Source organism: Pedobacter sp. NEAU-ZC8, from assembly GCF_059278965.1.
Genome location: NZ_JCAJXC010000016.1, coordinates 1 through 57,671 on the forward strand (window position 1 = coordinate 1; position 57,671 = coordinate 57,671).

Consider the following 57,671-nt stretch of genomic DNA (forward strand, 5'->3'; position numbering starts at 1 on the left):
CACTGTAAATTACTTTCGTTTCATTGACTAATGCAATACGCTTATTAAGTTGTTCTTTAACTTCAATAAGCTTTTCATAGTTGATCAACCATTTTCTCTTTAATATGAACTCAAGCTCATTACTCAATTCATTGACAAATAAACTTGATAAGGAATAGTAAGGCTCGTCAATTGGGATTTTATATTTCAAAGTTGAAATATTTGTTTTGATATTTGCCTTAAGTTCCTGAAAATTTTTATCAATTTTTAATTCACTAATTCTATTATTATTATTATTGATTGTATTCTTTGTTTTTTCAAGGCTTTCTGATGATTTATTATATTCAGACTTTAATCGATCATATACTTTTTCAATTTTATTTTTTAATGTTGTATATTCTTCCCCTAAAACAATTTCCTTTAATGACTCGTTTATAGTTTCCCATTCGTTTGCGTTTGAGAATTGTTGTGCGGCATCTGTATTAAAGAAATTAAATTGGTTAAATGACTTGTAAGTTTGATTACCCTGCTCATTTTCGCGCCTATTGTACCATTTTATACCTCTTTCTTTATATTTTTTTGTATTATGAATATATTCATCAGGGATGTCATCATTCAATATTGCAGTAATCGAATTAGCTTTTTCTAGCTTACCTTTGTTTCTTTGTGTATCTCCAGTAAGAATTAATTCTACAGACTCTAAAACACTTGTCTTACCAACACCATTTGACCCTGTAAATAGGTTTACTGAACCAAAATCAAAATCTCTCTTTTCTTTTGGAAATTTTCTATACGAGTCCTTTAGGCTTATGCCTTTGATTTTACTAATAATGGGTATATGGTCCAAGGTTTTAGCTATCCTGTCCTTAATAACTGGTGATGATTCCGACAGAAAGTTTTTCACGATTCCTTCTATAGAAGCTGTTGTATACAATTCTTGTAAACCAACAGTATTTAATTGATTCTTCCATTCAGAAACAATATCGGGTAAAGGTGCTTGGTGAGACTTCTCTAATTCAAAATAATCAATATATTCAGAATCTGTAAAAACTAGTTTACGAGCATATTTATCATCTTTTAAAATTTGTATTTTCAGCTCATCGGACATAGAACTGTTTACAAAAAGTAAATAGATATTCCATTGAAGTGTTTCTTCTTGATTGTAAAACTCGTCAGCTAAATATTTATATTGTAATTCCTCGAAATAATGTTCCGTAATTTCTTTTTCAAAACTTAAAAAGTATATACCAGCAGTTTTATTATTAATTGGGTAGTTAGCTTTGAAAAAATTGTCGTTTAATTTTTCTAGACCACGAGGAAATATGTTTTGTGATTGTTCAATTATTTGTTGAATATTCATAAATTCTTAAACTATTGAATTATTGCTAGTTGGAGTTTTAGTTATTGCCCCTGCATTAGGGTTTGACTTTTTGAATATCGTATTACCTTTTTTATAAAACACTACTATTGTGTCCTTTCCGGGAGATTCTTTGTCGAATAATCTTTGTATTTCATCATATGCTTTCTCAGCTACATTATCTGAAACAGCACTCCCTACATAACAAACTGTTGCTTTCTCTAAACTTCCCTCACTGTTTACTACATTATATTTATAATTAAATGCCTGCGCATCATTTGCATAAGCTAATAAGATATTTTTATCTTTTAAATGCCTTATACAATGAGGGAAGTTTACAGAGTTGGGTAAAATGTTTTGATCTAATTCAAATATGCTGTTGCAATTAAATTGTCTAACATTTTCACTATTGGGATAGGTGTCCTCTAGATAAGTTAATCTGTTATTACATTCATCTAATTCAGTTAAAGTAAAGCTGTTTAGAGATATTACGGCTGACCAATTGTGTTTGTCTTTTGACTTTACTTTACCTGTAGATATATTTAGTAATCTTTCCTTATCAATAATAGATTTATCTGGACTTAAAAAATAGGTATTTTGTATACCTCTTTGTTGTAATACTGAAATATGGTTATCATCAATTTCATCAATTTCTATCAAAGCTAAGGTGTCATCAAGACGATATATATATTCAACTTTCGGACCTTCTCTTCTTTGTTGAGCATCTTGACCCTTGTCTATGCTTACTGGTTTGTTGAAAATTTTGAAAAGTTCTATTTGTCCATTAAGTATATAAACTCTTTTTGAACGTAGAATCTGCAAAAAATATAATCCTTTTTTATGATTATTTATAATCTGGTTTGCAGAATGGTCTAAATCTTCGTTAGATGTTTTGAAATAAATGGCGCTTCTAGGTGAAGTAGTTTCTTCATACAATTTTTTATTGTTAATAAAAGAGGTATTAATTCCCCAATTTAAAGTTATTAACTCTCTTTTTTCTTTTTCTAAAGCAAACTTTTTAAAAGCAATAAAATCAGGATGAGATGGGAAGGGGTTATATTGTAAACTTAGAATTAAATAAGGTGAATCAATCCATCTATGATTAATGACAAGATTATCGTAATAAGTAGCATTAAAATTTATAGCTTCAGAACAAATAAATGACATTAATCGAATTGAGTTATTATCATTCTTAAGTATATATAGATCATTACCTTCAATTAGATTATCGGCTTCTAATGTGCTAGATCTTAATCCTCCCATATGACGCGTTTTAAACTGAATTAAAATTATCAACTTTTCAACGCCGTCATGTATCCCCCTGAAAATATAGTATAATGGATCGACGTATTTTTTATCAGAATTAGAATAACAATCTTCAAAATAGATATGAAGTTTGTTATTTTCTATATCTCTAAAACATCTCAACTCTTCTTTGCTTAGAGATTCACCACCTAGAACCCAAAGCTTCTTTTGTGAAGGTTGTAAGGCTGGATTCGCTATAATTTCATCAATAACTAATTTAGGGCAAGAGTACTCAGGTGATAATACTAGAGAAATGTTTTCATCTTTTGCTTTTGATAAAACATTAATAAACTTAATCCTGGCTTCCTCTTGATTATTATTACCGATTCTGCTATTATCCGCAAAGAACACACCTTTATGTTGATAGAGATATGAACTATATCGTTGTGTGTCTCTTTCCAAGACTTCTAGTTCGGTTGTTATATCTAAGGTTGATATATCTATGAAATTCATTAATGAGGCGTTGATGATAGTTATAGATTGTTGTAGAAATTGAAGATCTAAATATAGTTGGTTGTTTGTAAAGTTAGAGCACTTTTTGTAAAACTGACAGTGAAAAAAAAAAAGCCTTGCAATCTATTGATTTACAAGGCTTATTTCTACTAGTGTGATCCCGCTGGGATTCGAACCCAGGACCACTACATTAAAAGTGTAATGCTCTACCAGCTGAGCTACGGAATCAAAGTTCTTTTGAACTTTACTCTAAACGTCTCCGTTTTAAAGTGATGCAAATATAAGGACGTTATACATATCCTGCAACTAAATCTTCCTCATAACCGCTATAAAGCTGATTTTTAGGAAGATTATTTTCAAAGCAACCTTTTTCAACCATCATTCACAACAGTTTTAAACCCAAATTCTATAAAATTAACTGAAATATTCATCCTTTAAATCGTTATCCGCATCTTTGTTCAAAGGAAAATATGAAAAATAAAGCAATCTTTTTAGACAGAGACGGAGTCCTGAACCATGAAATGAACGATTATATCTGCAGGGTGGAGGACTTCAAAGTACTGGAATACCAAATTCCCGCATTGAAGAAGTTCTACGATGAAGGCTATATGCTGATCATCATCACCAACCAAGGGGGAATAGCATTACAACGATACACCGAAGAAGAACTTGCAGAAATGCACCGTTTGCTATATGCTAAATATGAAGAACAAGGTGCAAAGTTCACGCATGCTTATTACTGCAAACACCATCCGTCCGTCTCAGGTGACTGCAACTGTCGTAAACCAAAATCGGGCATGTTGCTTGAAGCGATAGAAACGTACAACATTGACCCAAAACTCTCCGTGATGATTGGAGATAAGCCTCGCGATGTTGAAGCTGCTCATGGAGCAGGGGTAAAGGGGATTCTGATTGCGCCAGACGAAGTGATCAACTATGATCGCGTGAAAGCCATGCTGGATAGCTAAACGATACAACTAGAAGATATAACTAAACTTAAAGGCCGCTTTATACTTAAAGGTATGAAGCGGCCTTTTTATTGTAAACAAATTTAAGAGGCAAGCGAAGTGCTGCAACCCAAACCATCTATTAGAAAGATTTTTTGAGGGGATTGCTAGGAGCTTGATAGGGCTTTGCTACGTCTCCACACGTACGAAGTACGTAGCAAGCACCTAGCAAGTACCTATTAACGACGTACCAACACAAAGCTCATCTGCAAACAATTTGCGATCACTTCATCACCTGTCTGAACAAATCCTTCAAGTGATCAATTTCTTCTTTGTGGTTCGTTTTTTTCCGGATTCCGAAGTAGAGGGTATTCTTCAGGCGTTTGTCACCTTCCCAGATCAGTTGGATCAGCCCAGATCTGATCTCGTTCATACAAAGGAAATCGGGGATCACCGCCAGCCCGGGTCCGGCACTTAAGCAGCGTACAATAGAATTGAGATTTGGAACAATGTAATTTGGTCTGAAATCAGGCTGTTTGCCAAAGTTCAGGTTCCAGAAGTGGAACAAGTGTTCCATGTCGCCAGTGGTGCCATACCATTTCTGCTGCTTCAACCAGGATTCTAACTGTTCCTTGTCTTTGTTCTTGTGTGCAACTTTAAATTCCTGCAGGTCCACATCCTTTCCACCGACCAGCACGATGTTCTCCGAAGAAAATGCCTCATGTTCAATATTCGTAGATACGCCTTTCTTCGGCGTAATGATCAAATCCAGGATGCCCTTGTCAAGCTTAGTCAGCATCTCTGGATAATCACCAAAACTGATGATCAGGTTAAAGGGCAGGGTAGAGACATACTGCTCCAGCGTAATCTGGAAAGTCTCGAAACACATCCCCACGCTGATCGTGGGCGTATGTTTCTCGGTCGAGCGCTGATAGTTCTGTTCTATCTCTTCCAGCTTAGCCAGCGGTTCGGTTAGCGCATTATAAAGCACTTTGCCTTGTTCCGTGGGGATCATCTTACGACCGGTTCGATCAAACAGCTTGTGTCCCACATAAGACTCCAGCGAACTTAAATGTAAACTTACACCCGGTTGTGAAATGAAAAGCGCTTTTGCCGCACCGGTCAGCGTTCCAGTTTTATAGATCGCCTTGAACGTACGATACCACTCCAGATTTACCATAATTGATTTGTTTTAGAAAGAATCCGCTTTGATGATCACCTACAACGGACATCAGAATTCTAATACAAAGCTATGAATTAAGTTATTTTTATAATCATGTACTGTGCCGGACATTTGTATCAGAAAATAAAAACGATTATGAAACACATACTAATCATTAACGCAGGACAACAATTCGCACACTCAGGCGGCCGCTACAATGAAACTGTAACCACACATACCAAAGCCTTCTTCGAAAGGTTCGATGACGTAGAGATCAAAGTCACCCATATTGACAAAGGCTATGATCCCGAAGAGGAAGTTCAAAAATTCGTCTGGGCCGATTACATCATCTATCATACCCCGATGTGGTGGTTCCAGGTGCCAAATGGTTTCAAGAAATATATTGATGTAGTATTTACCGTGGGCCACAAGAATGGCATCTACCATAGTGACGGTCGCTCAAGCAAAAATCCGGAAATCAACTATGGAACAGGAGGGATGTTGCAAGGCAGAAAGTACATGGTCACTTCGAGCTGGAATGCACCTAAAACCGCATTTACACTTCCAGGAGAGTTTTTCAAAGAGACCTCGGTTGATGACGGGCCGCTATTTGGCTTCCACCGCATGAACGCCTTTGCGGCACTGGAGAAACTGGAAAGCTTCCACTTTCATGACGTGGAAAAGAATGCTGACCTGGAAAGGGACATGCAGACTTACGAGCAGCATCTCGAAAAAGTCTTCGCCCCGGAATTGGAACTAAGCCTTAGCAAATAAAAAAAGCCTCTTTTGATGATCAAAAGAGGCTTTATATTTTAAATACGTTTTTGCTTGTCTGTTTTCCTACTTTGAAAATTAAAAATGGGCAAGCAACTTCTATCGCACCGCTACAACTTTCTACCCTTGCTTCGTTCCCGCCCTGGGGGAGTTCAAAAGGAGCTGATCGTAGAAGACTTGCCCACTGCAAATGTAAGAAAAGACTCCATTTCCGGAAAACTATTTTTGCAAATTCTCATGGATTTCTCCGGAATATTTAGTAAGCTATTGATATTAAGCCCCTTGAATTTAAAATATTTTTAACAAATGCCGTTTTTGTAGATCAAATCTGCTAGAAAGGGGCGCAAAATCACAGTCCGTGTTAACACATTGATAATATCAAGCCTGATATTTTAACGATTTATCAATTTAAAGGGTTTAAATTTTCTTACTATTAAGCACTTCATAAAAATAATGCATTAATGGCAATTGCTCCGCCATTTTATTAACTTAGTGTTCCTAATACACTAATCCTTATACAAATGCAGAAAGAAACCACCGGTCTATACGACCAGCGATTTGAGCACGATGCCTGCGGTATTGGCTTTGTCGCGCATGTGAAGGGAAGGAAGTCGCAGAAGATCGTTTCTGATGCCATTACCATCCTTGAAAACCTGGACCACAGAGGTGCATGCGGCGCAGAGATCAATACCGGAGATGGCGCAGGAATTATGATCCAGATTCCTCATGAGTTCCTTTATGATGAATGCCTGAAAAGCGGCTTCAGCCTAAATGCCTCTGGCGATTATGGCGTGGGTATGCTGTTCCTGCCCAAAGACATTAAAGCTCGCGAAGAATGCCGTGAAGTCATTTATCGCGCTGCAGAAAAACTAAACCTTGAAATCCTGGGCTTCCGTAAGGTGCTTACCGATACCACCGGCATCGGTGAAATGGCGCTTTCTGTGGAACCTGAAATGGAACAGGTCTTCGTTGCACGCCCGTACGCGATTAAACCAGGTGCTGATTTTGAACGTAAACTTTACGTCTTCAAGAACTACCTCGCAAAAACCATTAACAATACGGTAAAAGGCATTGGCTCCGATTTTTACATCGCATCCTTTTCGTCCAGAACCATCGTATATAAAGGTCAGCTGACTTCATTACAGCTTCGATCATATTTTACGGAGTTAAGTGATAAACGTGTGGTATCCGCTTTTGGATTGATCCACTCACGTTTCGCAACTAATACTTTCCCGTCTTGGCGACTGGCCCAACCTTTCCGCTACATCGCCCACAATGGCGAGATCAACACGCTTCAGGGTAACCTGAACTGGCTGCGTGCAAGTGTAAAATCTTTCGCATCCAGCTACTTTACTGCAGAAGAGCTGAACATCTTGCTACCGGTAATTGATGAAACGCAGTCCGATTCCGGCTGTCTGGATAATATCGTTGAGTTACTTTTACACTCCGGCAGATCCTTACCGCATGTATTAATGATGCTGATTCCTGAAGCTTGGGACGGCAACAAAGATATGGACGAGCTTAAACAGGCTTTCTACAAGTTCCACGCAACCTTGATGGAGCCATGGGATGGTCCTGCAGCAATTGCATTCACTGATGGAAACCTGATCGGTGCAACACTCGACCGTAACGGACTTCGCCCTTCAAGATATGCGATCACCAACGATGACATGGTGATCATGGCTTCGGAAGCAGGTGCTTTGGCACTTGATCAAAGCAGGATCATTGAAAAAGGTCGCCTGACGCCAGGAAAAATGTTCGTGGTAGACATGGAACAGGGTCGAATTATCAGCGATGTGGAGATCAAAACCCAGGTTTGCAGCCGCAGGCCTTATGCCGACTGGCTCAACCAGTACCAGATCCGCCTGGAAGAACTTCCGGAACCACGTGTGGTGTTCAGCGGCCTTTCCGAAGAATCTATTTTCAGATACCAACAAGTATTTGGTTACAGCCGTGAGGATGTTGACCTGATCTTAAAGCCAATGGCACTGGAAGCTAAAGAGCCAATTGGTTCTATGGGAACAGATATCCCGCTGGCGGTCTTATCTCAAAAACCACAACACCTGTCTTCATACTTTAAGCAGTTATTTGCACAGGTGACTAATCCGCCGATCGATCCGATCCGCGAGAAGGTGGTAATGAGTCTTGCGGGCTTTATGGGTAATAACGGGAACCTTCTGGAAGAAAGTGCCATGCAGTGCCACTGTGTAGGCATCAAACACCCGATTCTGACCAACCGCGAATTAGAAAAACTTAGAAGTATCGATACCGGGGTGTTCCAGTCTAAAACCTTGCAGACTTATTTCCGTGCAAGTGCAGAACCTGGTGCTTTAGAAAAAGCGATTGAACGTTTATGCCGCTACGCGGTAGATGCTGTAGAGGATGGCTTCCGCGTGATCGTACTTTCTGACCGTGCCCTGGACTCTGAACACGCCGCAATTCCATCTTTACTCGCCGTTTCTGCAGTACACCACCACTTGATCCGCAAAGGATATCGTGGAGCAGTAGGATTGGTTGTGGAAGCCGGTGATGTTTGGGAAGTACATCACTTCTCTTGTCTGATCGGCTTCGGTGCCACAGCGGTTAACCCGTACCTGGCCTTGGAAACCATCCGTACCTTTGAAAAAGAATCCGGCGTTAAAGCGGATAAGTTGATCGACAACTACATCTACGCCGTAAACAGCGGATTGTTGAAGATCTTCTCTAAAATGGGTATCTCGACCTTGCAGTCGTACCATGGTGCACAGATCTTCGAGATCCTTGGTTTAAACAATAAAGTTGTAGACCGTTATTTCACTGGTGCCGTATCACGCATCGGTGGATTAGGCCTGGATGAGATCGCACGTGAATCCTTGATCAAACACATCCGGATCTTCGGAAAAGCCACGCGTCCGGACACCATTTTGCCAACTGGCGGGAATTACAAATGGCGCCGTAAAGGGGAGCAGCACTTGTTCAACCCACAGACGATCCACTTATTACAAAACTCCACCAGGAGAAAAGATTACAACTTATACAAGCAATATGCGAAGCTGGTCAATGAGCAAACCAGTCAGGCATTTACCATAAGAGGACTTTTCGAGTTCAACTACAAACGTCCTGCGGTGCCATTGGAAGAGGTAGAACCGATCGAAAGCATCATGAAGCGCTTTGCAACAGGTGCGATGTCCTTCGGATCGATCTCCCATGAGGCACACTCAACACTTGCCATTGCCATGAACCGCATCGGCGGAAAAAGCAATACCGGTGAAGGGGGTGAAGATGAGCTGCGCTACGAACTACTTCCAAATGGAGATTCCATGCGCTCGGCCATCAAACAGATTGCTTCCGCACGATTTGGGGTAACCAGCAACTACCTGACCAATGCAGATGAGCTGCAGATTAAAATGGCGCAGGGTGCAAAACCTGGCGAAGGCGGACAGCTGCCAGGTCATAAAGTTGATGACTGGATCGCAAAGGTTCGTCACGCGACACCTGGTGTGGGTCTGATCTCGCCACCGCCACACCACGATATTTACTCCATCGAGGATCTTGCACAGCTGATCTTTGACCTTAAAAACGCCAACCGCGCAGCAAGGATCAACGTGAAGCTGGTATCTAAAGCTGGTGTAGGCACCATCGCTGCAGGTGTGGCAAAAGCACATGCAGACGTGATCCTGGTATCAGGCTTTGATGGAGGTACTGGCGCATCGCCTTTGACTTCCATACAGCACGCTGGATTGCCTTGGGAACTTGGACTGGCAGAAGCACACCAAACCCTGGTAAAAAACCGCCTGAGAAGCCGCGTGGTACTTCAGACAGACGGACAGCTGAAAACTGGTCGTGACATCGCCATCGCTACCTTATTAGGTGCGGAGGAGTGGGGTGTAGCAACTGCTGCACTGGTAACCGCTGGATGTATCATGATGCGTAAATGTCACCTGAATACTTGTCCAGTGGGCGTTGCTACACAAGATCCTGATCTAAGGAAACTATTTACTGGGGAGCCGGATCATGTGGTGAACCTATTCCACTTCCTTGCGGAAGAATTAAGAGAAACGATGGCTGAACTTGGCTTCCGTACCGTGAATGAAATGGTTGGTCAGGCAGATTGCCTGAGCGTTCGCCAGATCCCGCAGGAAGAATGGAAACTGAAAAACCTTGACCTCTCTGCAATCTTGTTCAAAGCACCGGATAATGGTTTGACTTTGTACAACTCAGAAACACAGGATCATGGATTGGCCAATGTGCTTGACCACGAATTGATCAAAGCAGCACAACCTGCCATCGAGTTTAAAGAGCCGGTTTTCCGGTCTTTCGATATCAAGAATACCGACCGTGCATTGGGTACCATGCTTTCTAACGAGATTTCGAAGAAGTACCAGTCGCAAGGACTACCGGCAGACACCATCAACTTCAAGTTTACGGGCTCTGCAGGACAAAGCTTTGGCGCATTTGCGACAAGAGGTTTATCGCTTGAGCTGGAAGGTGAAGCGAATGACTATGTGGGTAAAGGTCTTTCCGGTGCCAAGCTGGTAATCTATCCGTTCCAGGAGGTGCAGTATGTTCCGGAAAAGAACATCATCCTTGGAAACGTGGCGCTTTATGGTGCGACTTCAGGAGAGCTGTTCGCACGCGGCCAGGCTGGAGAACGGTTTGCCGTAAGGAACTCTGGCGCGACAGCAGTCGTTGAAGGTGTAGGCGACCATGGTTGTGAGTACATGACTGGTGGAGAAGTCCTGATCATCGGACAAACCGGTAGCAACTTCGCTGCAGGTATGAGCGGTGGTGTGGCTTGGGTGTACGATACCAAGGGTGATTTCAGAAGCAAGTGCAACCAGGAGATGGTGGATCTTGATCCCCTGGATCAGCTGGATGAACTGCGCATCACGGAGTTGTTGAATAAACATATCCGTTTAACCAACAGCCGCTTAGCGGAATTCATCTTAAGTGACTGGCCAACACAATCGGCACACTTCATCAAGGTATTCCCTAAAGAATACAAGGCAATATTAATGAACAAGACTAAAGTTAAAGTTTCCTGATATGGGCAAAGTAACCGGATTTTTAGAATATGAGCGTACCGCTCCAGTGAAGCAGGATCCAAGATCCCGTATCGACCACTATAATGAATTTGTACAGCAACGTGAAGCGGAAAACCTGAACCATGAAGCTGCACGTTGTATGGACTGTGGCGTGCCCTTCTGTATGTCGGGCTGCCCACTAGGCAACGTCATCCCAGAATTTAATGATGCTGTATATAAAGGGGAATGGGAGTTAGCTTCCAATATTCTTCTAAGTACCAACAACTTCCCGGAATTTACCGGTAGGATTTGTCCGGCGCCATGTGAGTCGGCCTGTGTACTTGGTATCAATAAATCACCGGTCTCTATTGAAGAGATCGAGAAGCATATCATCGAGATTGCTTTCGCAAAAGGCTTCATTAAAGCAGAACCGCCACTGATCAGAACCGGCAAAAAGGTTGCGGTAATTGGATCGGGTCCGGCTGGATTGGCCGCGGCAGCACAGCTGAACAAGGCTGGTCATGAGGTGACGGTTTTTGAACGCGATGATACGCCCGGTGGTTTATTGAACTACGGCATCCCGGATTTCAAACTGCAAAAGGATGTGGTACGTCGCAGGATCAACCTGATGGAGAAAGAAGGGGTCATCTTTAAATGCAACGCAAATGTTGGCCAGAATGTAGAGATCAGCACCTTGTTGCGCGAATATCAGTCCATCGTACTTGCAGGTGGATCCACCATTCCACGTGATCTGCCGATTAAAGGACGTGAAGCTAAAGGCATCCATTTCGCAATGGATTTTCTGAAGCAACAGAATAAGAAAGTGCGGAACTTCCCGATCAATGGCGAGGCGATCTCTGCCATGGGCAAAGACGTGATCGTGATCGGTGGCGGCGATACCGGTTCAGACTGTATCGGAACCTCGAACCGTCAGGGTGCGAAATCGGTGATGCAGTTTGAGATTATGCCGATGCCACCGGAGAAACGTACGCCAAACATGCCATGGCCAACGTACCCAATGTTGCTAAAAGTGACTTCTTCGCATGAAGAGGGTTGTCAGCGTGCCTGGGGCATCAACAGTAAGGAGTTCATCATGGATGAAGCCGGACAGTTGAAAGGCTTGAGGGTCGTTGAGGTAGAATGGGAAATGGATGCAAACGGCAGAGCATTGCACTTTAAAGAGGTTTCTGGTACCGAACGTGAGCTGCCTTGTCAGCTGGTGCTTTTAGCCATGGGCTTTTTACACCCGCAGAAAGAAGGTTTACTGGAGAAGCTTGGGGTGGATCTGGATAACCGCGGCAACGTAAAGGCAGATGAAGGTAAATATCAAACCAGCATTCCAAAGATCTTCACCGCAGGGGATATGAGAAGAGGCCAGTCGCTTGTCGTATGGGCCATCTCTGAAGGTCGCGAGGCTGCCCGCAAGGTTGATGAATACCTGATGGATTATAGTAAATTACCCACCAAAGATGGCATTCCCTATGCCTAATTAGTATGAACTCAGCGCAGGTCTTAAACCTGTGCTGAGTTGTTATTTAGCCTAAGCTTGGCAAAGAAGTCCCATAGGACGATTCCTGCAGAAATTACAATATTGAAAGAGTGTTTCGTGCCGAATTGCGGGATTTCAATACAACCGTCAATCTGAGCCATTACTTCCTCACTAACGCCATTCACTTCATTTCCGAAGATCAATGCGTATTTAGCATCTTGTGCCGGTTGAAAGGTATTCAGCATCGTGCTGCCTTTGGCTTGCTCGATGGCAATGATCTGGTAGCCTTCAGCCCTCAGCGCAGAAATGGCATCCAGGGTATCATCGACATGTACCCAGTCTACCGATTCCGTAGCACCTAAAGCCGTTTTCTCAATCTCGCGATGTGGAGGGCGGGCGGTGATGCCGCAGAGGTAAAGCTTTTCAATAGAAAAACCATCCGCGGTGCGGAATACAGAGCCTACATTATGCATGCTACGCACATTATCGAGCACCACAACGACAGGCAATTTCTCCTGTTCCTTGAAAGCTTCTACGCTGACGCGGTTCAGATCATCTAGTTTTAGTTTTTGCATGGCCGCAAAGGTAATTAAATCTTCCTTGCGCCATCTCCGATTTCAGAGATGTAGACAGCAGCTTCATAACCTACACGTTCTACATAGTAGGCATTAAGTTTCGCCGTAAAGTCTTCTTCATAGCCTTTTTCGAGCAATGCGATGGCACAGCCGCCGAAGCCGGCACCGGTCATTCTTGCACCAATAACGTTCGGGTATTCCTGGCAAAACTCCACAATGGTATCCAGCTCTTTTCCGGAAACTTCATATAGCTCCTTTAGCGATTGGTGTGAAGCATACATTAAACGGCCAAAGGTTTCCAGATCCTGCTCGTTTAAAGCTTTGGAAGCAAAGTTCACCCGGTCATTTTCGGTGACAACATGTGTCGCACGGTTCAGGATTACCGGATCGGTGATCAGGTGTTTATGTAAAGCGAACTTTTCAGCGGTAAGCTCGCATAGGTTATGTAAGGTAATTTCCTGGTTCAAGGCTTGTAGGGCTTGATTACATTCTTCTACACGCTCGTTGTATTTGGATTCTTCCAGTTTTCTCGACTTATTGGTGTTGATGATCGCAAGCTTATAGTTGCCCAGCTGGCAGTCGACCATAATGTGTTTCAAGGTATCGCAGTTTAGCAGGATGGCATGATCTTTCTCGCCGAAAGCAACTGCAAACTGATCCATAATGCCGGAGTTAACCCCGATAAACTCGTTCTCTACCTTCTGGCCCATTTGCACAAGCTCCAGGCGGCTATAACCCAGATCAAGGAAATCATTTAGGGCAAAGGCCGTCAGCACTTCTATCGAAGCTGAAGAGGATAGGCCTGAACTCACGGGAATGTTGCCATGGAACAGAAAATCGAAGCCCGAAATCTTTTTACCTTCTAAAGTAAGCTGGTTGATTACGCCAAGCGGATAGTTGAACCAGGCATTGCTATCTTTCTGGTAGCTGGAACTCACTGCTATGGTGTGGCTGTCCGGGAGATTAAGACTCTTGAAGCGGAAAACGTTATCCTCATTTGGTGCTATACACAAGGTTGTGCCCAGCGTGATGGCTGCAGGCAAAACAAGGCCGCCATTGTAGTCAATATGTTCGCCGATCAGGTTTACCCTTCCCGGTGTAAAGTAAGTGGCTGCAGGTTCTTTTTGGTAGAGTTCCGTAAACTGTTGGATTAACGCTTCTTTCATGGATGATCTTTTTTAGCGAAGATACAATTATGTATCAAACCACGATACTGAAAAAGTGTTTAGCTAAAAGGTAAATGGCACCCTACGTACTTGCAGGCAGGATAACGGTAAAGGTACTGCCTTCAGATTCCTTACTTTGCACCTGGATCTCGCCGGCATGCTTCTGCACGAACTCCTTACAAAGTACCAGTCCTAGTCCTGTTCCCGTCTCATTATTCGTACCAGGAGTGGCCGTTTTGGTGTCTGCACGGAACAGGCGGCTGAGGATCTTTTCGTTCATGCCCACGCCATAGTCGATCACGGAAACGGTAACCTGTCTGCTGCCATCTGCCGCAACAGATTGTCCGGAAAGGACTTCGATCTTTCCGAAGTTCGGGGTGAATTTGATCGCATTGGAGATGAGGTTCCGGAAAATGGTGTTGATCATATCTTCATCCCCTTCAATGTCCAGATCAGGATCTGTCTGGTTGATGACCTGAATATCCTTTTGCGCGGCCATGATCTTAAGCAGGCTGATGTTTGCGTCTACAACTTCAGAAACATTCAGCCGCTGAGGTTTGAAGCTGATATTGCCTGTCTGACTTCTGGACCACAGCAATACGTTCTCCAGCAACTTTCCAGTGGTAAACAGGCTGGTCTGCAGCAGTTGGTACATCCGTTTACGTTCTGCTTCATCTTCGTCGAAAAAACCTTCCTGGAGGAGCTCCGTAAGGGCCAGGGTGGAGGAGATTGGCCCACGCAGGTCATGCGCCAGAATGGAAAAGAACTTATCCTTGGTCTGGTTCACTTCCTGTAGCTCCCTGGAAGACTCCAGTAGTGCCTTATAATTTTCTTCGAGCTCTTTTTTCTGCGATTTGATCAACCGGCGCTGTTTATAGGCACGTATGTTGCCGCGCCACTGTATCGTAGATAGGCCCAGGCAGATGACCAAGGTGATTAATCCGACGGAAAGATTGGAAAGCAATATGGAGGTATCCTGTTGCGTCTGCGTCATTCCGAATCCAAATAGCAGGTAAATGATGCCCAGGTAGAGCATCAAACGCAGCGGCTGTATCATCAGGATCAATGAACAGACCACACAAATGATCAGAAAGCCAACGATGGAATTGGTGACTGCCTGATCATATATGGTACATATCGTACCCCAGAGTGCAACCACCAGCAGAATGACATGCGGTAAGTGCCTCGATAACTTTTTGTGTTCAGGTTTATAGTAGGCGATCAGGCTCAAGGCGAAAAGGACACTGCAGAGCGTGCCCACCACGAAGTTGAGGATGAGGATATGTTTCTTCCAGTCCACAAAAGACACGGCATGGGCATCATCACTGTGGGCATAGGTGAGGGAGAGCACCAATGCAATGGGTACACAAATCCCGCTGAGCATTAAAGACCGGATTAGGTTTACTTTCCTTACCTCTTTGGAGATGATAAGTTGTTCGAGCGGCGAGGTTTGGTATAGCTTCTTTAGATCTTCTTTTAGATTCCTCATTATGTTTGCATAACAAAAATAGAATTTAAAATGATATTTCCTAGCTGAAGCTAAGTTCTAGATCAAGTTATCATACTTGCCGGAAGCTTGCCATATTGTACCATCAGAATTCAGCCGCAACAAAGCAGGTTATTCTGTAATGATCAAGGCCCGGGTTTTGTTTTGGAAACGCAGAAATAGGAGGACCGAGGCAGTTAGCAACCCGAAGGTTAGTCCATACCAGATGCCATTGACACCCATGTTAAGCTTAATACCGAGTAGATAGCCCAATGGAATCCCGATGACCCAGTAAGCGACAAAGGTGATCAGCGTGGGAATGTTTACATCGCCGATGCCACGTAAGACCCCAAGGCCCACAACCTGTGTTCCATCGAAGAGCTGGAAGAAACCCGCAATGATCAACAGCTGCGCGGCAATCCCGATTACAGCAGTGTCTTCGGTATAAATGTAAGGCAGCAGGTTGTTAGCAAAAACGAACAGCAGCGCTGTGACGCTCATAAAAGCAATGACCACATGATAGCTGGCGATGGCAGATTTCCGGAGATCATCGAAAGCGGAACGGCCAAGGTTATTACCCGTTTTGATGGTTGCAGCAGAAGCAACCCCTGCAGCCATCATATAGGTTACTGCGGCAAGGTTGATCGCGACCTGGTGTGCGGCCTGCGGAACGCTGCCGATGGTGCCGATCAATATTGCCGCACCACTAAAGGCGCTGATCTCAAAAGAATACTGCAACGCTACCGGTGCACCGATCTTCACGATCTTTTTAAAGCGGCTAAGATCGATGAAGAACAATCTGAACTGCTGAAGGTACTTGCGGAAATGTGGGGATTTCATTACATAGTAAGACATGACCACCGCCATTATAGACCTGTCGATCAGTGTACTTAAACCAACACCCTTTACACCCATGGGCGCAATGCCGAACATGCCTTTTACGAAGATGATACCCAGAACGATGTTCAGGACATTTCCCCAGATGGAAATGAACATGGCCTGTTTGGTAAAGCCAAGGCCTTCTGCAAACTGCTTAAAGGTCTGGAAGATCATCAATGGAATGATGGAAAAACCAAGATAGCCCAGGTAAGGTTTAGCATAGGCAACCACGTCGGCCGACTGACCAATGTGATCGATGATGGAAAGGGTACCGAAATGAATGAAGATGTAAAGCAGGGTACCCGTGATCACGTTGATGATGAGGCTGCTGGACAACAGCTTTCCGCATTCGTCGTAATTTTTTGCGCCGTTCATTTTGGCAATTAGGGGGGTAAGCCCGTAAGAGATGCCAAGCCCAAGCACCAGGATCAGCATGAATATACTGTTCACCAAAGAGACCGCTGCAAGCTGAACCGTGCCGGCGAAATGCCCTACAATGATGCTGTCGGCCATGTTTACCATGGTGTGGCCCAGCTGGGAAACCACGATGGGCAGGGCAAGGATGAGGTTATCTTTATAAAAAGGTTTGTATCGGGCGTAGAAACTACTGAGCATGATCAAAAAATGATCTGCAAAGGTAGGTCTATTTGACGTTAAAAAAAGTAAAGTACTCTTCTTTTTCGGAAAGGTGCAGCTGGAGAATGCCCGAGGTAATCAGGCCGACCAATAGCTTCTGCGCTTTTTTATTGGAGATCCGGGTGAGCTTGGTAAATTGCTTTAATGTAATGCGTCCCTGTTCTTCCAGGTAGTTGAACAGCTTTTTCTCCAGCTCAGAATAGACGATCATTTTACCGGCCTGGCTTTGTTCTTCTTTGAGCATATCCAGCACGATCTTGCTGGCAAGCACGGTCTTGTCCTTTACCCGGTAATAGGCCCACCATTCTTTGTTGGCATCAAGGGCGTAGTGTGGCTTTAGATCACTCTGGCTTATGGTTACGGCGAGCACGAGCTTATGATTGATGTAGATTTCCTCAAACGCAGGTTCGATGGCGGGTTTGCAAAACTGGTGTGCCGCTTTATTGATCATGTAACGTTCTTCGTCTTCTGATTTAACACCCACAATGTTGCCATCGTCGGCGACGCCGATCAGCAGTACACCGCCCTGGTTGTTTGCAAAGGCAACAAGGCTTTTAGCAATCTTTTCTGCATTGGTGATGGTTTTCTTGAAATCAAGTGTGGTGCCTTCGCCCTGTAAAATAAGTTCCCTGATGTTCATCCTCAATAAATCATGTTCCAGCTCAATAGGCGACTACCGGCTTTTCTCCCATGTGGAGATTTCTAATATAAACTTCATTCATCACGGTTGCACATACCTCACCATGTTTGTTGGTAATCTCCATCGGGTAGGCCTTTACAAACTTGCCAACGGTTTTTAATGCTTCTGTTGCCTCTAACAGCATCTCATCGCTAATGGTGATGGTAAAGTAAAGGTGACTGCGTCCTGGTTTAAGGTACTGGATCGAGGCACTCTTAAGCCATACCCGGATCTTGAAACCTTCGCGGCGCAACAATTGGTCGAACAACAATGCATAGAACGGATCGGTAGCGGCATAAATTGTGCCTCCGAATATGGAACCGTTGAAATTGGTGTTCACCACGCTCTTGGCGATCTTCACATCTACACCCCGGAAGCCCTTATGAAATCTCCGTACCCAGATGCGCTGACACAACATGGGGGGATATAAACTCAAGGCCCATTTAAGGGTTCTTTCTGATACAATCATGAGCAATAAATATCTTAAAGTTTTACCATAAATCCACAGAATGTTTCATTACACGGAATTTTAAAACTTTTTGAATTCGAAATATGTTTTATAAGCAATTAAAACTATTCTATGAGAAAAATGATTTTAAGTCTTGCTGTTGCGGGTTCTATGATATTGGCCACATCAGCATGCAATTCGACCAAAAACCTGTCTGGTTCGTCAGATAGTACTGGTGCGGATTCAACTTCGATGAGTACCCCGTCGACAACCCCGATGGATACTACGACACAAACTGCGGATACCACTAGAACCACAACTCCGCCAGACAGTACTAAAACACTACCTCCAATGTAGTGAATACCTTATTTAAAAAGCCGGAACCTTGTTCTGGCTTTTTTTATGCCCCAAAATTTCTCCGCCAATTTCATGATTAAGCAGTGTCAGGTGAGTGTATTTTATAAGAATACAAAAATTTACAACTGGTTTAATTGGTACATTTGGATTTGCAATAAATATCATGTTCAGAGAAAACGTAGTTACAGCTTATCAAAAAATACAGGATGATATTTGCCAGGCTTTGGAGCAGGCAGATGGTTTGGGGAAGTTTGAAGAGGAGATTTGGGATCGGGAAGGTGGTGGCGGCGGCCGCACCAGGATCATGCAAAACGGCGCTGTTATTGAAAAAGGGGGTGTAAATTTCTCTGCCGTGTATGGCAAGCTGCCTGAAGCGGTAAAAAGATCCTTTAAGGTAGACAGTGACGAGTTTTTCGCAACCGGTGTTTCCATCGTGATGCATCCCTCAAATCCTTTTGTGCCGATCATCCACATGAACGTCCGGTATTTTGAGCTTGATGAGCAAACCAGATGGTTTGGCGGTGGTATTGACCTAACCCCACATTATGTGATTGATACCGACGCGCGGTATTTCCATCAAACCATGAAAAACACCTGTGACCGCTTTCACGTAGATTTTTATAACAAGTTTAAGCAGCAGGCTGACGATTACTTCTTTATTAAACACCGGGATGAAACACGAGGGGTGGGCGGGATCTTTTACGACCGTCTGCAACCTGCGAACACCGGCCTATCTTACGAGCAGATCTTCGAATTCTCGAAAGCCGTGGGGGAAAGTTTCGCACCGGTATACACCGAACTGATTGACAGAAACCGGGATACCGCTTTTAGCGAAGCTGAACAGGAATGGCAATACCTGAGAAGAAGCCGTTACGCGGAGTTCAATCTGGTGTATGACTCGGGTACCAAGTTCGGATTGGAAACGAACGGGCGGATCGAGTCGATCCTGATGAGCCTGCCACCGGTAACGAAATGGACCTACAATTTTAAACCTACAGAAAACAGCCCAGAGGCCTTTACTTCAACGCGTTTGAGAAAAGGTATTGATTGGGTTTAAATTTTCTCTTTAGTGCCCTTAAACGTTATAATTTTGTTAAATTCGCAGGGTTATTATAATACCTTATTAAAATCGTTTTAAACGAATAAAGAAAATATGGCTGAAGATTTGGAAAATCAGGAAAACGATAAGATTATTAAGATCAATATCGATGAGCAGATGCGTTCTGCATACATCGATTATTCGATGTCGGTAATTGTATCTCGTGCCTTACCTGATGTACGCGACGGATTGAAACCCGTGCACCGTCGTGTTTTATATGGCATGCTCGATCTTGGGCTTGCAAACAATAAACCTTTTAAGAAATCCGCCCGTATTGTGGGTGAAGTACTGGGTAAATATCACCCGCATGGTGACTCCTCTGTTTATTATACCATGGTTCGTATGGCTCAGGAATGGAGCTTGCGTTACATGATGGTTGATGGACAGGGTAACTTCGGATCTATCGATGGTGACTCTCCGGCAGCAATGCGTTACACGGAAGCACGTTTTGCAAAGATCGCAGAAGAAATGCTTGCCGATATCAATAAAGATACGGTTGACTTTCAATTAAACTTTGACGACTCCCTGCAGGAGCCGACCGTATTACCATCTAAGGTTCCAAACCTTTTAATCAATGGTGCTTCGGGTATCGCGGTAGGTATGGCGACCAACATGCCACCTCATAACATTACAGAGGTGATCAATGCCACGGTTGCTTACATTGAAGATAAAGAAATTACCGTTCAGGACCTGATGAAACACATCAAGGCACCTGATTTCCCTACCGGTGCAATCATCTATGGTTATGCTGGTGTACAGGAAGCTTTTGAAACTGGTCGCGGACGTATTGTGATGCGCGCCAAGGCAGAGATTGAAACCAATAAGGATCGTGAGAGCATTATTGTTACCGAGATCCCTTACCAGGTGAACAAAGCGATCATGATTGAGCGTACCGCTGAACTGATCGGTGAGAAGAAGATCGAAGGTATCTCCAATATTAAAGACGAATCGAACAAGGATGGTATCCGTATCGTTTACGAAATTAAACGTGATGCGAATGCCAGCATTGTATTAAATAACTTATTTAAACAAACGGCGCTACAAACCTCATTCAGTGTAAATAACATTGCCTTGGTTAACGGTCGTCCGCAGTTGTTGAACCTTAGAGACCTGATCCGTCATTTCGTGGATCACCGGCATGAGGTTGTAATCCGCAGAACGAAGTTCGAGCTTGCAGAAGCGCAGAAACGTGCACACATCCTGGAAGGTTTATTGATCGCATTGGATCACCTCGATGAAGTGATCCGCTTGATCCGCTCTTCAAACACACCTGAGGAAGCAAGGGTTGGCTTGATGGAGCAGTTTGGCTTAAGTGACATTCAGGCAAGAGCAATTCTTGACATGACGCTCCGTAGGTTAACTGGCCTTGAGCGTGATAAGATCAAAGAAGAGTACAACGAGTTAATGAAAACCATCGAGTACTTACAATCCGTACTTGCAGACGAAGGTCTTAGAATGCAGATCATCAAAGATGAGCTTGCAGAGATGGTGGAGAAATATGGTGATGAGCGCAGAACATCTATCGTGCACTCGGCTGATGATATGAGCATGGAAGACTTCATCGAAGATGAAGACGTGGTGATCACGATCTCCCATGAAGGTTATATCAAACGGACACCAGCTACAGAATACCGTACACAAGCAAGAGGTGGTAAAGGATCCAAAGGAAGTGATTCCAGAAATGAGGACTTTATTGAGCACCTGTTAGTGGCTTCGAACCACAACTACATGTTGTTTTTCACCGAAAGTGGACGTTGTTTCTGGTTAAGAGTATACGAAATACCTGAAGGTTCACGTTTGAGCAAAGGACGTGCGATACAGAACATCATCAATATCCCGAAAGAAGAGAAGATCAAGGCGTACATCAAGGTTAAAAACCTGAAAGATCAGGATTACCTGGAGAACAACTTCATCATCATGTGTACCAAGAAAGGTACCATCAAGAAAACTTCTCTGGAGGCTTATTCAAGACCACGTGTTAATGGTATCAATGCCATCAACATCAACGAAGGTGATCAGCTTTTAGAGGCTAGCTTAACTAGTGGTTCAAGCGAGATTGTAATGGCTCTTCGTTCGGGTCGTGCGATCCGTTTCAATGAGTCAACAGTACGCCCAATGGGGAGAACTGCCACAGGTGTAAGGGGCGTAACACTAGCGCACGAGCAGGATGAAGTGGTTGGCATGATTGCTGTTGATGATACCAGTGCAACGGTCCTAGTGGTATCGGAGAAAGGCTACGGTAAACGTACAGACATTGAAGATTACCGGGTAACGAACCGTGGTGGTAAGGGTGTAAAAACCATCAGCATCACCGAGAAAACTGGAGACTTAATTGCCATTAAAAACGTTACCGATGCAGACGATCTGATGATCATCAACCGTTCAGGTATTGTGATCCGTATCGCTGTTCGTGATCTAAGGGTAATGGGAAGAGCTACACAAGGGGTGAAGCTGATCAACCTGAAAGGTACTGACGCGATTGCTTCGGTTGCTAAGATTGAGCATGAAGAGGAAGAAGAGCTGGAAGCAGTATTGGAGAAGTTAGATGCTGAAGCAGGTGATGCGGAAAGTGTTCTGGCTGATGGGACGGAAGTAGCGCCGGAAGCTGATGCGGAAGAGGCGGATACCAATGAAGATGATGATGCTGATGACGCGGACGCTAATGAAGAGGAACCAATAAACTAAACTTATAAATTAAAATTGTAACAAAAATTATGAAAAAAGTACTTTTAAGTATATTGTTAGCGGGAGTAGGTACTGCTACCTTTGCGCAGAAAAGTGAAGTTGCAGAGGCAAAGAAAGCCTGGGGCATTTACCAGCTAACCGGAGCAACCGGCGGTGATATTGCTAAGAAATTAGAGACCCTGAACGCTGCAATAAAACGTACTGATGCTGCAATTGTTCATGAAAAGACTAAAGACTTACCTGAAGCATGGACGTATCGTGCACTTTTGACTTCTGCAGCAGCTTTAGCTGATACTGCTAATCTTCAAAATGCGGATACTTACCTTAAAGTTGCACAGGAATCGGTTGAGAAAGCAAAAACTTTAGATACTAAAGGTTCTGAAAAAGAGAACATCGAACAAGCACAGCTGAACATCAGCAATGCGGTAAGAAATATCGGTGTATTGGCTTATCAGAAGAAAGATTTCAAAACCGCTTACGAGAAATTTAACCAGGCGACAGTTTTAAACCCAACGGATACTGCAATGTATCTGAACGCGGGTATTGCTGCACGTGGCTTGGAAGATTATCCTAAAATGATCAATTCATACAAAAAGGTGATCTCTTTAAATCACCCTGAATCGGCTGCTTTATACGAGGAGATCGTTTCTACGCAATTGACTGCACAGAAAGATACTGCTGCTGCGATGGCATCGATCACTGAAGCTAAAGCGAAGTATCCTGAAAACATCAATTTCATTACCAGTGAAACACAGATCTACCTTCAACAAGGTGATGTGGACAAAGCAGAAAGTGCTTTAACATCATTGGTTGCTAAACAACCAGGTAATGCGACCTTCCAGGCTGCATTGGGTAACGTTTATCTGCAACAAGCTTTGAAAATTCAAGGTAACATGAACAAAATTGATGCAAAGAACGTTAAGGCAATGAATGCTGCTAAGGACAAAAGAGATGGATTGGTTGAAAAATCTATTCCTTTCTTCACCAAGGCATTGGAGATCGATCCTAAGAATGTTGGTGCTTTAGAAAACCTGAAAACCATTTACACATTCAAAAACGATACAAAGAACTACAATGACATCAAAGCGCGTCTTGATGCGATTCAGCAATAAGTCGAGTTAACTTTTGGAGAAAGAGCCTGTATCATAAATCATGATCAGGCTCTTTTTCATATAACAGGTTTCTGTGATTGTTACCGCTGGAGCCATTAGGGGCGAAAGGGTATTAAAAAGACTTCTTTCAGGCCTTATCATCAGAATCAACTGGTGATGCTTCCCTTTTTTTTATAGATTTGTTATTCAATCACGATTATGAATAGAAAAGCCTTTTTACCGATTATTCTGTTTTTAATTACTTTTCAAGCGAATGCACAGAAGAGCCAGCTGAGAATTGCCCGAAATACTATTGGCAAGCTGCAGGCGGCTATTGTTGCAAAAGCGGACGTGAATAGCCAGATTAATATTGTAGGAGAGGGGCTTAAAGCAACAATGTCTGCGCAGCAGGACCGGAAGACAAAAAAATACCCGGAGACTTGGGCAATTGGCGCTTACCTGAATTCTTATCTGGCACTGATTGATTCAAAGGACCCGGATAAGTATTATCAGGATGCATTAGCGTTGATTGACACGGCGAAGCAACTGGATCGTTTCCACGAAAATGAAAAGCTATTGAATGCGGCGCTGCTAAATACCTTCGTGATCAAGCAGGATAAAGCCAACCGTGCATTTAATAACTACGATTATGCAACCGCATTAGGCTACCTGAGGGAGCTGAGTGACTATTTTCCACAGGATAGTACTTTAGCCCTTAATACAGCCATTGCATCTCAGAACCTGCGCAAATATGATCAGGCATTGATCTACTATAATCGTGCAATTGAAACGGGTGCCGCAAACCCAGTAATTTACCAGCATCTCGCGGAGATCTATTCTTCGAAATTCGACGTTGAGAATGCGATCAAGGTTTTAGAAACCGGGCAGAAACGTAATCCTGCTAATACATTTATCCTTAATGATCTGGTAAATATGCTTCTGGATAATGAGCGTTATGACCGGGCGGAAAAAGCTTTGGAAGACGCCATCAGGCTTGAAGGACAGAATAAAGAGCTGTATTACCTTTATGGCTATCTTAAACAGCTTAGAAAGCAGCATACACAAGCAGAGACGGCTTATAACACGGCCTTGGCGATGGACCCGAATTACTTTCCTGCCTTGTACCAACTGGGCATGGTTTATATTGAAATGGGTAACGAAACACTGAAGTCGAACAATGAAAACCGGCTGCAGTTGTATGAAGAACAGATCAACAAGTCTGAGAACATTCTGACACATGCTTATGAGATTGCTCCAAATGACAGGCAGACCATTCAGTTGCTCATTGAGATCAACACTAGAAAGCAACGCTACGACAAAGTAGATGAACTGAAGGAAAGACTTCAGGAGTTTTAATTCAACAAGCGAAGACTACAAGAGTTTTGTTCAAAAAGATTAGCATTGTAGTGCTTTCAGGGTGGAATTGATTGTAAGAGCAATGACTCTCGTTTTAGCATCAAAATACTTAAAGTGCTTTTAGGGTGGAATTGATTGTAAGAGCGATTACTGGCGTTCTAGCATCGAAATACTTTATTAATCCAAGTTAATACAAACAGAGGTTGGAGGCAACGCTCGAAACACGAGCTGGTTGGCCAGTAGTCACGATGCTTCTTATGCGCTACTTAACATAATATTAATTATAGGAATTAATAGTGGTTTAAGATCAGGAAGGTGTTTTTCGTGAGATTTGCCCGGATCAGGCTTTGAACTGAGCTGTAATATACAAAAGATTACCCATGTTCTTTGCAATTACATCTGAATGGCTTCATTCTAAGCATGTGCTCAAATTCAAGGATCTCGGAGGTTTGTTTATGAATCTTTTCCATGCTGACCGTCTTTAAATTCTTTTATGCCTTGGCCTAAGCCGCGCATAAGTTCTGGTATTTTTTTACCGCCAAACAGCAGTAATATTGCTAAAAGGATAATCAGGATCTCTTGCGTGCCGAGTGCTGCTAAGATGATTGCGTTTGTCATATTTTCCAGAATTATTGGTTTTAAATTTAAATTTATTGAGTACTTAAGAATCAAGCTATTGACCGTCTATGGTAAACCCAGTAGACTACTATTGGATAGACAAAAAGATTAAACAAGGTATTGGTGATCAATCCGCCGATAACCACAACGGCCAGCGGCTTCGATGCTTCCGAGCCGATGCCTGTAGATAATGCTGCAGGCAGCAAGCCTATGGCAGCCATCAAGGCGGTCATAACCACGGGTCTTATCCTTGATTCCAGGCCCTCGTTTAACGCATCCACAAACGTCCAGTCGGGCCTGTACTTCAGTTCTGCAAAATTGCTTTTAAACCTGGTGATGAGGATCACACCATTCTGCACGCAGATACCAAATAATGCGATAAAGCCGATCCCGGCTGAGATGTTGAAGTTTATACCGGTTGCAAGCAGCGCCATAATACCGCCCACCATGGCAAAGGGTACATTGTTCAAGACGAGCAGTGAATCCCGGATGTTGCCAAATAGTACAAACAAAATCAGGAAGATGAGCAATAAACTTATTGGAACAGCCTGTGACAGGCGGTGTGCTGCGCGCTGCTGATTTTCAAAATCTCCGGCCCATTCTAAGCTGTAACTTGGTGGCAGGCTGATCTGTTCCTTTACTTTGGCCTGAGCCTCGTTGATCACGCTACCCATATCACGGCCACGAATGGAAAACTTAATTGCGCCATAACGTTGATGTTTATCGCGGTAAATCATACTCGGTCCGGTAATTTTGGTGATCTTAGAGATTTCAGCTAAAGGAATTTTTCCACCGGAAATGTTTGGGATCATGAGCTTACCGATGGCGCGCTCATCCCCTCGGAAATCCTCTGGATAACGGATGATGAGGTCAAATTTCCGTTCTCCTTCATAGATTTCGGTTGCAGCCTTCCCTCCTATAGCCATTTCAATTACGGCGTTTGCATCGGCAGTGGTAACGCCGTACAGCGCCATTTTTGCCTGATCCAGATTGATCTGCAGCTCCGGCTGTCCCAGATTGCGTAAAATGCCAAGATCTTCAATACCTTCGATGTTTTGGAGAATGTTAAAGATCTTCTCTTCTTCCCTTTCTATAATGCCGAAATCTTCTCCAAACATTTTAACCACGATGGAGCCTTTAACGCCCGATACCGCTTCTTCTACGTTGTCTGAAATGGGTTGAGAGAAGTTCAGGCTTATGCCTGGAAAGTCTTTCAAACGCGCCTGCATACGTTCAATAAGTGCCTCCTTGGATTGTTTGACTTTCCAATCTTTCTTGGGATAGATATCAACGTGAAACTCCATATTGTAAAACCCGGTAGCATCCGTACCATCATTTGGTCGGCCGGTCTGTGACATGACTTGCTTGACTTCATCAAATTCCAGGAATATTTTGCGCATCTGGTCGGAAAGCTTCTTAGTTTCATCCAGAGAGATGCTCAGTGGGCCGGTTGCACGCACGTAAATGGAACCCTCATCGAGGTTCGGCAGGAATTCGCTGCCCAGAAATTTGAAGCTGAACAGCCCCCCAATAAGACATAATATGGAGATCCCGAAGACCGCCTTGCGAAGCCTGAAACAGCTTTTAAATATCCGCATGGTATGTTTAATGAGGAAATCAAGAAAACGATTGTGCTTTTCCCGAACATCCTTTTTCAGCAGTAATCCAGCCAAGGCTGGAACCAGTGTGAACGTGAGCAGCAGTGCCCCAAGTAGGGCAAAACTTAAGGTCCATGCTAAGGGAGAAAACATCTTGCCCTCCACTTTTTCAAAGGTGAATATTGGCAGCAAGCCGGTTATGATGATGAGCTTAGCGAAAAAGATACCTTTACCATTCTCGAGGGAGGCCTTTTTGATTACCCCCAATTTACTCATCTGGTTGAACTTATCCATGCCAACGGTCTTGGCTTTATGATCCAGTGCTACGAAGATGCCTTCCACCATTACCACCGCACCATCTATGATAATTCCAAAATCAATCGCACCCATGGAGAGCAGGTTTGCTGACATGCCTTTTAACTTCAGACATATAAAGGCGAATAAAAGCGCTAAAGGAATGATGATGGACACGATGAGCGTTGTTCGCCAATCGGCCATAAACAGAAATACGATGAGCGTTACAAAAATTATTCCCTCCAGCATATTCCCCATAACCGTATGGGTGGCATAAGTAACAAGATCTTCACGGTCGTAGAATGGGCTTATTTTTACGTCCTCTGGCAGTATGGAAGTATTTATAACCTCTATTTTCTCTTTCAGGCGTGCAATTACTTCAGTAGGATTTTGCCCTTTTCGCATTACCACAATACCTTCCACCACATCAGGGTCTAAATCCCTTCCGACCTGTCCGAGTCGTGGAAGCGCGGATTCCGTAACATCAGCAATGGTTTTTACATAAATCGGCGTGCCATTAAAGTTATCTACAACTACATTCCTGATCTCTTCAATGTTGTTTAGAACGCCAATTCCCCGAACTACATAGGCTTGTCCACTCTGAACGATCACATCTCCGCCAACATTAACATTGCTCTTCGATACCGCCTCAAAAAGTTCCGTAGCACTTACATCGTACTGAATTGCTTTCTGCGGATCTACCGTGATCTGATAGGTCTTCACCTCTCCACCGAAACTTACAACATCGGCAATGCCCGGAACGGAGAGCAGCTCACGTTGAATCACCCAATCCTGCAGGGTTTTCAACTCCCGAACGGACTTTACGTCGCTTGTTAACGTGTATCTAAAGATCTCCCCTGTAGGACCATATGGCGGTTGCACCTCCGGCTTTAGCCCCTCAGGGAGATCTGCTTCCTCCAGGTGATTATTGACCTGAACCCTGGCAAACGCATAATCAACATCATCCTCGAAGGTTACTTTTACGATCGACAAGCCAAACAAGGAAGACGAGCGAATACTGGTACGTTTCTCCGTAGGGTTCATTGCGATCTCCAGAGGCCGGCTCACGAACTTCTCCACTTCCTCTGCACTCCTCCCGGGCCATTGCGTGATGATGGTGATATTGGTGTTTGTAACGTCCGGGAATGCCTCTATTGTAGTCTGCTTGAAACTTAGGTATCCCGCAAGTATCATGATGAATGTACCAATGAATATGAAGTACTTATTCTTCAGGGAAAAGACGATGATGTTCTTGATGATTTTGTTCATTTTGGTTGAATGACGCTCCTGATTAATTCTTTAAACTTTCGTAAATAAATACCTGCTTTGAGGCTATGATACGATCACCAGCTTCCAATCCTTTGGCGATATAAGCAAGGCCGGCATTTTGCCTGCTTATTTTTACTTCTTGTATCTTTACTTTGTTCCTGGCGTCAAGCAGCAATACATAGTTCTTGTTATCATCGAAGATGATCCCTCTGGATTGAACCACCGGGAGGTTTATACCAGACTTGGATTGAATTTTGGCAGTAGCCAGCATGCCAGGTTTAAGGATTAAGTTTGGATTGGAAAGGTTGACCTTCGCATTTATGACTTTACGCTCTACATCCAGGACATTGAAAATTTTATCAACCTGTCCCTTGAAGGACCGGTCCGGATAAGACAACAAGGTGATTGTAACATCATCTCCTTCACTGACCCTCGGTAAATCAGACTCATAAATATTCACTAAGGCGGAAACTTCGGATAGATCTGCTACAGCAAACAGCGCCTGGTCGTTGTCGGGACGCAGCTGCATGTTTGAGCTAATATTTTTTTCGACAACAAAGCCAGAAATTGGAGAAGCGATGCTATACTGACCAGAAGTTTTCCCGCCATTGAGTGTTAAGATTGACCTGGCCCTGGAAAGTTCTGCCTGCTTGACCACCACATCATTTCTAGCTTCCTCAAGCTCTTTAGCCGAACTTAGGCCGCTACGATATAGACTCTCTGCCTGATCCAGGTTCCGCCTGGCATTTGCAAGATCCGCTTCTGCCGTGATCACGTCCTTTTCATATGCGGCCATCTCTGCACTTACCAGATTAGCAAGCTCCTGGCCTTTCTTCACATAGTCGCCAACCATGACTGAAACGTTTTTCACCGTTCCACTCACCATTGGATAAATGGCAGCTTGTCTATCTTCATTGGTGGTAATTTTTGCCGAAAAGCTAAGCGCTGAAGCGGTGTTCGCCTGTTGAACGGTATCAATCAGCAGGCGCTTTATTAGCGAGTCATTTACCTCAAACCGTTCTGCCGGTACTGGTTCAACAGCTGGGTTGCAGCTAACTGCCGCAAATGTCATCAGTACGAGAATGCTGATGTACGTTAATTGTTTGTGCATATGTTTATTTGAAAATGTTAGTGCCTGTTTGGTAATTGAGTGCCTCTTTAGCATTCATCAATTCAAATTGAAGCTTGTCCCGCTGAATTGTACTCTCCTTGTATGCATCATAGAAGTCGAGAAATTCCAGCAGACTAATATTCCGTTGCCTGAAGTTGGATATTACACCTTCCATAAGCTGGTCGAAATTCGCTTTAAAATCAACGTCCATAGCCTTGTAAACTCGTTCTATCTTGATTGCCGACTGATAGTTGGTGTAAAGTTCTGAAGCGGCTTCAGCTTCTTTTCTACTGATGGCCGCATTAGAGGCTTCTACTGCAATTTTAGCTTTCTTGATCTCGCCCTGGTTCCTATTAAAAAGTGGAATTGGCATACTGATGCCGATACCCGTATACTTTTCCGGATAATTACCTTTTAAGTCGTAGCTCAATGAGACGGCAACATCTGGAACGGCCTTAGCGTGTTGAAGGGCAAGCATATCCTGTGCATAGGTCAGGCCGGTTTTTGCCAGTTGTAGATCAGCACGGCTTACTTTAGCAGAATCTAAAAGCACTTGAAAGGGCATACTATCAGGTTTAAAATCATGGGGCGCTATCCCCTGCCCAGATAAACCAATCTCCATTGCTGGGTCGACACCGCACAGGAGCTTAAGTCGGCTTTTTAAAGCTTCTAAACCATTTTGCAGGGCAGTATATTCCATCTTTAAACCATAAAGACTGGATTTAATTCGAATAACATCCTTGTTGGCAATGTTCCCGCTTTCAAGCTGCTTTTCTGAAGCCCTGAGTAACTGGTCTAAGGCGCCAATGAGTTGATCATAAACCAAGATTGAACTTTGCGTGTAGAAGGCTTCATAAAAGGTGCTCCTCAATTCAAAGCGTAATGTGCGAATCAAATCATAATACTGCAGGTTCTCAAGCTGAAGTTCTGTCTTGGCAATTTTAATATCTTTATTCCGCTTACCTGCCAACCTGATCAGTTGAGTAAGTGACCCTGAAAATTGTCCATAGGCCATTGAGGTTTGTAGAAATTTGCCGCTTTCCTGATTGTAGAACAGGTTTTCGTAACTCAATTCAGGATTCTCGAACAGTTTTGCTGTGATGATGTTTGCCCGGGATTGTTCAACCTGGTACCCTTGAGCAATTAACTCTGCATTATTTTGCAGGAACAGTTTTTCGGCTTCCTGTAAGGTCAGGTCAGCCGATTTCTTCTTATCGATCGAGCCAGGTGATTGCTGGCCCAGAGCGGCAGCAAATGGTATTAAAACAAGTAAACTAATACGGATAACAAGTGCTTTCATTTGCGCCAAAGGTATCCCAGGCGCATTAAAGCGGAATTAAAGCCAAATTAAAACGGCATTAAAGTCGGGGAAAGCAGATCTTGAACGTGCTGCCATGGCTACCGCTGTCTTCCAGGACGAGCGTACCTTTAAACAAGCTAATGATCTTTTTAGCCATGAATAATCCCATACCAGTGACGTGTTTTTCCTGCTTTATCGCAGCGCTGTAGAATGGTTCAAATATGAACGGGCGGTCGGCCTCCGCAATTCCCGGACCGGCATCGCTGATCCTGATGATGAAACCCTCAGACTCGTCATTCAACGAGCAACGTACGGCTTTGTCGTCTGAGAATTTAAATCCATTAGCGATGATATTGTTGAATGCTATTTTAAGCAATGTCGGGTTAGCAGATACCGTTAGATCCTGTTGGTGTTTAGCATCAAACTTCAGGATCAGCTCGGCGGCATGTGCTCTGCGACTCCATTCTTCCTGGATCGTAAGCATCATTGCGGTTAAACTAACATCCTCCAGGTTAGCAGAAGCATATTCAACATCTGCTTGCGCCAGCCCTAAAAGTCCGGTTATAATGCCATTCATCTTTTCTGCGTCTTCAAGGATGGAATTTAATGCCTTCTGGTAATCCTCAACCGATCGTTCTCTGGAAAGCGCAATCTCCGCACCTATCATCATGCTGGTTACCGGCGTGCGTAGTTCATGTGAAGCGTTTGCGATGAAGGTTTTCTGTAACACAAAGGCTTGTTCCAGGTGCTCCATCAACTTGTTGAAGTTTGCTGCCAGAAGATTGATCTCGTCTTTATTGGTTCCTTCCTGAACCCTAAAGTCCAGGTTGTTCGACTTAATTTGCTTCACCTCTTCAATGAAGATACCCAAGGGTTTCAAAATATGCGCAGCAATTTTCCTCGCCGAGAGTAACAACACGACAAAGATGATCATGAATATGAAAAACATTACTGTTTTTAGCTTTTCGAGCCGGTAAAATGTACTTTGATCAACAGCGGAGGCAATGATCACGAAGTCACCCTGATTATCGCGGTAGAATATGCCTACAACCTGGCTGGAACCATTCTTGAACCTTACTTTTCCTTGCTGCCGGATCTTTTCAATCATTTGACTGTCCCATGTGCTACTGTTATCATCAATGAACACGGGGTTGTTCTGCGCATCATATATGCGTATGAATTCGCCGTTAAGTTTGTCCAGGTACTGGTTTCTGTTGCGTCGGAGTGCATCAGTCGATATTTCATCTGCTTCAAGGTAAAGGTTTGCCGTGACGCGGGTGCGATCACTGAGGCGGTCGAAAAAATCGGATTCCATGAACTTTGAAAACACAAAATAGGTTGCCGACAGCACGATCAGCAGCATCAAGGTACTGGCTAGGGTAAAATAAATAGCAAGCCGGTCTTTGATCTTCATGTTAGGACTTAAGGATATATCCCAGGTTAATCTTCGTGTGAATCAGCTTCTTGCTAAAGCCTTTTTCAACCTTGTTCCGTAAAAAGTTTACGTACACGTCAACCACGTTCGTTCCTGTGTCAAAATTAACGTCCCAGGCTTGCTCGGCAATGAACTGCCTTGATAATAAACGGTTCGGATGGCGTAGAAAGACTTCCAGTAAGGCGAGTTCTTTCGCAGTAAGCAAAATAGGTGTTCCCGCACGCTGAACTTCCTTACTTAGGGTATTAAGACTTAGATCTTCGTAGCTAAGCACGACCGTCTCTTCCTTTGTGCCGGATGTTGTTCGCCGTAACAAGGCTTCAATTCTAACCAGAAGTTCTCTGAAATGAAATGGCTTCAATAGATAATCATCGGCTCCGCTATTAAAACCTTCAACCTTATCATCTACTGTGCCCAGAGCCGTTAACATCAATATTGGTATTTTTACATCATTCGCTCTGAGCTGGCGACAAATTTCAATACCGGACAGCTCAGGTAACATCACGTCCAGAATCAGCAAGTCGAACTCCTGGGTCGAAAATGCTTGATATCCGATTCTGCCGTTTGTGAAGGCATTTACTTCATAGCCATGCTCCTCCAGCCCAGCTTTAATTAAACCGGAAATCTTTTGATCATCTTCTGCTATTCCAATTTTTGGCATATGCCTCAAAGGTAGCTATTCAGGCATTACATTTGTTTGCATCAGGGTCTTGATCTGGTAAATGTTTCTAAATTTGCCGATGTTACTAATTTCCGCTAAACAACGATATGCTTAATAAACCGATAAGAAGCACACAGGATTTTTTATTAAGTACATATTTTGCTGATGGACTAAAAATAACAGTTGGCGTACTACTACCCTCATTAATTCTGGCTCAATATGGTTTATTGAGATATGGGATGACCTTATCATTAGGTGCGCTCTGCGTGAGTATTGTAGATACTCCGGGTCCGATCGCCCATCGGAGAAATGCCATGTTGATCACTACAGCATTGATTACCGTCATCAGTCTGATCATCGGGTTAATAAACCGGAATTACTATCTCACTGGCATTATATTAACCGCTTTCAGTTTCTTTTTTACCATGCTTTCGGTATATGGCATTCGGGCAGGTGCCGTGGGTACCGCTTGCTTGCTCATCTTTGTTCTTAGTATTGACGATGTCCGTCGATGGGAAGATGTTATGATACATGGCGGTTTGGTGTTAATTGGAAGTCTCTGGTATACCGCGCTGAGTTATTTTTTCTACCGGTTACGGCCTTACCGGATCGTGCAGCAAACGCTCAGCGACTGCATCATGGAGATTAGTGAATTTTTAAGGTCGAAAGCCAAGTTCTACAAGCAGAATACCAACTTTGATGAGAACTACGCTGAACTGCTCAACCTGCAAATTCAGGTGCACGAGAAACAAGATGCTGTTCGGGATGTATTATTCAGGACCCGGGAAATTGTAAGAGATTCGACGCCCGAAGGGAGATTTCTGATGCTCGTGTTTGTCGATATGGTCGATCTTTTCGAGCAGATCATGTCTACCTATTACAACTACAAAGAGCTTCATGATCAATTTGATTCTACCGGAATCCTGGCCAAATACGAAGCTGTGATCTTGAAAATTGCGCACGAACTGGACGAACAAGCCTTTGCTTTAAAGAGCGGAGGAACGCCGGAAAAACCGGTTCAACTGATAAAAGACGTGCAGGCGCTAAAACAGGAAATCAGCGAACTCGAGCGCAATAATGTTAATGGGAAGTTTAACACGCTAGGTATTATTGCCCTGCGAAATATAGAAGTAAATATTGAGAACATCCTGAACCGTGTGGTTACGGTAAACCGCTATTTCGATAAAGGGGAAAAGAAGAAAATTGAAGGACGTTCGATCGATACAGAGCGCTTCTTAACCCGGCAAAACATTGACCAGAAGCTCTTCTTTGAAAACCTGACCTTCCAGTCTTCCACCTTCAGACATGCTGTGCGGGTAGCTATTGTAATGCTCGTCGGTTACCTGATTTCGAGGTCCCTGGACTTCTCACACAGTTACTGGATCTTGCTCACCATCCTGGTGATCTCCAAACCAGGCTTTAGCCTTACTAAAGAACGTAATTCTCAGCGGATTATCGGTACCCTGGTTGGTGCCGGGATCGGTATTCTCGCACTGCAATTTATTCACGATAAAGATGCACTGTTCTTTATTCTGCTGATCTGCATGATTGCCTCTTACAGCTTTCAGCGCAAAAACTACGTAGTTAGCGTCGTTTTTATGACGCCGTATGTGATCATCCTGTTTCAATTTTTAGGTATGGGTGGAATTTCAGTGGCCACGGAACGAATTTACGATACGCTTATCGGCTCTGGTATCGCATTTCTCGCCAGCTATTTCCTGTTTCCAAATTGGGAACACGAAAAGTTAAAAAGTGACATGTTGCATATGCTCATCGCAAACTGCAGCTACTTCAACCAGGTTAGTTCATTATTTTTCGAGAACACTAAAGATTTCACGAATTATAAAGTCGCTCGAAAAGAAGTCTATGTTGCCACAGCGAATCTTTCCTCATTGTTTCAACGGATGTTTTCGGAACCAAAAAGTAAACAGTTCATGATAAAAGAGCTTCATCAGTTTACGGCTTTAAACCACTTGCTTTCGTCTTATATTGCAACACTGGCACTCTATTACAAAGAGCATGATTTTACGCTCGAACATCTTGACCTGATTAGGCCATTGACGGAGAACACAGCCTACCTGATCACACAATCACAGGAAAGCCTCAAATTCCATAAGGACGAAAAGAACAACGTTCCTTTGATCAAAATCAAGAAGGAGGATCAGGTCGAATTAAGCCAGAATGAAGAGTCGGTATTTCAGCAGTTCATCACCATTCAGAAAGTTGCGTACGACATCTATAAGCTTACTGAAAAACTGAAGGTTTAAAAACCTTCAGTTTAACCAACCATCTCTTCAGCAGACAGGATATGTTTCTTTCCCACACGGCTTCTTTCGAAGATCAGATTCGCGACTAATGCCGTCCAGCCGGTTTGATGTGCAGCGCCTAATCCCCTTCCGGTATCTCCATGGAAATATTCGTTAAACAGAATGTAGTCTTTAAAGTGTGGGTCATGTTGCAGCAGTTCGTTGTCGCCGAAACAGGCCCTTCTACCCTTTTCATCTAGCGTGAAAATTCCGATTAGCCTCTCACTAAGTGCGTCTGCAATTTCATCCAGTGAAAGCATGTTTCCGGATCCTGTAGGATATTCAACGGTAAAATCTTCACTGAAGTAATCATTAAACTTCTTGATACTTTGCACGATCAGGTAATTCATGGGCATCCAAATTGGCCCACGCCAATTACTGTTACCGCCGAACATACTGCTGTCGCTTTCGCCAGGTAAATACGCCACAACGAACTGCTCTCCACTACTGTTAAACACATATGGTTTTTCCTCATATTGTTTTGATAAGCTTCGTATACCATAATCACTCAGAAATTCAGATGTATCAAGCATCCTATGTAAAATCCTTTTCATCCGGTGACCTCTGAGCAGACTTAAAAGGTGTTTGTTTTCAGAACCTGTTTCTGTCCATCTCGAAACCAGAGAAGCCAGGTCCGGGCGATGTTCCAGGAACCACTGCATCCGCTCAGCAAACTGCGGCAATTTCTTCAAGGTTTCTTCCTTGATAACCTCAACTGCAAAAAGTGGAACAAGTCCAACCATGCTAACAAGTTTTAGCTTTACTGCACGGCCATCACCTAACTGAAGTTCATCATAGAAAAATTCATCTTCTTCATCCCATAATCCAGTATCATCTGGCCCCATGATGTTCATGATCGCCCCGGCGATATACAAGAAATGTTCAAAGAATTTGGTGGCCATATCTTCATACACCCGGTTGTTGAGTGCAAGTTCCAGAGAGATATGCATCATATTTAACGCATACATAGCCATCCAGCTCGTACCATCAGCCTGTTCAATGGTCATCCCTGAAGGCAGCTTCATGCTCCGGTCGAAAATTCCGATGTTATCCAATCCGAGGAAACCTCCACCAAACACATTCGTGCCCGCATGGTCTTTCCGATTTACCCACCAGGTAAAGTTGATCAGCAATTTCTGGAATATGGACTCTAGAAAAGGCAGGTCACCTTTCCCATCGTTGTTTTTCATATCCATCTTATACACTTCCCATGCAGCCCAGGCATGTACCGGTGGATTGGTATCATCGAAGTTAAACTCGTAGGCCGGAAGCTGTCCGTTAGGATGCATGTACCATTCTTTCGTAAGCAGTAACAGTTGATGTTTTGCAAATTCTGCATCAACAAGGGCAAAAGTCACGCAGTGGAAGGCCAGATCCCAGGCAGCGAACCATGGGAATTCCCACTTATCCGGCATTGATATTACGTCAGCACTGTTCAAATGCTTCCAATTTACATTCCTCGAGTTCGAATGTTCATATGGCGGTTCAGGACTTGTGGGGTCGCCCTTAAGCCACTTCCGCACGTTGTAATCATAAAACTGCTTGTTCCAGAGTAAGCCTGCAAGCGCCTGTCGCTGAATATTCTTTTGATCCTGGTCTTCGAGGTCCGCTTGAAGCTCATTATAAAACTCGTCAGTCTGGAAAATACGCTCATTAAAAATCTCGTTAAAGTCAATAAATGGCAGTTCCAAACTATCCTTACTCAGGCGTAGCTGTATGGTTGCAGATTGGCCACCTTCAATTTCAAGCGTATACAAGGCTGCTGCCTTAGTGCCGGTCTGCGCCGGATTTACGGCATCTTGTTTTTGGTTAACTATATAATCGTTGATCCCGTCCTTGAAATACCCTTTTTGCTCCACAGCGTTGTACAGCCTGTTCGGATTGCTTTCATTTTCTGTAAACAACCAGGTGGCAGGCCTGTCAGCATATAGGTAGTAACGTCCAAGATGTTTTTCCCAAACCTCCAGTGTCGTGCCACTTTTTTTGGATAGCTGAGCATGTTTCTCGTGATACCCCCAGGACCAGCGATTTCTGAACCAGATGGTAGGCAAAATGGTTAATGGAGCGGTATCTTCATGCCTGTTATGGGCGGTAATCTTTATCAGAATATCTTCTTGCGCGGACTTAGCGTATTCAATGAAGATATCGAAGTATGCGTTATCGTTAAATATACCCGTATCGATGAGATCGAATTCAGGTTCGGCCCTGCTGCGTGTACGGTTTTCTGCCCGAAGTTCTTCATAGGGAAATGCATTGTGAGGATACTTGTACAGCATCTTCATATAGGAATGCGTTGGTGAAGAATCCAGATAATAATATTGTTCTTTAACATCTTCCCCATGGTTCCCCTCGTTATTGGACAGGCCAAAAAGGTTTTCCTTGATTATGCGGTCTTTGCCATTCCAGAACGCCGGCGCAAAGCATAGATATTGTTTTTCATCTGATATTCCGCCGATGCCTTCTTCCCCCCATCTCCATGCTTTACTGCGGGCCATTTCATGTGTTACAGATTGCCAAACATCGCCATTGGCGCTATAATCTTCTCTAACTGTTCCCCACTGTCGGTTTGATACGTATGGGCCCCACTTTTTCCAATTTGCTATCGCTAAGCGCTTCGATTCCTGATTCATGTATTGAAAGTATAGTTTGGCTTTAAGATACTTCAGCCCCTTTGCAGGGACTAAGCTATTTTTTCTCTTGTTGGCCTTGTCCTGTAAAGGTAAGATTTTTCAGAGATGACTGCACTGTTATAGTATTCAGCGACTTGTATCAAATTAAACACTAAATTTCATGCCACATAAACATAATGATCAAACTTAATCATCTTAATCACAGGCAGTTTTAAGTTTTCCCTGCCATAACTGCCGAAGTTTTGTTAATGCTTTTTCCTAACTTGACTTAAATTTTTAAAAATGAAAATCGCAACCTATAATGTAAATGGTATAAACGGGCGCCTGCCGGTATTGCTAAGATGGCTGGCGGAAACACAGCCAGATGTTGTTTGCTTACAGGAATTGAAAGCGCCGGACGAAAAATTCCCAGAACAGGCGATTGCTGAAGCTGGATATAACGCAATTTGGCATGGACAGAAAAGCTGGAACGGTGTGGCAATTCTTGCGCGTAATCTGGAGATTAAGGAACTACGCCGCGGTTTACCGGGCGATGCCGAAGATTTGCAAAGCCGGTACATTGAGGCGTTGGTCAATAATGTCGTGATTGGTTGTCTGTACCTCCCCAATGGTAATCCAGCTCCGGGGCCAAAATTGGAGTACAAGCTTCGCTGGTTTGAACGCCTGCATAACCATGCTGAACAGCTTCTAAGTTACGATATGCCAGTGATCCTTACTGGTGACTTCAACGTCATGCCTACCGAGTTAGATGTGTACAAGCCGGAACGTTGGGTCGAGGATGCCCTCTTCAGACACGAAGTGCGGACGGCCTTCCACAATTTAGTTGCACAAGGATGGACCGATGCCTTGAGAACCTTACATCCTGAGGAAGTCATTTATACCTTCTTCGACTACTTCCGCAATGCTTATGGCCGTAATGCAGGACTTCGTATTGACCATTTTTTACTCAGCCCGCAATTAAAAGGAAGGCTACGGGCAGCTGAAGTTGACCGTCATGTGCGAGGCTGGGAAAAAACAAGTGATCACGCGCCAGTGTGGATCGAAATTGAAAACTTATAACAGCAAGCCTTAGCTACACTTGTAAATTTATAGCTACACGATTTATGCAAAGCTTAGAGTATGAGCAGCATATCCTTTACTCCAGCAAGATACCAATAGCTGTGAACCGCTATTTTTATTAAATTAGAAACATGAAACAAACTTACCAAAAACTAAACTTTAACATGCGGCATATGGCAAGGCCGTTTTTAATGGGTCTTTTGCTCTGCGGCAGTACCGCTTTCGCACAAACCAATAAAGCAGTGATCGACAACATCATGGCCGAAGGTGCAAACAATTCTCAAGTAGAGCAACTTGCACACGAGCTTCTCGATGGCATTGGTCCCAGACTGGTGGGTACGCCGCAGATGAAGCAGGCAAACGACTGGGCAGTTGAAAAGTATAAGAGCTGGGGTATATCTGCCCGCAATGAAAAATGGGGTGAATGGCGTGGCTGGGAACGTGGTATTTCCCATATAGACATGGTTAGCCCCTGGGTGCGGTCACTTGAAGGCACTCAGCTTGCCTGGAGCCCTGGGATGGGTAAAAAAACCAGCGTAGCAGAGGTGATCATACTTCCGGATCTAGCAGATTCAGTCGCTTTTCAGAAGTGGCTGCCTACTGCTAAGGGTAAATTCGTGATGATCTCCATGGCACAGCCAACCGGCCGTCCAGACTACAACTGGGAAGAGTTTGCACTGAAAGAATCTTTTGAGAAAATGAAAGCCGAGCGTACTGCCCGGACTGCCGCATGGCGTAACCGCATTGCTAAAACCGGCTACACCACCCGTACCCTACCCGTAGCTTTAGAAAATGCAGGTGCTGTAGGCATTATTACAAACAACTGGTCTGCTGGCTTCGGCGTAAGTAAAATCTTCAGCGCTTATACCAAAAAGGTTCCTACCGTTGACATTGCCCTGGAAGATTATGGCTTGCTATATCGTCTTGCTGAGTCAGGTAAAAAGCCGACTATCAGCATGCATACGGAATCTAAAGAACTTGGCGTAGTTCCGACCTTTAACACGATAGCTGAAATAAAAGGCACGGAAAAGCCTGAGGAATATGTAATCCTTTCGGCACACTTTGATTCATGGGATGGCGGAACCGGAGCAACCGACAATGGTACCGGAACGATCACCATGATGGAGGCAATGCGTCTGCTGAAGAAATATTACCCAAATCCAAAAAGAACCATTCTTGTGGGCCATTGGGGAAGTGAAGAACAAGGTCTTAATGGATCAAGGGCGTTTGTTGAAGATCACCCGGAGATCGTAAAGAATTTACAAGCATTATTTAACCAGGATAATGGAACTGGCCGTGTGGTGAACTTGGCTGGTCAGGGTTTTGCAAACTCCAAAGACTACCTTGGAAGATGGTTAGCTGCAGTTCCTGATACCTTGAAGAACAGGATTAAACTTGATTTTCCAGGTAAACCAGGTGCCGGTGGTTCTGACTTCGCCTCCTTCGTTGCTGCAGGTGCACCAGGATTCTCTTTGAGCTCATTAAGCTGGTCATATGGATCGTACACCTGGCATACCAACCGTGACACCTATGACAAGGTTGTATTTGATGATGTGAAAAACAATGCTATGCTTGCCGCAATCATGGCCTATATGGCGAGTGAAGATCCAGAGAAATCATCGACAGTAAAAGCTGAAGGTGTAAAATGGCCTGTACAAAACAAAGCAACCCGCCGAGGTGGATTAGACAAGTAGATATTCCAGATAACACTAATTTAAGTATTGGTCAAAAAGCCCTGAAGGATATTACTTCAGGGCTTTTTTTCATTCTAAACGTATAAAAAAATGCAACTTCTACAAAAGCTGCTTTCCCTTAGTTATATTTAGTTAACTAAACAATCAAAAGTGAAGCGTAGAAATTTTATCCAACTATCAGGTATCGGCGCTGCGATGGCAATGATACCAGCAATACCTGTCTGGGGAACTGATATTCCCATAGAGAAGTCTCTGGAATATGTCGATCCGGCAGCAAAAAAGATTATGGCTGATGTGGCACTTAATGCTGCCCGCTCAAATGGTGCAACGTATACAGATGTTCGGATTGGACGGTACTTAAATCAGTATGTTATTACCCGGGAAGACAAGGTAGAAAACCTGGTCAATACCGAATCCTATGGCATTGGAATCCGCGTTATTGCGAATGGCTCCTGGGGCTTCGCCGCTACGGATAAAATGGATAAAGATAGTATCGCTAAAACCGCCGCCCTCGCGGTATCTATTGCAAAGGAAAATTCAAGACTGCAGTCCGAGCCTGTTAATCTGGCACCTCAAAAAGGATACGGTGAAGTATCTTGGAAAGCGCCAATTCAAAAGAACGCCTTTGAAGTTCCCATTAAAGAAAAGGTTGATTTACTATTAGCAGTGAACGATGCAGCGATGAAAGGTGGCGCTGATTATGTTAATTCTATCATGTTCATGGTGAATGAACAAAAGTATTTCGCTTCTACCGACAACTCCTACATTGATCAGGACATTCACCGCATCTGGCCAACGTTCTTTATTACCAAGATTGATAAAGCCTCCGGAAAATATGAAACCCGAAATGCCCTTAGCGCACCCATGGGAATGGGATACGAATATCTGGATGCTAGGCCTCAAGACAAAGTAAAGACACCTGCAGGAACGCTTTACAAAGGCCGCTATGACATGCTGGAAGATGCTAGACAAGGTGCAACTCAAGTTTCGGAAAAGATCAAGGCCAAGTCGGTAGAACCCGGTAAGTATGATCTGGTACTTGATCCCTCCCACCTGTCATTGACCATACATGAATCTTGCGGGCACCCCACAGAGCTCGATAGAGTGCTGGGCTATGAAGCAAATTTTGCCGGAACCAGCTTCCTTACGCTTGATAAATGGCAGACTAAGAAATTCGATTATGGAAGTGGTATCGTGAACATGGTGGCAGACAAGACACAACCCGGATCGCTCGGTGCCGTTGGATACGACGATGAAGGGGTAAAATGCGGCAAATGGGATTTGGTTAAAGATGGCATTCTGGTTAACTATCAGGCGATACGGGATCAGGCCCACATCATTGGTTTAGATGCTTCTCAAGGATGTTGCTACGCAGACAATTGGGCCAGCGTGCAGTTTCAGCGCATGGCAAATGTGTCACTGCAGCCCGGCACTAAGCCACTGACGATTGCTGACCAGATCAAAAATGTAAAGAAGGGCATTTATATCGTGGGCGAAGGTTCGTTCTCCATTGATCAGCAACGATATAATTTTCAGTTTGGCGGACAGCTCTTCTATGAGATTAAGGACGGAAAAATTGCAGGTATGCTGAAAGATGTCGCCTATCAGGCAAATACGCAGGAATTCTGGAACTCCTGTGTTGCGATTTGCGATCAAAGTGACTATCGCCTAGGTGGAACATTTTTCGATGGCAAGGGCCAACCCGGTCAGTCAAGTGCGGTGTCACATGGATCTTCCACCGCCAGGTTCAATGGAGTTAACGTTATAAATACAGCTAGAAAAATCGCATAACATGGCATTAATAACAAAAGAAGAGGCACAGGCACTACTGAAAAAGGTCCTTAGCTACTCTAAAGCAGACGAGTGTGAGGTTAATATGTCTGGTCGCGATAGCGCTAACATCCGTTATGCACGCAATCAGGTGAGCACTAGTGGAGCCGTAAGTAGCACTAGTTTACAAATTGCGTCAGCATTTGGGAAGAAATTAGGGATCGTTACCTTAAATGAATTAGACGACGCCTCTATACAGAACGCGGTACAGCGATCAGAGGAGCTCGCTAAATTGGCACCAGAAAACCCCGAGTATGTGCCATTTGTCGGTCCACAGCAATATGGTCCCCCATCGAAAATGTATGCTGAGACCACTGCAGCGGCGGGTCCTAAAGAGCGTGCCGACGCCGTAGCAAACAGCCTTGAGGTCGCTAAAGCACATAAATTGAATGCCGCAGGTTTCTTGGAAAACAGCACTGGATACACAGCCATAATGAACACCAAGGGGCTTTTTGCATATGAAACGGGTTCATCCTTAGAGTTCAGTATAACCATGCGTACGGAAGATGGTAAAGGATCTGGATATGTCACAAAGGGCTATAATGACTTCAGCAAGCTCGACACCAAAGGCTCTTCCGAAATAGCTGCAAAGAAAGCACTCGGATCCGTGGCTGCCAAGGCTATAGAGCCTGGGAAATATACGGTCATTCTTGAGCCTACGGCTGTTGCAGTATTACTTGAAAACATAACGTTCAGCATGGACGAGCGCTCTGCCGATGAAGGCAGGAGCTTTTTAAGCAAAGCTGGTGGCAAGACCAGGTTTGGGGAACAACTGGTTGACCCGCGTGTAAACATCTATTCAGATCCATGGCATCCTGAACTCCCAGGATCAACTTTCAACGGTGAAGGACTCCCAGTGCAAAAAACTTACTGGATTGAAAAGGGCGTGGTGAAGAACATGCCTGTTTCTAGGTATTGGGCAGCAAAAGAAGGCAAAGCACCACTTCCGGGCCCCAGTGGCGTTATCATGGATGGTGGCTCTAAAACACTTGCAGAGCTTATCAAAGGAACAGAAAAAGGTATTCTGGTTACCAGGTTATATTATATCCGCTCTGTTGATCCACAGACACTCCTATTAACCGGCCTAACAAGAGATGGTACTTTTTACATTGAAAACGGGGAAATTAAGTTTCCCGTCAAGAACTTCCGATTCAACGAAAGCCCGGTAATTATGCTTAATAATCTTGAAGAACTCGGTATACCGGAAAGAACAGTAAGCGACGAATCAAACAACAATTACCTGATTCCGCCATTAAAAATCAGAGATTTCAATTTTACATCCTTATCAGATGCCGTATAATAAAAAAGGGAGATTCAACATCTCCCTTTTTTATGCGCTAAACACTGATCACGTCAAGTTCTTCTTCGGGAATGAGATGTGAACGCAACGTCTCATTGATGTTGCTTCTAATCAAGTCTGCAAGCGCTTTTATAATTCTTCCTTTAGCGTGTGGTTTATGAAAGACAATGCTCATTTCCCTTACAGGTACGGGAGCGTTAAATGGCGTTACCCGTTTTCGACGCTCTTCAGATAACGAGAGATAGTATAACTCCGGAATCAGGGTTAATCCTCCAAACTCATCAACCATATTCAAAAGCGTATCAAATGAACTTGCCTCAAGTTTTAAATTCTTTACAGACACTTCATCCTTCTTCAACGAACACAGCTGTATGAACTGTTCTCTCAAACAATGTCCCTCTTCAAACAACCATACCTTTTGTTCTCGAATCTCCTCTGGTAAAATATATTTCTTATCCGTACTCAGGTCGCCATAAACCATCAAGGACTCATGGAACAATACGACCTTGTCAATTTCGGATGCTGTGATTGGTGTAGCTAAAATCCCAATGTCAATTTGCCCTGCTTTCAGCTGATTAATAATGTGATCTGTCGTGAGTTCCGCGATTTCAAGCTTTAACTCAGGGTAAACATCAAGTAAAGGCTTTATAATTTTTGGCAATAGGGAATTTGCGATTGTTGGGATTATTCCAATCTTAATTTCCCCGGCAATGTTACCATTAATCTTCTTGGCTTTTTCTGCAAGAAGCTGACTATGCAATACTATTTTCCTGGCTTCATCAATGATCTCCAAACCTGCGTCGGTTGTATAAACCCCCTTCGGAGTACGGTCAAACAGGATTATGTCCAATTCAACCTCTAACTTCTTGATCATTGCACTAAGCGTAGCCTGTGTGACATAGCAATGTTCCGCTGCTCTGGTGAAATTTTTAAACCGGTCTACGGCAATAATGTATTCTAACTGTTGGATATTCAAGGCTATAGATTTTGTCGATGCCAAAGATAGAAAATTTCAGTTATCGGAACGCCAGGTTCCTCTCTACTTTTGAGTCTGAATTAAATCACAAAACACATGATGAAACAAATTACACTATTCGCATTGCTGGCAATTGGCGGGCAAACGCTCTTTGCGCAGACCATGCGAACGAACACAGGCGCCGTGATTGGAGACAATCAAAATTCTAAAACCATTGGTAACAATGGTCAGGTTTTGCTGGAGGATATCCATTTAATTGAAAAACTTGCCGCCTTTGATCGTGAGCGTATTCCTGAACGCGTAGTCCATGCACGTGGTGCAGGCGCATACGGCGAATTTGTTGCTGCTGCAGACTTTTCGGAAGTGACAAAAGCCAAGATGTTTTCCGCCAAAGGCAAAAAGACCCCTTTGTTCGTCCGGTTTTCTACCGTTGTTCATCAGGCAGGATCCCCTGAAACTTACCGCGATCCACGTGGCTTCGCTGTGAAGTTTTATACAGAAGATGGTAATTACGACCTTGTAGGCAACAACTTGCCAGTATTCTTTATCCGGGATGCGATAAAGTTCCCTGACATGGTACATGCCTTCAAACCATCACCATTAACCAATGAAGCCTCCCACCCACGCCGGGTATTTGACTTCTTTGCAAATGTGCCCGAAGCGACACACATGCTCACCTGGCTTTTTTCCGACTACGGCATTCCAGCCAATTTCAGGGAAATGAACGGCTCTGGTGTACATGCATTCAAATGGGTTAACGAAAAAGGAGAAGTGACGTATGTTAAGTACACCTGGAAGTCTAAACAAGGTGAGCGCAACCTGGAACAAGCAGAAGCCGACAAGATCCAGGCAACAATGACGGAACATGCAACGATGGATCTTTTCAATAACATCAAGGTTAAAAATTTTCCGAAATGGGACCTGTATGTACAGCTACTTAAAGCGGAAGAATTCGATGCATTGGACTTCAATCCACTCGACGTTACAAAGGTTTGGCCTGAGTCCGTAGCGAAATTACATCTTGTTGGTACAATGACCTTAAATAAGAATGTAGATAACTACTTCCAGGAAGTGGAACAGAGTGCATTTTCTCCCGGCACCCTTGTTCCTGGTATTGAGCCTTCAGAAGATAAGCTACTGCAAGGAAGATTGTTCTCTTACTTTGATACACAACGTTACCGTATTGGCGGCAACTTTCAGCAGTTACCGGTAAATGCACCGAAAGTAGAATCTAATAACTACAATCAAAATGGTGTGATGTCCTCTAAGAAACAGGGTTTTGGCGACATCAATTATCAACCTTCTGAAAACAGACCTGAATTGAAAGAAGATACCAAGTTCAAGTATTCAGTTTCCAGGTTCAAAAATGTCGAAACCGCCCAGGCAAAAATTTCAAAGCCAAACGACTTCAAACAAGCTGGCGAACTATACCGTTCCTTTTCGAAAAAAGATCAGGATAATCTGATTGCGAACCTTTCAGGCGCACTGAAGCAGGTAAATAATCAGACCACTGTCGCAAAGATGATTTTCTATTTCTACCAGGCAGATCGCGACTATGGAATGCGCTTAGCAAAAGAACTTAACCTTTCCAGAGCGGAACTTGAACAAGTAATCGCTAACACACAAAAATAAAACTCCGGGGCGCCTAATGGCGCCCTAAATCCATATACCCATGAAAACTATTTACTTATCGTTCATCATCCTCCTGTTCAACACAGGACTAAAAGCACAAACAGGCGACGATATCTTCAACGCTGTGCGTGCAAACGACAGTGCTGCAGTGAAATCATACATAAATGCAGGCAAGAAGTTTGACTCACTAAACCAAAGTGGCCATACGCTTTTGATACTAGCGGTATACAACAATAGTGATGCGGTTGCTAAGCTTCTTATCGATGCAAAGGCTGATGTGAATCTTCAGGATCAGGCTGGAAACTCAGCACTAATGGGTGCATGCTTCAAGGGCTATAAGCCACTTGTGGCCTTACTGCTGGCAAACGGTGCCTCAGCAAATCTGGTCAATAGTAATGGTGCAAGTGCTTTGTTTTTTGCTTCTACCTTCGGCCATGCAGATCTTGTGCAGCTACTTCTTGACCATAAAGCCGACAAAACGATGCGTGATCGCTTTGGCAAACAGCCTGTGGATTATGCGCGTGGGCAGGGCAATGAACTGATCATTTCGATGCTGGAGCAAAATTGATCCACCAGGTACGCTAAACTTGCAGATTTAGAAAGAAGCTTTGGACCAACAACAAAGTTTTTGCATCATTGAACTGGCCCCCGAGCATTCTGGCTTTAGCTTCCTCAAAGGTCAGTTCGACAATTTCGATGTACTCGCCCTCCTCTTCTACTCCACCGCCTTTTTCATGCGCACCCTTACTGTCGTACTCCGCAATGAACAGATGGAGGAATTCTGTTACGCCGCCTGCCGAAGGATAAACAGCACCAACCTTTTTCAGGTTGGAAATACCGTAGCCTGTTTCTTCCAAAGCCTCACGCTGAGCAGCCTGTTCCGGTGATTCGCCTTCATCGATTAAGCCTGCACATGCCTCGATCAAATTTCCCGAGGGATTTCCATTGATGAAAGAGGCTACCCTGAATTGATTGGTCAGCAGGATGGTTTTTTCCTGATAATCAACAAGTAACACCGCCACAGCATCTGGCCTGTAATAAATCTCATGGAGTTGCTTTACCGGCTTTCCGCCATGTCCTGGCTTCTCAAAGCTGATCTCCTTTAGTGGATATTTCTTTTCGGCTAACGTAGTTTCGCTGAATATTTTAACTTCGGTCATGGCTATTGCTGTGTTCGTTTGATATTTTCCATAATAAACCCGTCACGTGGGCGAGTTGGCATTCTCGAGAAAGGATAAGACATATCTTGTTTTGGAATCGAAAACTCAATTTCTGATGCGAGGAACTGCAAAACTGTTTTGAGTGTCTCGATCGTGATCAGTTCTCCAGGACATCTGTGACCAGTCTCCGGATAACCTCCCCCTTGAGCAAGAAAATCGTAGGGTTTTAGCTGCCGCCCGCCAAATCGTTCCGGAATAAAGGCGAAAGGATTGTCCCAAAGGCGGTCGTCGTGGTTCGTGCCATACATATCCAAAAGGACAAGATTACCTTTGGAGAATTCTACCCCGTTCCAGACAAAAGATTCCCGCACCTTTGCCCCCATAAAAGGTGCAAATGGAAAGAACCTCCTCACTTCGTTGATGAAATTATCCTGATAGGCCTCAGCCCCGGAGATGAACTGTGCTTTATAGCTATCATTAGTAAACAACGCTGTAGCCGCAAAGGTAATGTACCAGGCAATGGCTACCGTTGGGCGCAGTAAATTGATAAGCTCTATAGCTGCCAGCTTTGCACTGAGCTCCATCCCATCGAGGTCTCTATAGTGTGCACAAAGGTATAAAGGACTGTTTGGATCAACATGTACCTGCCCGCTCCTAACCTTTTCAATAAGTTCTGTAATCCAGCTTTCAACTTGTTTCCTCGCCTTTACCCCTTTAAAGTGGCGCGCCCCCATGGTTCCGAAGGCATCTACCATTGAGATAAACTGTTTTGCCCGCAAGGGCGAATTATTCAGGGCAAGCGGAACCCCGGCCCATGCACAAATCGCCTCGCAAAGTATGATACCAGACTCTTCGAATAGCACAATGCGATCGCGATTAATCCAGGAGTTTGAAGCAACATGCAGTTCATGCCTGATCAGCCGCTGCAACCTGGCAACCTGATCTTCGGTCATAAAAGACATGAACAAGGCTTTTCGATGACTATGCTGCTGTGCATCCGTCGTATGAATCGCATCTACGCCGGTTAAGGTTTTCTGGATAGGAATCGGAATGGCACCTTTTCTAACAAATTTATCGGGATCATAAAAGATACTGGCAGCTTCTTCGCCCCCAATACAAATCACCTTTAAACCGGGAACATCAATCGTAAAAACATCGGTATTCATCAATCGCCGACGATTCATAATGAACGTAAAACCATCGTTGAAAAGATGGTAAGCTGCTGCGGCGGCATTCAGGGATGCTACATTTTGATTCGGATATCGCTTCACGTCTTAAGATTTTCACATCAAAACAAGTGCATTCGCAAAGCGGTTTTATTTAATCGAATTTATATGAAAAGATCGGCCAGTGCTAAGATCGTTCTTTCGCATAAGAACGGTCTCAAACATAGGGCTTGCTCGTAACCACGATTGAACTTGATGAGCCGGAAAACATCTGTCAGGATTTCAGTTATGAAAGAAAATTTTTCAGTAAAAATGCATTTTTTACAGCTGAAAAGGTCGATTTTTTGGATGGCACAGCACTTGTAAAGCACTTAGAAAATTCTAAAAGTTCTTTTAATAAATTGATTTAACATTTTTTCTAAAAAGGAGGATTTATTATGTCACTTATTAAATTTAACAACGGAAACAACAGTAAAAGCTTAAACACTGGTTTCAACGACATCTTTGAGTCTGTGTTCAATGATTCGTTCCTCTCAGATCGAATGGTCTCAAGGGTTCCTGCAGTGAACATCTGCGAAACACAAGATCATTACATGATTGAGATGGCCGCTCCAGGGTTACAAAAAGAAGACTTCAACATTAAGCTTGACAGGAACTTGTTAACCGTATCGGTTGAACAAAAGTCCGAGCACAGCGAGCAGAATAAACAGTACAATAAACGTGAGTTTAGCTACAGTTCATTTGTTCGCTCATTTGCGCTTCCAGATACAGCCGACGATGCTCAAATAGAAGCGCACTACAACAATGGTATGCTAAATATCCATGTTGCGAAGAAAGACGAAGCCAAACAAATTGTTCGTCAGATCGAGATCAAGTAATCTTGTCGATCAGTTCGAAACAAAAACGTCAGTCCTTAGTGCTGGCGTTTTTATTTTATTAAGGCATGCTAACATTACGAAAACAGATCAAAACCATATTTTGCGTCAGACCAAAATTCATCAAGCGCCATAATTCTTGGTTTGAAAAACGTGATTAACTTTGGCCAGTCTTCCTGTTTGAAAATGTTCACCTGATCAATTTCCTTGCTGATGCTGCTGATCGTCTTTCCATAGGCGTCCTTGCTATGGAGCGACCAGTCCCATTCTTCACCTAAGCTGCCAACGAGAATGTTTCGGTAAGCTTTAAATTGCTCGAACACCAGCTCCTGGATACCAGGGTCTGGATGTGCAATCTCAATCGCAATTTTAGCAGTATGTTGGTCTGCATTCATCCTGAAGTAGAGATGTTTAATCCCTGTTTTGTAATTCACCCAGTTTACCTTCGTCCCATCAGCAGTTGGTTGAAGGGCCATGTACTGGCCAAATGCGGTCCAGAATGCCTGTTTGAGGTTGGAAGCTTGTTCTTTAGAATACAATGTGTTGATAAAATAAAGGGTGTAAAACTACATTTTTGTACCGCTGAATGCAATTGTTAATTCTTCAAACAGGGATAATGCTCATTTGTTTATTTCTAAATCAATCTACCTACTAAATAGAAAATTATGGAAAACAAAGAAAAATACGCGTTGGTAACGGGCGGTACCAGCGGCATTGGAAGAGCGCTGGCCGAGCTTTTAGCTGCCGATCAGTATAACCTTATACTGGTATCCAGAGACCAGTCCGATCTTCAGCAGGTCGCGCAGGAGCTGACACAAAACCACCAGGTGAAAGTACACACCATCTCCAAAGATTTGTTTAAAAGAGAAAGTCCATTTGAAGTGTATGATGAGGTGAAAAACCTCGGTTTGAATGTGGAGGTCCTGGTAAATAATGCTGCACAAGGGGCATATGGCGAATTCAAGGACATCGATATCAATCGTGAGTTGGACATGATACAGCTCAACATAGGTGGCTATGTGGCACTCAGCTCTTGTTTCTTGCAGGACATGCTCGCGAGCGGTTCAGGAAAGATACTTAATGTCGGTTCAATAGCTGGAGAAGCACCCGGACCGCTGCAATCGGTTTATCATGGAACCAAGGCTTTCATCAATACCTGGTCTGCCAGCATTCAGTACGAACTGAAAGATAAAGGTATTACGGTTACCGCGCTTCTACCGGGAGCAACCGAAACTGATTTCTTCAACAAAGCAGAGATGAATGAATCCCGAATGGTGCAGGATATGCCACATGCTGATCCTGAGAAGGTGGCAAAAGACGGCTTTGATGCGCTAATGTCCGGCGATGCCAAAATAATATCTGGATTTATGAATAAAGTTCAGGTGGGTATGGCAAATATGCAGCCCGACAGCATGGCTGCGGCGAGTATGTATAAACAGCAGAAGCCCGTGGAAAAAAAGGAGGATTAACCGATACACTGTCTTGCTTGAATAAAAAGAGCCTCCAAAAGGAGGCTCTTTTTATTTCTCACGGGCAACAAACTTATGGAAAGTACTTGTCTCGCCATCTGCCTTTTTATCTTGATAGAGAAAGTCAAGTTTATCACTATCGAAGTCTTTAAAGAAATCGTCCCATTCAATCTCCTCCAAATTGGTACTGTCGCTATGTTCTGGAAAATGTATCCTTAGTACACCTTCATCTCCATTTTTACCTGTTCCTTTAACACGGGCCGGAACACCTTTTCTTTCTTCAACCCATTTTTTGATGGTATTGTGATCATGTGTTTGATTGGATGAACTCATAATTTAATGATTATAGTTTTCAATGGTTTACTTTTTGCTTTTATAAGCATTATAGGCAATGAATATTCCCACCAGGAAGATTATTCCGACGATTATAGGTATGAACATGATTTCAAGATTTAGGTTTAAATTATTTACATATTTTATTGTTGATTAGCTCATCACGCTGAAATATCGATCTAGGGCATTTTCGAGCGTCGGTAAAAAGACGCCTCTATCGCTGGTCAAACCACTATAACTCGGTCTGGCTGCGTTGAAATTTAACTCCGCATACGGTTTCCGAACCAGAAGTGTGGAGCTATACCCTGCTCTGGACGCAACTTCCCTGGCCAGATCCGCCCAACTGATGGTGCCCTGATTTGCAACATGCCAGATCTGAGCCTCTCCATCAATTAGCAAATCTAAACTACTATGAATTAGATCGCTAACCAATGTTGGTGAAATAAATACGTCATCTGCGACGTCGATACTTTCCCGTCTGCTTAATGCTGCAATCATCCGACTCATAGCACTATCATCAGCCAGGTTGGAGAAAATTTCACTGCTTCTAACAACCAATGCCTCCGGGTAAGCCCTTAGCACCTGCTCTTCTGCCCTGGCTTTGCTTAAACCTAGGAGATTTAGTGGATTAACGCTATCCGATTCCGTGTACTCACTATTTTTGCGTCCATCGAAAACCTGATCGGAAGAAAAGGTAAGCAGTTGAACACCGGACTTTTTACAGCATATAGCAAGATTTGCAGGAATTACTGTGTTGGTTAAAAAGCAATTCTCACGATCAAGTTCTGCATCTTCTACCTGATAAAAATCTGCCGCATTTACAACCGCCCAGGGTCTATACTTGTTTATCGCAGCTTCAATCTCCTGAATTGAAGACAGGTTTAACTGTTTGCTGGAAAGCCCAACAAAGTTAATATTTCGGTGGTTGCAAATATCTACCAGAGCCATCCCCAAGGTAGAATCCGACCCTATGATCAACAACGGATTGGGACCAGGGTTAACAATGATATTTGCTGCTCCAGATCGTGGATATAAAATTCGATCGTTACGCTGCCACCAGCCTTGTTGTTCGAGCACAGGATGGCTGTAACCTTTACCTTTTGCCAGATCGGCAACCATCTTTGCAATCTGGGTAAGACGTGCCTCTCCGGTCCGAACGTCGAAAGCACCAGACTCGTAATTACGCGTTGCAGTTGTCAATAGGCGGTCCCAACCATAGGCACCGAATAGCGACCAGACGGTCACACCCCTGATATCAACACCCTCAGCCTCCAAGTCCTCAGTAGCCTGAATAATATAGTTTAGCCACCTTAGTTGGTCCTCACGCCCGCAGTGCAGATGTGCTTCTGTTATGGCCAAAGGCATCCCATATCGCTGCCATGCATCATTCAGTAGTGCTTTAGGACCGGCAAGGACCGCATCTGAACTCCGGACGGCTTCAACATCAGCATAGGCATGTTTGCCATTGCGCCCGTGCGTATGGGGTGGATATAAATCCAGGCGTTCATCTAAAAACCGCTCAGAGGTAATGTAGTGATTGAAACCCAAAATGTCCGGCGGACATGGATTCTCACTGAAGTATCTAAGTTCATCAGGCCTGATGCCGTGTTTTATAAGGTAATTGTAGAGATCATGATTTTCATCAACCATTCCACATAATAAATCCAGCCCTATCCACCTTCTTTTATTTTCGAAATCTGCCTGGTATTGAAGAAGTTTGGTAGCATGAGTTTTACCAATATCTTCAGTATGCACCAACATGGCTTCTGGATTAATCCGCCTGATGGCCTGCATGGCCAGGGCTGTCGCTTTACATTCGTTGTATAAGATACGTAGAAAGCTTTCGTCATCATTCTTGTGCGGATACCATAAACCATAAAGCCCGCAAAAACGGGCTGTAGTTAAAGGTTCATTTACTGGAGTATAATATTTGATCCAGGGAAACTGTATGGCAACCTGCTCGGCGTATGCAGCCAGACCGGTTGAAAATGTTTCGTCGAGCATATTGACGTAAGCCGGCCCACTACCGTGATGCACCAGACCGGCAATGACATCAATGTTATTCGCCTCTAGATATTCCACCTGACCAGCGGTAAAAGACCAGTCGATCACGGCGTTCCGCTCAGGAAGATGTTTTTCCCAAAGAATGGGATATCGTATCTTTTTTATTCCAAGATCCGAGAGCATTTTCAGATCTTGTTTCCGGGTATAATGCCCCTGGTAGGTTAACTGATCAAAATATTGATCCCCTACCCGGTTGATGGTACATTCAATGCCTCCCCAAATTTCCATACTTTATAAATAAGATCATTCAGATTCTTTGTACGTAGTAAGTTATACAGGTAGCCTGTTCTTACATCCTTAACTCGCGATAGAAATTTTCTTATTGCTGTTTAAGGTAACATTCATGTGTCTAACCATGGTTTCGAAAGTTTGATCCCAGCTGATGTCGTTCAAAAATTCATCAACTTCAGCTAACCACTCCGAGGTATCCTGCTTGCTGAACTCAGATTCAATAGCCTCGATGAACTCATCACAAGAAGACGCAATATGTACAAGCTTTTTAATACCATAAGGCTTTACCACATCGCGGATTGGCGTTGAGATCACAGGTTTACCTGCAGCGAGGTATTCGGGAGTTTTTGTTGGACTAATAAATCTGGTCGACTCATTTAACTGAAACGGAATCAATGCGATATCCCAGCCAGCTAGGTAACCAGGCAGTTCATTGTAGGACTTCTGTCCCAGGTAGTGAATATTTTTATTTCTCGGTAAAATAGCTTCATCAATTTTTACCACCGGACCAATCAACACAAACTGCCAGTCTGGTCTTAAGGTTGCCATATTACCAATCAGCTCGATGTCGAAACGCTCGTCGATTACACCATAAAAGCCAAGTTTTTTTCCAACAATGTGCTGCTGATCCGCAGGTTGCTTTTCAACTGACCGAGCCTGTGCAAAATGCGCCTTATCAATACTGCTCGGAAATGGATGAATATTAGAATGCTGTTGTTTCTTGGATTCATATAAGGAGTGTCCTCCAGTAAATACAAGGTCAGCTTTTGCAAGTAGTCTGCGCTCGAGTGTGATCAGCTCCTCAGGTGCAAATTTAAATGCAGATAATTCATCCATACAGTCGTACACAATGAACTTAGGTTTATACTTATCTGAGAAGGACAGCGCCATTGGTGTATAGTACCAAAAAGTCCAATCCTGAAGGTCGGAATTCTGGAAGAATTTATCTAATAAGGCGATCAGCGTGTTATGTACTTCACATGCACTCATGCCTGCTTTAAGATGAGGAACAACGACCGTCAAGCCCTGACCCCTGGTAGAAAGGTGTAAATAGGCATCATCATTGACGTCAAAAATAGGTTCTTCCATATAATAAACATGGGCATGAGCCGAAAACCTGGTAAGTAAATGTTGTGGTCTTTGAAATACGAAGTCCCACCTTAGGTGAGAGAAGCAAATCAAATTTTTAGTCGGCATTTCTAGGGACTGTTTCATAAAAATTTAGTTAAGATGTAAATATTTGAATTCAACTCAGCTCGTCTCAACCGGCAAACAAAGGCTTGGTTTAACTATTGGCTTTCAAGTTTTGCCTATAAAACCCCGGTTAACAGAAAATTGTTTGAATGGCATATACCTATTTGGTTAGCTATTAATAACCAGCCTTTTAGTAAAACTACCTGAACCTGTTGGGAAAGTAAATTTTCTGACGCATGGAATAAATTTTGCTTAGGTGGAGTAAAATGTTTAGGAATGAAAAAGGAAGACATACTTTGGGATGACTGGCATCGAATACTAATAGGCTCGGCGCCCACCAGTTTTCTATTAGAAGTTTTGATAAGAACAGTGATCATGTACCTGGTGTTGCTCGTTGTACTCCGGCTCATGGGAAAGCGGATGGGTGGGCAGCTTACCATCTCCGAACTTGCAGTTATGGTGACGCTCGGGGCTATTATTTGTGTGCCGATGCAAGTTCCGGATAAGGGAATTATCCAGGGAATTTTCGTGCTGCTATGTGCATGGGCATTCCAGCGAGGTTTTAACCTACTCGGTATTAAAAGCAGCAAAATGGAAAACCTGATTCAAGGCAAAGAAGCAATACTGCTGAAAGATGGTGTACTGGACGCAGAGCAACTTGAAGCAGCCAACATCTCCAGGCAACAACTCTACGGGGTGCTGAGAGCCCAAAATATCTATAACCTTGGCGAAGTTGAACGGGTATACATCGAGGGTTGTGGAATATTTAGTGTTTTCAAATTCGACGCACCAAAACCAGGCCTGTCTATATATCCCTCCAGAGATGGTGAAATACTCGAAAGCCAAAATAAATCAGATGAACATTTTTATGTCTGCCGCATGTGTGGGCGTACTGCTGAAAACGAAAAAGAACGAAATGGCAAGTGCGACAATTGTGGCTGTGAAAATTGGGAAGAAGCTATAATACATTGATATGAAACCAGAAGAATTAAGTTTAAGCGACTTTAACAGAATACTCATCGGAGAAATACCTGCTTTCTTTTTTATCGAATTGATCTTCCGGGCTTTTCTCATCTATGCACTCCTGATCGTTTCCATGCGTCTGATGGGCAAACGGATGTCCGCTCAGATCAGCCGTAATGAAATGGCTGCAGTGGTATCGCTGGCAGCAGCCGTGGGTATTCCATTGATGAATCCGGATCGAGGTATTCTCCCTCCTGTAGTTATAACGATAGTGATTATCCTTTTTACAAATCTTGTTTCCAGAAGAACCTCCAGAAGCGAAGATTTTGAATCTTTAACTCAGGATGATCTGGATGTGCTCGTACAAGATGGTGTGTTAAACCTGCCAACCATGGAGCATACCCGCATTAGCAAGGAAAGAATATTCTCGCAACTGAGAAGCCTGGGCATTTTTCACCTTGGTATGGTAAACCGCCTGTATATTGAAGCAAATGGGATGTTCAGTCTCGTTAAAGAGAAAGAACCAGGTATTGGACTAAGTGTTCTGCCCGATATCGATCCGGACTTTGCTAAGAGAAAATTAAGTAAAACCGATGATTTTGTATGTTGTCACTGCGGAACATTGGCTAAAACCTTGATTTCCACAATGCGTACCAAGTGCCCGAATTGTAAATCCGTTGAATGGGCACCCGCCGTGAAACTGGTAGAATAAATTATTTTAAAATTTATTTAGCATGTTAAATAAATAATTCTACCTTTGCAGCCTCTTCAGAAACAAAAAAAGAGATGATTCCGTAGCTCAGCTGGTAGAGCATTACACTTTTAATGTAGTGGTCCTGGGTTCGAATCCCAGCGGGATCACCAAGAATTCTAAAAGCCTTCAAAATGTATAATTTTGAAGGCTTTTTTAGTTTCAGTGAATGTCGCTTTTCCCCAATATCGTGTTGAGGAACATTATCACTTCTAAAATTCTAAAATTGTTTTTCCAGAAATACTAAGTTGAGGAGCCAGAAAGCAGAGCCCGTATAGCGGCCATATGTAGGACAGAGATCTCTACGAGTTTACCAGGAGCTTAATAGGTACTTACTACGTATCCATACGTACGAACTACGTAGCAACTACGTTTCAGGTACGTCACAAACACGTATCAAGGCCGATACTTCAGTAAATCCTCATTCAAAACAAAGGCGGGCTAGTGCCCGCCTTTAAATAACATTTAACGTTCTTGAAGAGATTATGATATTTGTCTGGAAATCCGGCAGACTGGTGTAAGCTTACAATGCTTTAAACGCTTTTGATGCGAGTATGGATACGAGCTCCGGATCCTCGATCTTTTGGGGATCAAGTACTTCAAAATCTCTGATATCAACATAGTCGTGGCATTCAGGACTTGTATTGATAATGATGCCCCCTAACAAGAATATTCTTCTGCATTTAAATTCCGAACGACTCGCTTTGATCAAACGAAGCAATCGGGTTCGTACATTGTAGTAAGTGAAATTGACTGCATCTTTAATTTGAATCTCATGCGAGCCAGCCTCCTTTAGCGGAGCTAAAGAACGCTCCAACATCAACTG

43 protein-coding genes, 2 tRNA genes and 1 other RNA gene (1 of these 46 running past the window's edge) are annotated in these 57,671 nt (G+C 43.6%); 20 read left to right on the plus strand and 26 right to left on the minus strand.

Annotated features, from left to right (window positions below; genetic code table 11):
- The 3 genes from AC5WJX_RS13245 to AC5WJX_RS13255 form a co-directional block, all read right to left on the minus strand.
- Positions 1-1,339 (minus strand): AAA family ATPase (locus AC5WJX_RS13245; RefSeq protein WP_494484894.1); only part of this gene is annotated, 1,339 nt, incomplete at its 3' end.
- A gap of 6 nt (positions 1,340-1,345) precedes the next feature.
- Complete coding sequence (locus tag AC5WJX_RS13250; RefSeq protein ID WP_494484895.1) at positions 1,346-3,094, minus strand: hypothetical protein; 1,749 nt, start codon at positions 3,092-3,094, stop codon at positions 1,346-1,348.
- A gap of 155 nt (positions 3,095-3,249) precedes the next feature.
- Positions 3,250-3,322, minus strand: a tRNA-Lys gene (locus AC5WJX_RS13255).
- A gap of 242 nt (positions 3,323-3,564) precedes the next feature.
- On the opposite strand from AC5WJX_RS13255, the gene AC5WJX_RS13260 reads away from it, so the two are divergent.
- Positions 3,565-4,062, plus strand: coding sequence for a D-glycero-alpha-D-manno-heptose-1,7-bisphosphate 7-phosphatase (locus AC5WJX_RS13260; RefSeq protein ID WP_494484896.1), 498 nt, complete (start codon positions 3,565-3,567; stop codon positions 4,060-4,062).
- A gap of 262 nt (positions 4,063-4,324) precedes the next feature.
- On the opposite strand, the gene AC5WJX_RS13265 is transcribed toward AC5WJX_RS13260, so the two are convergent.
- Positions 4,325-5,221, minus strand: coding sequence for a LysR family transcriptional regulator (locus AC5WJX_RS13265; protein ID WP_494484897.1), 897 nt, complete (start codon positions 5,219-5,221; stop codon positions 4,325-4,327).
- Positions 5,222-5,359: 138 nt separating this feature from the next.
- Between AC5WJX_RS13265 and AC5WJX_RS13270 the strand changes: the two genes are divergently transcribed.
- Complete coding sequence (locus tag AC5WJX_RS13270; RefSeq protein WP_494484898.1) at positions 5,360-5,977, plus strand: NAD(P)H-dependent oxidoreductase; 618 nt, start codon at positions 5,360-5,362, stop codon at positions 5,975-5,977.
- An 84-nt stretch (positions 5,978-6,061) separates the two neighbouring features.
- On the opposite strand, the gene ffs is transcribed toward AC5WJX_RS13270, so the two are convergent.
- Positions 6,062-6,160: signal recognition particle sRNA small type (gene ffs, locus AC5WJX_RS13275), an RNA gene on the minus strand.
- Between the two features lie 338 nt (positions 6,161-6,498).
- Here ffs and gltB point away from each other — a divergent pair.
- Both gltB and AC5WJX_RS13285 read left to right on the plus strand, forming a co-directional pair.
- On the plus strand, positions 6,499-11,001 hold the full coding sequence (gltB, locus tag AC5WJX_RS13280; RefSeq protein ID WP_494484899.1) for a glutamate synthase large subunit: 4,503 nt from the start codon (positions 6,499-6,501) through the stop codon (positions 10,999-11,001).
- 1 nt (position 11,002) lies between these two features.
- Positions 11,003-12,469: a glutamate synthase subunit beta gene (locus AC5WJX_RS13285; RefSeq protein WP_494484900.1), complete on the plus strand. Its 1,467-nt coding sequence runs from the start codon at positions 11,003-11,005 to the stop codon at positions 12,467-12,469.
- A gap of 23 nt (positions 12,470-12,492) precedes the next feature.
- Here the strand turns inward: AC5WJX_RS13285 and AC5WJX_RS13290 are convergent, their stop codons facing one another.
- The 6 genes from AC5WJX_RS13290 to AC5WJX_RS13315 form a co-directional block, all read right to left on the minus strand.
- Positions 12,493-13,044, minus strand: coding sequence for an RNA methyltransferase (locus tag AC5WJX_RS13290; protein ID WP_494484901.1), 552 nt, complete (start codon positions 13,042-13,044; stop codon positions 12,493-12,495).
- Between the two features lie 14 nt (positions 13,045-13,058).
- Positions 13,059-14,210 carry a galactokinase gene (locus AC5WJX_RS13295; protein WP_494484902.1) on the minus strand — a complete coding sequence of 384 codons (1,152 nt, stop codon included), beginning with the start codon at positions 14,208-14,210 and terminating at the stop codon, positions 13,059-13,061.
- 82 nt (positions 14,211-14,292) lie between these two features.
- Positions 14,293-15,699 carry a sensor histidine kinase gene (locus AC5WJX_RS13300; RefSeq protein WP_494484903.1) on the minus strand — a complete coding sequence of 469 codons (1,407 nt, stop codon included), beginning with the start codon at positions 15,697-15,699 and terminating at the stop codon, positions 14,293-14,295.
- A gap of 129 nt (positions 15,700-15,828) precedes the next feature.
- Positions 15,829-17,190: an MATE family efflux transporter gene (locus AC5WJX_RS13305; RefSeq protein WP_494484904.1), complete on the minus strand. Its 1,362-nt coding sequence runs from the start codon at positions 17,188-17,190 to the stop codon at positions 15,829-15,831.
- 28 nt (positions 17,191-17,218) lie between these two features.
- Complete coding sequence (locus AC5WJX_RS13310; protein ID WP_494484905.1) at positions 17,219-17,851, minus strand: AlbA family DNA-binding domain-containing protein; 633 nt, start codon at positions 17,849-17,851, stop codon at positions 17,219-17,221.
- A 22-nt stretch (positions 17,852-17,873) separates the two neighbouring features.
- On the minus strand, positions 17,874-18,359 hold the full coding sequence (locus tag AC5WJX_RS13315; RefSeq protein ID WP_440429499.1) for a DUF4442 domain-containing protein: 486 nt from the start codon (positions 18,357-18,359) through the stop codon (positions 17,874-17,876).
- 496 nt (positions 18,360-18,855) lie between these two features.
- On the opposite strand from AC5WJX_RS13315, the gene hemF reads away from it, so the two are divergent.
- From hemF to AC5WJX_RS13335, 4 genes are all read left to right on the plus strand, one after another.
- Positions 18,856-19,752: an oxygen-dependent coproporphyrinogen oxidase gene (hemF, locus tag AC5WJX_RS13320; RefSeq protein ID WP_494484966.1), complete on the plus strand. Its 897-nt coding sequence runs from the start codon at positions 18,856-18,858 to the stop codon at positions 19,750-19,752.
- A 96-nt stretch (positions 19,753-19,848) separates the two neighbouring features.
- Entirely contained in the window at positions 19,849-22,479 is a 2,631-nt protein-coding gene (gyrA, locus tag AC5WJX_RS13325) for a DNA gyrase subunit A (RefSeq protein ID WP_494484906.1), read from the plus strand.
- A gap of 29 nt (positions 22,480-22,508) precedes the next feature.
- Positions 22,509-23,591: a tetratricopeptide repeat protein gene (locus AC5WJX_RS13330; protein WP_494484907.1), complete on the plus strand. Its 1,083-nt coding sequence runs from the start codon at positions 22,509-22,511 to the stop codon at positions 23,589-23,591.
- A 198-nt stretch (positions 23,592-23,789) separates the two neighbouring features.
- A complete protein-coding gene (locus tag AC5WJX_RS13335; RefSeq protein WP_494484908.1) occupies positions 23,790-24,926 on the plus strand; it encodes a tetratricopeptide repeat protein in 1,137 nt (378 codons plus the stop codon).
- A gap of 453 nt (positions 24,927-25,379) precedes the next feature.
- Here AC5WJX_RS13335 and AC5WJX_RS13340 read toward each other — a convergent pair whose 3' ends face one another.
- The 6 genes from AC5WJX_RS13340 to AC5WJX_RS13365 are packed head-to-tail and all read right to left on the minus strand — an operon-like array spanning position 25,380 to position 33,212.
- Positions 25,380-25,544, minus strand: coding sequence for a Sec-independent protein translocase subunit TatA/TatB (locus tag AC5WJX_RS13340; RefSeq protein WP_440429505.1), 165 nt, complete (start codon positions 25,542-25,544; stop codon positions 25,380-25,382).
- Between the two features lie 50 nt (positions 25,545-25,594).
- Positions 25,595-28,705 (minus strand): efflux RND transporter permease subunit, encoded by a 3,111-nt coding sequence (locus AC5WJX_RS13345; RefSeq protein ID WP_494484909.1) that lies wholly within the window; start codon positions 28,703-28,705, stop codon positions 25,595-25,597.
- Positions 28,706-28,727: 22 nt separating this feature from the next.
- Entirely contained in the window at positions 28,728-29,816 is a 1,089-nt protein-coding gene (locus tag AC5WJX_RS13350) for an efflux RND transporter periplasmic adaptor subunit (protein ID WP_494484910.1), read from the minus strand.
- Positions 29,817-29,820: 4 nt separating this feature from the next.
- Positions 29,821-31,116, minus strand: coding sequence for a TolC family protein (locus AC5WJX_RS13355; protein WP_494484911.1), 1,296 nt, complete (start codon positions 31,114-31,116; stop codon positions 29,821-29,823).
- Positions 31,117-31,174: 58 nt separating this feature from the next.
- Positions 31,175-32,530: an ATP-binding protein gene (locus AC5WJX_RS13360; RefSeq protein ID WP_494484912.1), complete on the minus strand. Its 1,356-nt coding sequence runs from the start codon at positions 32,528-32,530 to the stop codon at positions 31,175-31,177.
- Position 32,531: 1 nt separating this feature from the next.
- Entirely contained in the window at positions 32,532-33,212 is a 681-nt protein-coding gene (locus AC5WJX_RS13365) for a response regulator transcription factor (RefSeq protein ID WP_440429511.1), read from the minus strand.
- Between the two features lie 239 nt (positions 33,213-33,451).
- Here AC5WJX_RS13365 and AC5WJX_RS13370 point away from each other — a divergent pair, with 239 nt between their 5' ends.
- A complete protein-coding gene (locus AC5WJX_RS13370; RefSeq protein ID WP_494484913.1) occupies positions 33,452-35,479 on the plus strand; it encodes an FUSC family protein in 2,028 nt (675 codons plus the stop codon).
- A gap of 11 nt (positions 35,480-35,490) precedes the next feature.
- On the opposite strand, the gene AC5WJX_RS13375 is transcribed toward AC5WJX_RS13370, so the two are convergent.
- Positions 35,491-38,148: an MGH1-like glycoside hydrolase domain-containing protein gene (locus tag AC5WJX_RS13375; protein ID WP_494484914.1), complete on the minus strand. Its 2,658-nt coding sequence runs from the start codon at positions 38,146-38,148 to the stop codon at positions 35,491-35,493.
- A 282-nt stretch (positions 38,149-38,430) separates the two neighbouring features.
- Between AC5WJX_RS13375 and xth the strand changes: the two genes are divergently transcribed.
- The 4 genes from xth to AC5WJX_RS13395 all read left to right on the plus strand — a co-directional run bounded on the left by xth (position 38,431) and on the right by AC5WJX_RS13395 (position 44,031).
- A complete protein-coding gene (gene xth / locus AC5WJX_RS13380) occupies positions 38,431-39,207 on the plus strand; it encodes an exodeoxyribonuclease III (protein WP_494484915.1) in 777 nt (258 codons plus the stop codon).
- Between the two features lie 131 nt (positions 39,208-39,338).
- The gene (locus AC5WJX_RS13385) at positions 39,339-40,901 is read left to right on the plus strand and encodes a M20/M25/M40 family metallo-hydrolase (protein WP_494484916.1); all 1,563 of its coding nucleotides are present in this window, start codon (positions 39,339-39,341) and stop codon (positions 40,899-40,901) included.
- Positions 40,902-41,051: 150 nt separating this feature from the next.
- A complete protein-coding gene (locus AC5WJX_RS13390; RefSeq protein ID WP_440429516.1) occupies positions 41,052-42,692 on the plus strand; it encodes a TldD/PmbA family protein in 1,641 nt (546 codons plus the stop codon).
- 1 nt (position 42,693) lies between these two features.
- Positions 42,694-44,031: a TldD/PmbA family protein gene (locus AC5WJX_RS13395; protein WP_494484917.1), complete on the plus strand. Its 1,338-nt coding sequence runs from the start codon at positions 42,694-42,696 to the stop codon at positions 44,029-44,031.
- Positions 44,032-44,068: 37 nt separating this feature from the next.
- Here the strand turns inward: AC5WJX_RS13395 and AC5WJX_RS13400 are convergent, their stop codons facing one another.
- Complete coding sequence (locus tag AC5WJX_RS13400; RefSeq protein ID WP_494484918.1) at positions 44,069-45,007, minus strand: LysR substrate-binding domain-containing protein; 939 nt, start codon at positions 45,005-45,007, stop codon at positions 44,069-44,071.
- Positions 45,008-45,103: 96 nt separating this feature from the next.
- On the opposite strand from AC5WJX_RS13400, the gene AC5WJX_RS13405 reads away from it, so the two are divergent.
- Positions 45,104-46,639, plus strand: coding sequence for a catalase (locus AC5WJX_RS13405; protein ID WP_494484919.1), 1,536 nt, complete (start codon positions 45,104-45,106; stop codon positions 46,637-46,639).
- Positions 46,640-46,679: 40 nt separating this feature from the next.
- Positions 46,680-47,207 carry an ankyrin repeat domain-containing protein gene (locus tag AC5WJX_RS13410; RefSeq protein WP_494484920.1) on the plus strand — a complete coding sequence of 176 codons (528 nt, stop codon included), beginning with the start codon at positions 46,680-46,682 and terminating at the stop codon, positions 47,205-47,207.
- A gap of 13 nt (positions 47,208-47,220) precedes the next feature.
- Here the strand turns inward: AC5WJX_RS13410 and AC5WJX_RS13415 are convergent, their stop codons facing one another.
- Positions 47,221-47,799: an NUDIX domain-containing protein gene (locus tag AC5WJX_RS13415; protein ID WP_494484921.1), complete on the minus strand. Its 579-nt coding sequence runs from the start codon at positions 47,797-47,799 to the stop codon at positions 47,221-47,223.
- A 2-nt stretch (positions 47,800-47,801) separates the two neighbouring features.
- Positions 47,802-49,070: a cytochrome P450 gene (locus AC5WJX_RS13420; protein WP_494484922.1), complete on the minus strand. Its 1,269-nt coding sequence runs from the start codon at positions 49,068-49,070 to the stop codon at positions 47,802-47,804.
- 332 nt (positions 49,071-49,402) lie between these two features.
- Here AC5WJX_RS13420 and AC5WJX_RS13425 point away from each other — a divergent pair, with 332 nt between their 5' ends.
- Positions 49,403-49,843, plus strand: coding sequence for an Hsp20/alpha crystallin family protein (locus tag AC5WJX_RS13425; RefSeq protein ID WP_440429523.1), 441 nt, complete (start codon positions 49,403-49,405; stop codon positions 49,841-49,843).
- Positions 49,844-49,917: 74 nt separating this feature from the next.
- Here AC5WJX_RS13425 and AC5WJX_RS13430 read toward each other — a convergent pair whose 3' ends face one another.
- Positions 49,918-50,379 (minus strand): DUF4268 domain-containing protein, encoded by a 462-nt coding sequence (locus tag AC5WJX_RS13430; RefSeq protein ID WP_494484923.1) that lies wholly within the window; start codon positions 50,377-50,379, stop codon positions 49,918-49,920.
- Between the two features lie 126 nt (positions 50,380-50,505).
- Here AC5WJX_RS13430 and AC5WJX_RS13435 point away from each other — a divergent pair, with 126 nt between their 5' ends.
- Entirely contained in the window at positions 50,506-51,309 is an 804-nt protein-coding gene (locus tag AC5WJX_RS13435) for an SDR family NAD(P)-dependent oxidoreductase (RefSeq protein ID WP_494484924.1), read from the plus strand.
- A gap of 51 nt (positions 51,310-51,360) precedes the next feature.
- Here the strand turns inward: AC5WJX_RS13435 and AC5WJX_RS13440 are convergent, their stop codons facing one another.
- The 3 genes from AC5WJX_RS13440 to AC5WJX_RS13450 all read right to left on the minus strand — a co-directional run bounded on the left by AC5WJX_RS13440 (position 51,361) and on the right by AC5WJX_RS13450 (position 55,152).
- Positions 51,361-51,642 (minus strand): hypothetical protein, encoded by a 282-nt coding sequence (locus AC5WJX_RS13440; RefSeq protein WP_440429526.1) that lies wholly within the window; start codon positions 51,640-51,642, stop codon positions 51,361-51,363.
- A gap of 153 nt (positions 51,643-51,795) precedes the next feature.
- A complete protein-coding gene (locus tag AC5WJX_RS13445) occupies positions 51,796-53,934 on the minus strand; it encodes a family 1 glycosylhydrolase (RefSeq protein ID WP_494484925.1) in 2,139 nt (712 codons plus the stop codon).
- A 69-nt stretch (positions 53,935-54,003) separates the two neighbouring features.
- Positions 54,004-55,152 (minus strand): glycosyltransferase family 1 protein, encoded by a 1,149-nt coding sequence (locus AC5WJX_RS13450; protein ID WP_494484926.1) that lies wholly within the window; start codon positions 55,150-55,152, stop codon positions 54,004-54,006.
- A gap of 255 nt (positions 55,153-55,407) precedes the next feature.
- Between AC5WJX_RS13450 and AC5WJX_RS13455 the strand changes: the two genes are divergently transcribed.
- From AC5WJX_RS13455 to AC5WJX_RS13465, 3 genes are all read left to right on the plus strand, one after another.
- The gene (locus AC5WJX_RS13455) at positions 55,408-56,103 is read left to right on the plus strand and encodes a DUF421 domain-containing protein (RefSeq protein ID WP_494484927.1); all 696 of its coding nucleotides are present in this window, start codon (positions 55,408-55,410) and stop codon (positions 56,101-56,103) included.
- 1 nt (position 56,104) lies between these two features.
- Complete coding sequence (locus tag AC5WJX_RS13460) at positions 56,105-56,806, plus strand: DUF421 domain-containing protein (protein ID WP_494484928.1); 702 nt, start codon at positions 56,105-56,107, stop codon at positions 56,804-56,806.
- A gap of 76 nt (positions 56,807-56,882) precedes the next feature.
- Positions 56,883-56,958: transfer RNA gene (locus AC5WJX_RS13465), tRNA-Lys, on the plus strand.
- A 410-nt stretch (positions 56,959-57,368) separates the two neighbouring features.
- Here AC5WJX_RS13465 and AC5WJX_RS13470 read toward each other — a convergent pair.
- Positions 57,369-57,671, minus strand: partial view of a hypothetical protein gene (locus AC5WJX_RS13470; RefSeq protein ID WP_494484929.1) — the 3' end only. The gene runs 450 nt beyond the window's last position; 303 of the gene's 753 nt are visible here — the last part of the coding sequence; its start codon lies beyond the right edge, outside the window; the stop codon is at positions 57,369-57,371.

Coding starts and splice junctions, on each gene's coding strand:
- AC5WJX_RS13250 (WP_494484895.1), bottom strand. CDS start 3,094: ATGAATTTCATAGATATATCAACCTTAGATATAACAACCGAACTAGAA.
- AC5WJX_RS13260 (WP_494484896.1), top strand. CDS start 3,565: ATGAAAAATAAAGCAATCTTTTTAGACAGAGACGGAGTCCTGAACCAT.
- AC5WJX_RS13265 (WP_494484897.1), bottom strand. CDS start 5,221: ATGGTAAATCTGGAGTGGTATCGTACGTTCAAGGCGATCTATAAAACT.
- AC5WJX_RS13270 (WP_494484898.1), top strand. CDS start 5,360: ATGAAACACATACTAATCATTAACGCAGGACAACAATTCGCACACTCA.
- gltB (WP_494484899.1), top strand. CDS start 6,499: ATGCAGAAAGAAACCACCGGTCTATACGACCAGCGATTTGAGCACGAT.
- AC5WJX_RS13285 (WP_494484900.1), top strand. CDS start 11,003: ATGGGCAAAGTAACCGGATTTTTAGAATATGAGCGTACCGCTCCAGTG.
- AC5WJX_RS13290 (WP_494484901.1), bottom strand. CDS start 13,044: ATGCAAAAACTAAAACTAGATGATCTGAACCGCGTCAGCGTAGAAGCT.
- AC5WJX_RS13295 (WP_494484902.1), bottom strand. CDS start 14,210: ATGAAAGAAGCGTTAATCCAACAGTTTACGGAACTCTACCAAAAAGAA.
- AC5WJX_RS13300 (WP_494484903.1), bottom strand. CDS start 15,699: ATGAGGAATCTAAAAGAAGATCTAAAGAAGCTATACCAAACCTCGCCG.
- AC5WJX_RS13305 (WP_494484904.1), bottom strand. CDS start 17,190: ATGCTCAGTAGTTTCTACGCCCGATACAAACCTTTTTATAAAGATAAC.
- AC5WJX_RS13310 (WP_494484905.1), bottom strand. CDS start 17,851: ATGAACATCAGGGAACTTATTTTACAGGGCGAAGGCACCACACTTGAT.
- AC5WJX_RS13315 (WP_440429499.1), bottom strand. CDS start 18,359: ATGATTGTATCAGAAAGAACCCTTAAATGGGCCTTGAGTTTATATCCC.
- gyrA (WP_494484906.1), top strand. CDS start 19,849: ATGGCTGAAGATTTGGAAAATCAGGAAAACGATAAGATTATTAAGATC.
- AC5WJX_RS13330 (WP_494484907.1), top strand. CDS start 22,509: ATGAAAAAAGTACTTTTAAGTATATTGTTAGCGGGAGTAGGTACTGCT.
- AC5WJX_RS13335 (WP_494484908.1), top strand. CDS start 23,790: ATGAATAGAAAAGCCTTTTTACCGATTATTCTGTTTTTAATTACTTTT.
- AC5WJX_RS13340 (WP_440429505.1), bottom strand. CDS start 25,544: ATGACAAACGCAATCATCTTAGCAGCACTCGGCACGCAAGAGATCCTG.
- AC5WJX_RS13345 (WP_494484909.1), bottom strand. CDS start 28,705: ATGAACAAAATCATCAAGAACATCATCGTCTTTTCCCTGAAGAATAAG.
- AC5WJX_RS13350 (WP_494484910.1), bottom strand. CDS start 29,816: ATGCACAAACAATTAACGTACATCAGCATTCTCGTACTGATGACATTT.
- AC5WJX_RS13355 (WP_494484911.1), bottom strand. CDS start 31,116: ATGAAAGCACTTGTTATCCGTATTAGTTTACTTGTTTTAATACCATTT.
- AC5WJX_RS13360 (WP_494484912.1), bottom strand. CDS start 32,530: ATGAAGATCAAAGACCGGCTTGCTATTTATTTTACCCTAGCCAGTACC.
- AC5WJX_RS13365 (WP_440429511.1), bottom strand. CDS start 33,212: ATGCCAAAAATTGGAATAGCAGAAGATGATCAAAAGATTTCCGGTTTA.
- AC5WJX_RS13370 (WP_494484913.1), top strand. CDS start 33,452: ATGACCTTATCATTAGGTGCGCTCTGCGTGAGTATTGTAGATACTCCG.
- AC5WJX_RS13375 (WP_494484914.1), bottom strand. CDS start 38,148: ATGAATCAGGAATCGAAGCGCTTAGCGATAGCAAATTGGAAAAAGTGG.
- xth (WP_494484915.1), top strand. CDS start 38,431: ATGAAAATCGCAACCTATAATGTAAATGGTATAAACGGGCGCCTGCCG.
- AC5WJX_RS13385 (WP_494484916.1), top strand. CDS start 39,339: ATGAAACAAACTTACCAAAAACTAAACTTTAACATGCGGCATATGGCA.
- AC5WJX_RS13395 (WP_494484917.1), top strand. CDS start 42,694: ATGGCATTAATAACAAAAGAAGAGGCACAGGCACTACTGAAAAAGGTC.
- AC5WJX_RS13405 (WP_494484919.1), top strand. CDS start 45,104: ATGATGAAACAAATTACACTATTCGCATTGCTGGCAATTGGCGGGCAA.
- AC5WJX_RS13410 (WP_494484920.1), top strand. CDS start 46,680: ATGAAAACTATTTACTTATCGTTCATCATCCTCCTGTTCAACACAGGA.
- AC5WJX_RS13415 (WP_494484921.1), bottom strand. CDS start 47,799: ATGACCGAAGTTAAAATATTCAGCGAAACTACGTTAGCCGAAAAGAAA.
- AC5WJX_RS13425 (WP_440429523.1), top strand. CDS start 49,403: ATGTCACTTATTAAATTTAACAACGGAAACAACAGTAAAAGCTTAAAC.
- AC5WJX_RS13435 (WP_494484924.1), top strand. CDS start 50,506: ATGGAAAACAAAGAAAAATACGCGTTGGTAACGGGCGGTACCAGCGGC.
- AC5WJX_RS13440 (WP_440429526.1), bottom strand. CDS start 51,642: ATGAGTTCATCCAATCAAACACATGATCACAATACCATCAAAAAATGG.
- AC5WJX_RS13445 (WP_494484925.1), bottom strand. CDS start 53,934: ATGGAAATTTGGGGAGGCATTGAATGTACCATCAACCGGGTAGGGGAT.
- AC5WJX_RS13450 (WP_494484926.1), bottom strand. CDS start 55,152: ATGAAACAGTCCCTAGAAATGCCGACTAAAAATTTGATTTGCTTCTCT.
- AC5WJX_RS13455 (WP_494484927.1), top strand. CDS start 55,408: ATGAAAAAGGAAGACATACTTTGGGATGACTGGCATCGAATACTAATA.
- AC5WJX_RS13460 (WP_494484928.1), top strand. CDS start 56,105: ATGAAACCAGAAGAATTAAGTTTAAGCGACTTTAACAGAATACTCATC.